Annotated in this window: 52 protein-coding genes, 7 pseudogenes and 1 CRISPR repeat array (2 of these 60 running past the window's edge); of the genes and pseudogenes, 27 read left to right on the top strand and 32 right to left on the bottom strand. The window is 33.0% G+C overall.

From position 1 onward, the window contains the following. Window positions 1–610 carry the 3' portion of a type II CRISPR-associated endonuclease Cas1 gene (gene cas1 / locus MTQ00_RS21800; protein ID WP_273650975.1) on the top strand. 284 nt of this gene lie to the left of the window's left edge, so 610 of the gene's 894 nt are visible here — the last part of the coding sequence; its start codon lies beyond the left edge, outside the window; the stop codon is at window positions 608–610. Beyond that, window positions 607–945: a CRISPR-associated endonuclease Cas2 gene (gene cas2 / locus MTQ00_RS21805; protein ID WP_007842732.1), complete on the top strand. Its 339-nt coding sequence runs from the start codon at window positions 607–609 to the stop codon at window positions 943–945. The genes cas1 and cas2 overlap by 4 nt, the downstream gene beginning before the upstream one ends. 58 nt (window positions 946–1,003) lie before the next feature. Continuing rightward, window positions 1,004–3,735: a CRISPR direct-repeat array (repeat unit 47 nt; unit sequence GCTGTAACTAATCACGAAGGTAGTAAATTTTGAAAGCAATTCACAAC). A gap of 194 nt (window positions 3,736–3,929) precedes the next feature. Here the strand turns inward: cas2 and MTQ00_RS21810 are convergent. After that, window positions 3,930–4,241 carry a DUF6922 domain-containing protein gene (locus MTQ00_RS21810; protein ID WP_273650976.1) on the bottom strand — a complete coding sequence of 104 codons (312 nt, stop codon included), beginning with the start codon at window positions 4,239–4,241 and terminating at the stop codon, window positions 3,930–3,932. A 39-nt stretch (window positions 4,242–4,280) separates the two neighbouring features. Next, the gene (locus MTQ00_RS21815; protein ID WP_273650977.1) at window positions 4,281–4,964 is read right to left on the bottom strand and encodes a nucleotidyl transferase AbiEii/AbiGii toxin family protein; all 684 of its coding nucleotides are present in this window, start codon (window positions 4,962–4,964) and stop codon (window positions 4,281–4,283) included. A 675-nt stretch (window positions 4,965–5,639) separates the two neighbouring features. Here MTQ00_RS21815 and MTQ00_RS21820 point away from each other — a divergent pair. The 6 genes and pseudogenes from MTQ00_RS21820 to MTQ00_RS21845 all read left to right on the top strand — a co-directional run. Next, entirely contained in the window at window positions 5,640–6,122 is a 483-nt protein-coding gene (locus tag MTQ00_RS21820) for a hypothetical protein (protein WP_273650978.1), read from the top strand. After that, the gene (locus MTQ00_RS22295; RefSeq protein ID WP_337249976.1) at window positions 6,029–8,182 is read left to right on the top strand and encodes an RHS repeat domain-containing protein; all 2,154 of its coding nucleotides are present in this window, start codon (window positions 6,029–6,031) and stop codon (window positions 8,180–8,182) included. Before MTQ00_RS21820 ends, MTQ00_RS22295 begins: the two co-directional genes overlap by 94 nt. Continuing rightward, window positions 8,160–8,822: a hypothetical protein gene (locus tag MTQ00_RS21830; RefSeq protein ID WP_273650979.1), complete on the top strand. Its 663-nt coding sequence runs from the start codon at window positions 8,160–8,162 to the stop codon at window positions 8,820–8,822. The genes MTQ00_RS22295 and MTQ00_RS21830 overlap by 23 nt, the downstream gene beginning before the upstream one ends. A gap of 413 nt (window positions 8,823–9,235) precedes the next feature. Further along, window positions 9,236–9,829, top strand: coding sequence for a suppressor of fused domain protein (locus tag MTQ00_RS21835; RefSeq protein WP_273650980.1), 594 nt, complete (start codon window positions 9,236–9,238; stop codon window positions 9,827–9,829). A 367-nt stretch (window positions 9,830–10,196) separates the two neighbouring features. Continuing rightward, the gene (locus tag MTQ00_RS21840; protein WP_273650981.1) at window positions 10,197–10,643 is read left to right on the top strand and encodes a recombinase family protein; all 447 of its coding nucleotides are present in this window, start codon (window positions 10,197–10,199) and stop codon (window positions 10,641–10,643) included. A gap of 174 nt (window positions 10,644–10,817) precedes the next feature. Continuing rightward, window positions 10,818–11,054 (top strand): annotated as a pseudogene (locus MTQ00_RS21845) (IS1595 family transposase); the annotation flags it as partial. Window positions 11,055–11,266: 212 nt separating this feature from the next. Here the strand turns inward: MTQ00_RS21845 and MTQ00_RS21850 are convergent. After that, window positions 11,267–11,998, bottom strand: a complete 732-nt coding sequence (locus MTQ00_RS21850) for a hypothetical protein (protein ID WP_273650982.1) — start codon at window positions 11,996–11,998, stop codon at window positions 11,267–11,269. Between the two features lie 436 nt (window positions 11,999–12,434). Here MTQ00_RS21850 and MTQ00_RS22415 point away from each other — a divergent pair. Beyond that, window positions 12,435–12,479: pseudogene (locus MTQ00_RS22415) on the top strand (hypothetical protein); the annotation flags it as partial. 8 nt (window positions 12,480–12,487) lie between these two features. Here the strand turns inward: MTQ00_RS22415 and MTQ00_RS21855 are convergent. Beyond that, window positions 12,488–13,147 carry a beta-1,6-N-acetylglucosaminyltransferase gene (locus MTQ00_RS21855; protein ID WP_273650983.1) on the bottom strand — a complete coding sequence of 220 codons (660 nt, stop codon included), beginning with the start codon at window positions 13,145–13,147 and terminating at the stop codon, window positions 12,488–12,490. Window positions 13,148–13,590: 443 nt separating this feature from the next. Here MTQ00_RS21855 and MTQ00_RS21860 point away from each other — a divergent pair, with 443 nt between their 5' ends. The 4 genes from MTQ00_RS21860 to MTQ00_RS21875 all read left to right on the top strand — a co-directional run bounded on the left by MTQ00_RS21860 (window position 13,591) and on the right by MTQ00_RS21875 (window position 16,019). Beyond that, the gene (locus tag MTQ00_RS21860; protein ID WP_027378543.1) at window positions 13,591–13,785 is read left to right on the top strand and encodes a cold-shock protein; all 195 of its coding nucleotides are present in this window, start codon (window positions 13,591–13,593) and stop codon (window positions 13,783–13,785) included. Between the two features lie 121 nt (window positions 13,786–13,906). Further along, window positions 13,907–14,365: a MaoC family dehydratase gene (locus MTQ00_RS21865; RefSeq protein ID WP_273650984.1), complete on the top strand. Its 459-nt coding sequence runs from the start codon at window positions 13,907–13,909 to the stop codon at window positions 14,363–14,365. A 118-nt stretch (window positions 14,366–14,483) separates the two neighbouring features. Then, complete coding sequence (locus tag MTQ00_RS21870) at window positions 14,484–15,581, top strand: calcium:proton antiporter (protein ID WP_273650985.1); 1,098 nt, start codon at window positions 14,484–14,486, stop codon at window positions 15,579–15,581. Between the two features lie 96 nt (window positions 15,582–15,677). Further along, window positions 15,678–16,019 (top strand): hypothetical protein, encoded by a 342-nt coding sequence (locus MTQ00_RS21875; RefSeq protein WP_273650986.1) that lies wholly within the window; start codon window positions 15,678–15,680, stop codon window positions 16,017–16,019. Between the two features lie 390 nt (window positions 16,020–16,409). On the opposite strand, the gene MTQ00_RS21880 is transcribed toward MTQ00_RS21875, so the two are convergent. The 3 genes from MTQ00_RS21880 to MTQ00_RS21890 form a co-directional block, all read right to left on the bottom strand. Continuing rightward, window positions 16,410–17,111, bottom strand: a complete 702-nt coding sequence (locus tag MTQ00_RS21880) for a hypothetical protein (RefSeq protein WP_273650987.1) — start codon at window positions 17,109–17,111, stop codon at window positions 16,410–16,412. A 1,079-nt stretch (window positions 17,112–18,190) separates the two neighbouring features. Continuing rightward, a complete protein-coding gene (locus MTQ00_RS21885; RefSeq protein WP_273650988.1) occupies window positions 18,191–18,322 on the bottom strand; it encodes a hypothetical protein in 132 nt (43 codons plus the stop codon). Window positions 18,323–19,338: 1,016 nt separating this feature from the next. Then, window positions 19,339–19,935 carry a Crp/Fnr family transcriptional regulator gene (locus tag MTQ00_RS21890; RefSeq protein WP_273650989.1) on the bottom strand — a complete coding sequence of 199 codons (597 nt, stop codon included), beginning with the start codon at window positions 19,933–19,935 and terminating at the stop codon, window positions 19,339–19,341. A gap of 730 nt (window positions 19,936–20,665) precedes the next feature. Here MTQ00_RS21890 and MTQ00_RS21895 point away from each other — a divergent pair. Beyond that, window positions 20,666–20,845, top strand: coding sequence for a hypothetical protein (locus tag MTQ00_RS21895; protein ID WP_273650990.1), 180 nt, complete (start codon window positions 20,666–20,668; stop codon window positions 20,843–20,845). A 149-nt stretch (window positions 20,846–20,994) separates the two neighbouring features. Here MTQ00_RS21895 and MTQ00_RS21900 read toward each other — a convergent pair. Next, window positions 20,995–21,252 (bottom strand): annotated as a pseudogene (locus tag MTQ00_RS21900) (transposase); the annotation flags it as partial. Window positions 21,253–21,766: 514 nt separating this feature from the next. Between MTQ00_RS21900 and MTQ00_RS21905 the strand changes: the two are divergent. From MTQ00_RS21905 to MTQ00_RS21935, 8 genes and pseudogenes are all read left to right on the top strand, one after another. Next, entirely contained in the window at window positions 21,767–22,000 is a 234-nt protein-coding gene (locus MTQ00_RS21905) for a hypothetical protein (protein ID WP_273650991.1), read from the top strand. A gap of 710 nt (window positions 22,001–22,710) precedes the next feature. Beyond that, on the top strand, window positions 22,711–23,244 hold the full coding sequence (locus MTQ00_RS21910) for a hypothetical protein (RefSeq protein WP_273650992.1): 534 nt from the start codon (window positions 22,711–22,713) through the stop codon (window positions 23,242–23,244). A gap of 200 nt (window positions 23,245–23,444) precedes the next feature. After that, window positions 23,445–23,636, top strand: a complete 192-nt coding sequence (locus tag MTQ00_RS21915) for a hypothetical protein (RefSeq protein ID WP_273650993.1) — start codon at window positions 23,445–23,447, stop codon at window positions 23,634–23,636. Between the two features lie 32 nt (window positions 23,637–23,668). Beyond that, entirely contained in the window at window positions 23,669–23,851 is a 183-nt protein-coding gene (locus MTQ00_RS21920; RefSeq protein WP_273650994.1) for a hypothetical protein, read from the top strand. A 1,473-nt stretch (window positions 23,852–25,324) separates the two neighbouring features. Beyond that, a complete protein-coding gene (locus tag MTQ00_RS22300; protein ID WP_337249978.1) occupies window positions 25,325–25,540 on the top strand; it encodes a hypothetical protein in 216 nt (71 codons plus the stop codon). Between the two features lie 14 nt (window positions 25,541–25,554). Continuing rightward, window positions 25,555–26,475, top strand: a pseudogene (locus tag MTQ00_RS21925) (GMC family oxidoreductase N-terminal domain-containing protein). A 30-nt stretch (window positions 26,476–26,505) separates the two neighbouring features. Next, on the top strand, window positions 26,506–26,784 hold the full coding sequence (locus tag MTQ00_RS21930; RefSeq protein ID WP_273650995.1) for a GMC family oxidoreductase: 279 nt from the start codon (window positions 26,506–26,508) through the stop codon (window positions 26,782–26,784). Between the two features lie 54 nt (window positions 26,785–26,838). Beyond that, window positions 26,839–27,270 (top strand): YybH family protein, encoded by a 432-nt coding sequence (locus MTQ00_RS21935; protein ID WP_273650996.1) that lies wholly within the window; start codon window positions 26,839–26,841, stop codon window positions 27,268–27,270. Window positions 27,271–28,789: 1,519 nt separating this feature from the next. Here the strand turns inward: MTQ00_RS21935 and MTQ00_RS21940 are convergent. The 3 genes from MTQ00_RS21940 to MTQ00_RS21950 all read right to left on the bottom strand — a co-directional run bounded on the left by MTQ00_RS21940 (window position 28,790) and on the right by MTQ00_RS21950 (window position 30,546). Further along, window positions 28,790–29,269 (bottom strand): nuclear transport factor 2 family protein, encoded by a 480-nt coding sequence (locus MTQ00_RS21940; RefSeq protein ID WP_273650997.1) that lies wholly within the window; start codon window positions 29,267–29,269, stop codon window positions 28,790–28,792. An 81-nt stretch (window positions 29,270–29,350) separates the two neighbouring features. Next, window positions 29,351–29,731, bottom strand: coding sequence for a nuclear transport factor 2 family protein (locus MTQ00_RS21945; protein WP_273650998.1), 381 nt, complete (start codon window positions 29,729–29,731; stop codon window positions 29,351–29,353). A 56-nt stretch (window positions 29,732–29,787) separates the two neighbouring features. Continuing rightward, the gene (locus tag MTQ00_RS21950) at window positions 29,788–30,546 is read right to left on the bottom strand and encodes an SDR family NAD(P)-dependent oxidoreductase (RefSeq protein WP_273650999.1); all 759 of its coding nucleotides are present in this window, start codon (window positions 30,544–30,546) and stop codon (window positions 29,788–29,790) included. Between the two features lie 669 nt (window positions 30,547–31,215). Between MTQ00_RS21950 and MTQ00_RS22420 the strand changes: the two are divergent. Then, window positions 31,216–31,311: pseudogene (locus tag MTQ00_RS22420) on the top strand (hypothetical protein); the annotation flags it as partial. Between the two features lie 203 nt (window positions 31,312–31,514). Continuing rightward, window positions 31,515–31,781 carry a T9SS type A sorting domain-containing protein gene (locus MTQ00_RS21955; RefSeq protein ID WP_273651000.1) on the top strand — a complete coding sequence of 89 codons (267 nt, stop codon included), beginning with the start codon at window positions 31,515–31,517 and terminating at the stop codon, window positions 31,779–31,781. A 341-nt stretch (window positions 31,782–32,122) separates the two neighbouring features. Here the strand turns inward: MTQ00_RS21955 and MTQ00_RS22425 are convergent. From MTQ00_RS22425 to MTQ00_RS22035, 18 genes and pseudogenes are all read right to left on the bottom strand, one after another. Continuing rightward, a pseudogene (locus MTQ00_RS22425) lies at window positions 32,123–32,214 on the bottom strand (transposase); the annotation flags it as partial. Window positions 32,215–32,537: 323 nt separating this feature from the next. Beyond that, entirely contained in the window at window positions 32,538–33,485 is a 948-nt protein-coding gene (locus tag MTQ00_RS21960; protein ID WP_273651001.1) for a hypothetical protein, read from the bottom strand. A gap of 391 nt (window positions 33,486–33,876) precedes the next feature. Continuing rightward, a pseudogene (locus MTQ00_RS22430) lies at window positions 33,877–33,939 on the bottom strand (helix-turn-helix domain-containing protein); the annotation flags it as partial. A gap of 398 nt (window positions 33,940–34,337) precedes the next feature. Then, complete coding sequence (locus MTQ00_RS21965; protein WP_273651002.1) at window positions 34,338–35,834, bottom strand: amidohydrolase family protein; 1,497 nt, start codon at window positions 35,832–35,834, stop codon at window positions 34,338–34,340. 403 nt (window positions 35,835–36,237) lie between these two features. Then, window positions 36,238–36,402 carry a nuclear transport factor 2 family protein gene (locus tag MTQ00_RS21970; protein WP_273651003.1) on the bottom strand — a complete coding sequence of 55 codons (165 nt, stop codon included), beginning with the start codon at window positions 36,400–36,402 and terminating at the stop codon, window positions 36,238–36,240. Window positions 36,403–36,672: 270 nt separating this feature from the next. Beyond that, the gene (locus MTQ00_RS21975; RefSeq protein ID WP_273651004.1) at window positions 36,673–37,431 is read right to left on the bottom strand and encodes an SDR family NAD(P)-dependent oxidoreductase; all 759 of its coding nucleotides are present in this window, start codon (window positions 37,429–37,431) and stop codon (window positions 36,673–36,675) included. Between the two features lie 94 nt (window positions 37,432–37,525). Next, a complete protein-coding gene (locus tag MTQ00_RS21980; protein ID WP_273651005.1) occupies window positions 37,526–37,762 on the bottom strand; it encodes a hypothetical protein in 237 nt (78 codons plus the stop codon). Continuing rightward, a complete protein-coding gene (locus tag MTQ00_RS21985; RefSeq protein ID WP_273651006.1) occupies window positions 37,753–38,148 on the bottom strand; it encodes a hypothetical protein in 396 nt (131 codons plus the stop codon). Before MTQ00_RS21985 ends, MTQ00_RS21980 begins: the two co-directional genes overlap by 10 nt. Continuing rightward, complete coding sequence (locus tag MTQ00_RS21990) at window positions 38,123–38,287, bottom strand: hypothetical protein (protein ID WP_273651007.1); 165 nt, start codon at window positions 38,285–38,287, stop codon at window positions 38,123–38,125. The genes MTQ00_RS21985 and MTQ00_RS21990 overlap by 26 nt, the downstream gene beginning before the upstream one ends. 189 nt (window positions 38,288–38,476) lie before the next feature. Continuing rightward, window positions 38,477–39,616, bottom strand: a complete 1,140-nt coding sequence (locus MTQ00_RS21995; RefSeq protein WP_273651008.1) for a hypothetical protein — start codon at window positions 39,614–39,616, stop codon at window positions 38,477–38,479. Next, the gene (locus MTQ00_RS22000; RefSeq protein WP_273651009.1) at window positions 39,528–41,228 is read right to left on the bottom strand and encodes a hypothetical protein; all 1,701 of its coding nucleotides are present in this window, start codon (window positions 41,226–41,228) and stop codon (window positions 39,528–39,530) included. The genes MTQ00_RS21995 and MTQ00_RS22000 overlap by 89 nt, the downstream gene beginning before the upstream one ends. Next, on the bottom strand, window positions 41,221–41,751 hold the full coding sequence (locus tag MTQ00_RS22005; protein ID WP_273651010.1) for a condensin complex protein MksE: 531 nt from the start codon (window positions 41,749–41,751) through the stop codon (window positions 41,221–41,223). The genes MTQ00_RS22000 and MTQ00_RS22005 overlap by 8 nt, the downstream gene beginning before the upstream one ends. 214 nt (window positions 41,752–41,965) lie before the next feature. Then, complete coding sequence (locus MTQ00_RS22010) at window positions 41,966–42,544, bottom strand: hypothetical protein (protein ID WP_273651011.1); 579 nt, start codon at window positions 42,542–42,544, stop codon at window positions 41,966–41,968. Between the two features lie 3 nt (window positions 42,545–42,547). Beyond that, on the bottom strand, window positions 42,548–42,790 hold the full coding sequence (locus MTQ00_RS22015; protein WP_273651012.1) for a hypothetical protein: 243 nt from the start codon (window positions 42,788–42,790) through the stop codon (window positions 42,548–42,550). Continuing rightward, window positions 42,775–43,194, bottom strand: coding sequence for a hypothetical protein (locus MTQ00_RS22020; protein ID WP_273651013.1), 420 nt, complete (start codon window positions 43,192–43,194; stop codon window positions 42,775–42,777). The genes MTQ00_RS22015 and MTQ00_RS22020 overlap by 16 nt, the downstream gene beginning before the upstream one ends. A gap of 34 nt (window positions 43,195–43,228) precedes the next feature. Continuing rightward, window positions 43,229–45,529 carry an AAA family ATPase gene (locus MTQ00_RS22025; RefSeq protein ID WP_273651014.1) on the bottom strand — a complete coding sequence of 767 codons (2,301 nt, stop codon included), beginning with the start codon at window positions 45,527–45,529 and terminating at the stop codon, window positions 43,229–43,231. Continuing rightward, the gene (locus tag MTQ00_RS22030; RefSeq protein ID WP_273651015.1) at window positions 45,510–46,199 is read right to left on the bottom strand and encodes an ABC-three component system middle component 1; all 690 of its coding nucleotides are present in this window, start codon (window positions 46,197–46,199) and stop codon (window positions 45,510–45,512) included. Before MTQ00_RS22030 ends, MTQ00_RS22025 begins: the two co-directional genes overlap by 20 nt. Beyond that, on the bottom strand, window positions 46,192–47,484 hold the full coding sequence (locus tag MTQ00_RS22035) for an ABC-three component system protein (RefSeq protein WP_273651016.1): 1,293 nt from the start codon (window positions 47,482–47,484) through the stop codon (window positions 46,192–46,194). Before MTQ00_RS22035 ends, MTQ00_RS22030 begins: the two co-directional genes overlap by 8 nt. Window positions 47,485–47,935: 451 nt before the next feature. Here MTQ00_RS22035 and MTQ00_RS22040 point away from each other — a divergent pair, with 451 nt between their 5' ends. Then, the gene (locus MTQ00_RS22040; protein WP_273651017.1) at window positions 47,936–48,088 is read left to right on the top strand and encodes a recombinase family protein; all 153 of its coding nucleotides are present in this window, start codon (window positions 47,936–47,938) and stop codon (window positions 48,086–48,088) included. Window positions 48,089–48,620: 532 nt separating this feature from the next. Continuing rightward, a complete protein-coding gene (locus MTQ00_RS22045) occupies window positions 48,621–49,979 on the top strand; it encodes a formylglycine-generating enzyme family protein (protein ID WP_273651018.1) in 1,359 nt (452 codons plus the stop codon). 1,944 nt (window positions 49,980–51,923) lie between these two features. On the opposite strand, the gene MTQ00_RS22050 is transcribed toward MTQ00_RS22045, so the two are convergent. The 3 genes from MTQ00_RS22050 to MTQ00_RS22060 all read right to left on the bottom strand — a co-directional run bounded on the left by MTQ00_RS22050 (window position 51,924) and on the right by MTQ00_RS22060 (window position 56,356). Then, entirely contained in the window at window positions 51,924–52,262 is a 339-nt protein-coding gene (locus tag MTQ00_RS22050) for a hypothetical protein (RefSeq protein WP_273651019.1), read from the bottom strand. Between the two features lie 675 nt (window positions 52,263–52,937). After that, a complete protein-coding gene (locus MTQ00_RS22055) occupies window positions 52,938–55,589 on the bottom strand; it encodes a T9SS-dependent M36 family metallopeptidase (protein WP_273651020.1) in 2,652 nt (883 codons plus the stop codon). Between the two features lie 518 nt (window positions 55,590–56,107). Next, window positions 56,108–56,356, bottom strand: coding sequence for a PDDEXK nuclease domain-containing protein (locus MTQ00_RS22060; RefSeq protein ID WP_273651021.1), 249 nt, complete (start codon window positions 56,354–56,356; stop codon window positions 56,108–56,110). 1,298 nt (window positions 56,357–57,654) lie between these two features. Here MTQ00_RS22060 and MTQ00_RS22065 point away from each other — a divergent pair. After that, window positions 57,655–57,671 carry the start of a transposase gene (locus MTQ00_RS22065; protein WP_273651022.1) on the top strand. 355 nt of this gene lie beyond the right edge of the window, so only the first 17 of its 372 coding nucleotides appear in the window; it begins with the start codon at window positions 57,655–57,657; the stop codon falls past the right edge of the window.

Here is a 57,671-nt window from a genome sequence, read left to right on the forward strand (position 1 = left end):
TCAGTTGGAAGCAAGTGAACCGCTGAAAAAACAGCTTTGGAAACAGACCGTGGAATGTAAGATCGAAAACCAGAAAAATGTTCTGATCAAACTGGGGAACTATCATGAGCCGATGATTGAGTATCAGAGAAATGTAAAGTCCGGCGATATAACTAATATGGAAGGGATTGCGGCGCAGCATTACTGGAAATATCTAATCAGTCTGGATTTTTTGAGACAGCGTTTCGGAGATTCACCTAATCAGTTTTTTAATTTTGGATATGCCGTGCTCAGAAGTATTGTTGCAAGAGCAATAGTAGAAACTGGATTGTTACCTGTTCTCGGCATTTTTCATAAAAATAAATACAATCCGTATTGCCTTGCCGATGATATAATGGAACCTTACCGTCCGTTTGTTGATTTACTCGTGATGCAATGGTTGAAAATTCATTCTGATACCGAAGAACTGTCGACAGAATTCAAGGCTCATATTCTGCAGATTGCAACCAAAGATGTGCGTATTGATGACAAAACAAGACCGTTGCTTGTTGCTGTAAAAATGACCGCTTCGTCGCTTTACAAATGCTACACAGGAGAAAAACGACTGATCTCTTATCCTGAACTGTTATGAATGCCGAAAGGTTTAATGCATACCGGATTATGTGGGTTTTAGTATTATATGATCTCCCGACTGAGACCAAAGCGAATATGAAAGATGCTAACCGCTTTCGGAAGGCGCTCATTGATGATGGTTTTACCTTGTTTCAGTTTTCCATGTATGTGCGTCATTGCCCAAGCAGGGAAAATGCCGAGGTTCATATTAAAAGAGTTAAATTTATGCTTCCAAAAGCAGGGAAAGTTGCCATTATGTGTATTACGGACAAACAATTTGGAGATATTGAAATCTTCTTTGCCAGGAATAAGGAAGAGCCACCTCCAACCTTTCAGCAACTCGAATTATTCTGATTTTTTTGATCCTGATTAAATAATAAATCCACTGAAATTCAGTGGACTAAATTTTGAGGCTGTAACTAATCACGAAGGTAGTAAATTTTGAAAGCAATTCACAACTCCCTGTTGCTCAGGAGATATTCCTCTGGTGCTGTAACTAATCACGAAGGTAGTAAATTTTGAAAGCAATTCACAACTGACTGGTAGCAGTAGATACAATTTTATTTGCTGTAACTAATCACGAAGGTAGTAAATTTTGAAAGCAATTCACAACTTGCGCGGCGGCAGGCTTTCCACTATATCCGCTGTAACTAATCACGAAGGTAGTAAATTTTGAAAGCAATTCACAACTCTATACACTGTTCCGTGTTAATCTTATAGGCTGTAACTAATCACGAAGGTAGTAAATTTTGAAAGCAATTCACAACGCGTGGTACCCATAGTTCCAGGGCTGCACGGCTGTAACTAATCACGAAGGTAGTAAATTTTGAAAGCAATTCACAACTACCGCCGTCGTCGCTGTAAATGTCTTCGCGCTGTAACTAATCACGAAGGTAGTAAATTTTGAAAGCAATTCACAACATACGACGTTAAGGGGTGATAAAGGGGCCAGCTGTAACTAATCACGAAGGTAGTAAATTTTGAAAGCAATTCACAACACGCCTAACGCGCTGGGCTTTTCGGACCTCGCTGTAACTAATCACGAAGGTAGTAAATTTTGAAAGCAATTCACAACTAACCAAGTCTTACGGGCGTACGGTTCCATGGCTGTAACTAATCACGAAGGTAGTAAATTTTGAAAGCAATTCACAACCAACCGCCATTGTTTGACATTTGCAAAAGCGCTGTAACTAATCACGAAGGTAGTAAATTTTGAAAGCAATTCACAACTAAAATAGATGTTACCCCGTTGGCCTGTACGCTGTAACTAATCACGATGGTAGTAAATTTTGAAAGCAATTCACAACTATATACCAATAACACCTTAAACAATCACGGCTGTAACTAATCACGAAGGTAGTAAATTTTGAAAGCAATTCACAACAATTATATTGGGATTCAGTTATTGAGGAAAGCTGTAACTAATCACGAAGGTAGTAAATTTTGAAAGCAATTCACAACAATAAACGGGTTAGCATCACACCAAGAAAAGCTGTAACTAATCACGAAGGTAGTAAATTTTGAAAGCAATTCACAACTAGGGGTTTTAAGTAATTTTAATAGAGTTGGCTGTAACTAATCACGAAGGTAGTAAATTTTGAAAGCAATTCACAACCTAAACCTTCATTTTCAATTTTAGCTATTAGCTGTAACTAATCACGAAGGTAGTAAATTTTGAAAGCAATTCACAACTAATGAAGATAAAGTATAAAAAATACTGCTGCTGTAACTAATCACGAAGGTAGTAAATTTTGAAAGCAATTCACAACAGCAAGATTATAGTGGTTTTGCTGATTCTAGCTGTAACTAATCACGAAGGTAGTAAATTTTGAAAGCAATTCACAACGTAATCCGGCTAATCCTTCAGAGATTGATGGCTGTAACTAATCACGAAGGTAGTAAATTTTGAAAGCAATTCACAACATTCATGTGAACCTCCATTATTGCATTGAAGCTGTAACTAATCACGAAGGTAGTAAATTTTGAAAGCAATTCACAACTAGCGTGTATAAACAATAAAACAATAAAATCGCTGTAACTAATCACGAAGGTAGTAAATTTTGAAAGCAATTCACAACAGATACTTCTGATTCTGTCAGAGATCTACTGCTGTAACTAATCACGAAGGTAGTAAATTTTGAAAGCAATTCACAACACTGTAGCATTTACACCCCACTTACCTACAGCTGTAACTAATCACGAAGGTAGTAAATTTTGAAAGCAATTCACAACATTATCACCAAACACTCGATACAAATAACTGCTGTAACTAATCACGAAGGTAGTAAATTTTGAAAGCAATTCACAACAAGAGACTTTTTCTTCTTTCTTCCATAAAGGCTGTAACTAATCACGAAGGTAGTAAATTTTGAAAGCAATTCACAACGGTAAATACTGTTTTCCTGCTGTCCAAATGCTGTAACTAATCACGAAGGTAGTAAATTTTGAAAGCAATTCACAACTGCCTTCTTCAATAATTCCTTCTGCATATCGCTGTAACTAATCACGAAGGTAGTAAATTTTGAAAGCAATTCACAACTAGACCTGAGCTCTGAAAAGTTAGTTGGAGGCTGTAACTAATCACGAAGGTAGTAAATTTTGAAAGCAATTCACAACAGCCCCTTCTCCTTCTTTAAAAGCCTCAGCGCTGTAACTAATCACGAAGGTAGTAAATTTTGAAAGCAATTCACAACGTTACTTGCAAACGTCTGACCCGTTGTACTGCTGTAACTAATCACGAAGGTAGTAAATTTCACAACTTTCCAAATAGTCGAATCATCATTTGGAATGCTGTAACTAATCACGAAGGTAGTAAATTTTGAAAGCAATTCACAACTTTAAGAAGAGTATCAACTTCATCTGAAACGCTGTAACTAATCACGAAGGTAGTAAATTTTGAAAGCAATTCACAACACGAAGTATTTTTATCAGCTGGCCATGAACGCTGTAACTAATCACGAAGGTAGTAAATTTTGAAAGCAATTCACAACTTCTTTAGAATTTGAAAAGTTAAAAAAAGCGCTGTAACTAATCACGAAGGTAGTAAATTTTGAAAGCAATTCACAACGAGGAGTCGTTGTAACAGGTCCAACTTCTCGCTGTGACTAATCATGAAGGTAATAATTTTTGAAAGTAATTCATAATTATGCAATGTCTCGTTAAGATTTTAGGCTGTTGTAAGTAGTTGGAAATAGCAACTTTTGCAATTCATAATCGTTCACCCATTACTATTGCCCTTGTTATTTCCAATGTAGCGCCTTTCAATTTTTAATATGAGAAATTGTTTTTCTCAAAATATAATTTGTTTTGGGTTATAGCTCAAATAAATAGTTTCTTAGCTATATCCAGTGATATGGTTTATCCTTACGGTGTATATAGCAATGCATCTCTTCTTTTATAAGTTCCGGGAAAAAAAATATTGCTCGGTCAATGGCATAATTAGGGAGAAAATGAATTTCATCTCTAATTGTATTTACAACTTTTTCACGACCGTAGTATTTTATAATTTGATCAATCTCATTTTGTCCTCCCCTTTCTATAATTCGAGAAATAATAGGGATGTATGCTTTCTCCCAATCAAGTTTCCTAAAATTGGTATCCCAAAAGAATTTTGGATGTATTTTTGGCAAGACTTTTCTCTTTAATCCCATATTTAAATATAGTGATTTTATCTCGTTATGACAACAAAATCACCTTCTAAATCCCTTTCCTTTGCTTTTTAGAACAACTTTTTTTTCAGCTGAATTTCCAAATTTCACATTAGGATTTAGTACAGCTTCCTTAAGTCTTTCCTGCATTGTTTTCCATCTGTGCTCTTTTCCGTGAACCATTGAAACATCATATTCTTTTCTAATCCCATCAAAATAAACTAATGAGTGTGCTGCTAAATTTGAATTTCCGTTGTATTTTGCTTGGTAGCTATTTAAATATGATTGTAGAGGTTTTTCTTCAAGAAGAAAATACATATCTACAAAATCCTTTAATCTTTCTCCACTTTGAAATATTGCGTGAAGTTTCATAGCCCCAATGTCATCATTAGAAATCATTCTTATATTTTCTGAGATTTTATCCATTGCTATAACAGGATATTTATGAGCTAAAAGATCAACTTTTATATCTTTGATATAGGTCATTACGGTATTCTCAAAAACAATTTCATTAGTCGCATTGTATTCTTTTTGTAAGTGGCTTATTAAGGCGAATGAATCAAAATCCCTTGTGGTAAACAAATCAATATCTACAGACAATCTATGCCCTAATTTTAAGGCTAAAGCGGTACCGCCTACTAAAGTAAAATCTTTTAGCATTTCATCTTTCATCAATCGCTGTAGAAGTTCCCACATCTCCTTAGTGACAGTTTCTTTATGTAGCATATTTTCATTTTTCAGAAAAATTAATTCTGAAAATGAGGTATGCTTCTACAAGGGCTTTACAAGGAACTATTTGGCTTCGATTATCAATGAAAGTCTAAATTATCAACCTTTATTGATGGCGATATTAGTAAATGTAATTACAATTTTTTTCTGTTGGTAGTTAGTACCTGCATACTGATACAGTCAACTTAAATATTAGCATTGTTTGTTCTTCTAAATTGGCTGATACCATTTTAATCCACCTTTTAGTGATACCTTAAAATCTACAATATGTAGATGGCTTGATTTGTACTTTTTAAAAGCTTAATGGAACCAGCTTTATAAAAAAGGAATGCTTCTAAAATTATGTTTTAAGAAAGGATATATTACCTACTAAAATGCGTGCGATTTTACAACTACACGGAGAAGTTAGGGGCTCATTCGCAACTTTGAAAGTCCTTACGTCCTAACAAGTTGCTGCTTCGCTCTGCGAGGCTTTTGAATTAAGATTGATTTATGAATTTTGTTTGATTAATGGATTATAAATAGTTTGTTCAATTATAATTCTACTCAAACAATACCTAATTAGAATGTTCCCCAATATCAACATTTAGTTGATGACATAGTAAGCCAAATAAATCATTTGATAAACAATAATAAAAACTAACGTTTCTGATCGATTATGTTTATCTCTAAATGAAAACTTCGATTAATTTTAAAGCTGTAAAATCTGATTCTGAAACTCATAATTTCAGAAGAAAGACTTTCGATTATATCCGAAAAGACTTAAGTGCAAAAAATGAATATTGGTTGGAAGAAAAACTCTCTGAAAGATCACATAAAATAGAGGACTATTGTAAAAAAAGATCCGGACGGAAATTACAAAAGAATGCAATGCCGATTCGTGAGGCTGTTGTTGTGATTAAAGAAGATACCACGATGCAGGATTTACACTATCTTTCAAAGAGACTGGAAGAGCAACTACGAATCAGAATTTTCCAAATTGCTGTTCATAAAGATGAAGGACATTTTGATAAGGAAACAAAAGAATGGAAACCCAATTGTCACGCACATTTAGTCGCTGATTGGCAAGATGGCATCAGGTCAATGGCCAGCCTCAGGAACTTCTTGCTGAGAACTTTTACAATGAATTATCACAACTGTCTCAGAAAAAAGTAGGGAACAATTTGCAAAGTATCGATTACACCTATAATGTAAGAGGTTCTGTAATTAAAATGAACGATCCCGGTAATCTGGGAACCAAACTATTTGGATATGAGCTAAAATATCAGAATCCTGCCAATACTTCATTGTCCACAGGTAAATATAACGGCAATATTGCTGAAGTAACCTGGAAAACTGCGGCAGATCAGGTTTTAAGAAGGTATAATTATCAATATGATCCTTTGAACAGATTAAAGAAGGGAACCTATTCGGAACCTAATGCTTCTGTTCCAGAGAACAATTTATACAATGAGTCAGTTGTATATGATATGAATAGCAATATTACTTCGTTGCAGAGGAATGGCAAAAACTCAGTGGGAGCGGCTGGATTAATAGATAATTTAACTTATACATACAGCGGAAATAAGCTCAACACTGTTAAGGATTCATCCGGAAATTATGCCGGATATCCGGATAGCTCAGGAACAATGATCACGTATGATGATAATGGAAATATGAAGAACCATTTGGACAAAGGAGTTTTACTGATTGATTATAATTTTCTGAACCTACCGGATTATGTGATGTTTGATAAAACCTATAATCCAAGGCTTTCCGGAACCCAGGATGCTGAATACAATGTTAATACCAGATATTTATACAGGGCAGACGGTGTTAAGCTTAAGAAGACTTACCTGTATGGTTCGGGAGAAGAGAATTTAGAAACCTTTACTATAACAGAATATTTAGATGGATTCCAATATGAAAACACAGCGAGCATTATTAAGCCAACGGCACCTCTTACTTTAAAATTTGTTCCAACCTCCGAAGGATACTATAATTTTGAAAATAATAAGTATATTTACAGCTATAGTGACCATTTAGGAAATGTGCGTATAAGTTATACAAAAAATGGAGCAGGAACCCAGATTGTTGAAGAAAATAACTATTACCCTTTTGGGCTAAAGCATCAAGGCTATAACAGCTTAGGAGGTAATCCAGCCTACAGTTATGGATACAACGGCAAAGAATTACAAAAAGAAACAGGATGGAGTGATTATGGTGCCAGAATGTACATGTCCGATATTGGAAGATGGGGTGTAATTGATCCATTAGCAGAGCAATACAGAAGGCTTACCCCTTATAATTATGCCGCTAATAATCCTATTATGTTTATCGATCCTGACGGGAGGAAAATAAAAGCTCCGGACAGCAGTGGCGAAGGAATGTCGCTTTACCATGGAGCCACTCCGGGTATGGTGGAATATGTGGGACCTGGAAGCCGTTCCGGTATTTTAAAGTTTCTGGGGTTAGAAGATGAAATGGGTAAGTTTTATATTAGAACTAATGGCGGCGGTGGAGGAGGCGATCCAAGTACCTCAAAAAATATAATAATTAATTTTTTGAGAGGAGATATAAATGGTCTGGGTAATTTTGTAAATAACGATTTTGCACAAAATGGATGGTATATTATTGATGCTTTAAGTATGAAAGATGCTTTAGAGAAATTGACGGCATATTTAGGAAATAGTCAAGCTGATAATATTTATATCAATGCACATGGTTTAATAAGTGAACGTTATGTTTATGACGAAAGCGGACAGTTAGTTTCTGATTCAAGCACAAGTGGAAGAAATGGATATAAAGTAGTAGGTGATTCAGGTTTTTACACAACTCATGATAAAGTTTTAGGTAGTGATCTACAGCAGTATATCTCTGATAAGAACAAATTATCTCCAGACAGATTGAGCAGTATAGATAGTTTTATTGGTATTGCTAATAATATTAAAAGTGGAAAAAATCTTATAATGGGTTCCTGTTGGACCGTAAGGTATGACGATTTGTTTGGGACAGGTATTTCTTCTATAGTAAAATCTATTGATGTATTTGCAAATAGAGATTATTCAAGCTTATGGCCAATTGGAGGAAAAATAAGATTTCAAGATTTTATTAATTTTAATCAAACCTCTAAAAAAAATTATATCGACGGATGGGTAATGTATAGAGATGGTAATGTTTCTCAAAGAAATTTTAATATAATTATGACAAAATATGGAGTTAAAACAATTAAATAAAGTATTGATATTATTAGCTATTGTTGTTAATCTAAATGCATTTTCTCAAATGAAAATGGCAGATATAGAAAATAAACAATTTTCAATTAATTTAAAAACTCAAAAACAGAATCTAATAAAAATATTTGATGATAACAATTATAGTATTTATTATTTGTTAGATAGAAGAAATTTTGATTTAAAATTACATTCAGATATTAAAGACAAAGCAAATATTATTTTCTTTTCTAAAAAATATAATAAAGGTATAATTACTGTATTTCCACAAAGTGTAAATCATAAACAGAAAGATATTTACAATATTACCTTATATACAGGTTCGGCAGATAATTATATGTTTGTACCCTCAATGATTATAGTCGATAAGGACTTTAATTATGAATACCTAACGAAATATAGTTACCTTCATCTGCCATATGATATAAATACATATAAGTCTAGTATTTCAATACAGGATAATAAAAATCGTTGTAATATTATACACATTGATCTAAAAGGAAATGCTGTTTACGAAAATATAGATGATATTTTAAGTAATATTTCGAAGATTCCTAAGGAGGATAGTTCTGGAAAAGAATGCAATTCTATAATTTATGAAATTGATCTAAAAGACTTTTTTCCTAAAAAGATTATCAAATAAACTTTTAGCTAGAAATATCATGCTCTGCTTGCGCGAGCGTCACGCTCGTGTCTGAATAAATTAGATTAACAACTCATAATAAATCCGAGGAAATACCTATTTCTCGGATTTTTATTAAGGTTGTTTTAAGAATTACACTAATTTATGGTCTTTAAAGGTTTTTGAACAAAAATTAGATTACAATTATCAGAACCTATTGAAAGTGGCTTTATAACAGGACCTTAAGGAAATATAGTAATGCAAAAAATTACTATAACGATGATCAGGAAATTTTGGAAATAGATTTAAATTTGTAATTAGTGAGTGGGCAACGAGCGTGACGCTCGTGCCAGCGGAGGGGAGGCTATTTTTAATTCTAATAGATATTAAGTGTGAGTTAATGCAAAATCTAATATATTAAAAAAATAATTTTTATGTCTCAACAAGCTTCTGAAGAAAATAAAAAACTTTCTAATTATATAACAAATATTGTTGGTATTAATAAAATAATTGATCGTCATTATAACAAAGACAATAGGAATTTTATCGATATTTTTACATGTGATGATCCTCTTTATCCAAGAATAAAAATTTGTGGTACAGTAGGTGTGTCTGATCACCCCAATAAAATTGAAATGAATGATAATAGCTTTAGGGACATTCCTGTAGAGCTTTTAATCGGCGGATACACAGAATTCAACATGTTGGCTAGTATTGTTTCCACATCAGGATTTTATATTACTAATAATGGTTGGGAATGCCAACCAGGCTCAGTATTTATGAGAATTATTGAAATGTACTTTGAAACTTCTGAGATGAAACATATTATGTTTATATCACCCTTTTTGTGGGAGGATAAATTAGAACCATTGAAACTTGAAACGAAAACTGTGCATTGGCTTTTATGCATTCCTATTTCTGATGAAGAACTCGAATATAAAATGGAAAATGGTACATCAGCATTAGAAGACATATTTCAGAAGAAAGATATTGACATATTTGATATTAATAGAAAATCGGCTATTTAAGAGCTTTTTTTTTTAACAAAATCCAAGCTGCCACACGAATTCTTTTGTGTGGAATTTTTCCTGAACTAATGACTAAAATCAATCCTTTTATGATCCCAAGTACAAATATGATAAGTAGTCGAAAAGGAACAAATATCGCACCGATTCGTTGATGATCTGCAAATTTTATCCACTTTACAGCTATAAGAATTTAGTTTGAATAGTGGAATAGATAATTATCAAATATTTAATAAAAATTCGGTGGTTTTATGAGATTTTTAAATTGATTGTTTTAAATCATTTTATCTTTTCAATTAATTTCTCAAAATCTCGTATCATTAAACAAAGTTTCATAAATTTATGAGAGATGAGTTTAATGTAACAAATTATGAAAATAGGATATGCAAGAGTTTCTACCAAAGATCAAAATTTGGATTTACAAATTGAAGCTTTAGAAAAAGCAGGTTGTGAAAAAATATATCAAGAGAAAATTTCAGGTTCAACTAAGAATCGTCCTGAACTGGATAAAATGATTGAGCATTTCAGAGAAGGTGATGAATTGTATGTTTGGAGACTAGATCGATTAGGAAGAAGTTTAAAACATATTATTGATCTGGTTCTTGGTTTAAGTGACAAGGGAATTATAATAAAAGGTCTTATAGATGGTGTAGATACATCGACAATTAATGGTCGTCTATTTTTAAATCTAATGGCATCTTTGGCGGAATATGAAAGAGAATTAATAAGAGAGAGAACAAATGCTCGGCAAGAGCAAGAGGAAGGACTGGCGGAAGACCAAAAGGATTTACAAGAGAAAAAATTTCTAAACTTTTAATAATGCGCTCTTTTTATAAGATCCAACTAAGTCTCCAGAGGAGATTTACAAGCCACTTGGTTTGACTAGAGCAACTTTTTATCGGTATGCTAAAATTCTTGATAATAATACGAATGAAGAAATAAAAAAAATGGCAATTAAAAATAAATAAATCTTATTCAACGGTTTATTTATATGAATATTTTCAATTTCACGGCACATTTTGGTACAGAAGAGGATTGTAGGAAGCATTTTAAAGAGCAACGAGATAAAGAGGGTGTTTGTTGCAAGCGATGTAAAGGAAAAGAACATTATTGGCTCCCATCAAAATGGAGTTATCAATGCAAATCATGCTCTTTTCGAACTTCACTACGTAGTGGAACTGTTATGGAGAATTCAAACCTTCCATTCTTAGTTTGGTATAAAACGATAAATTTTACACTTTAAGCCTAATAGTTGCTTTTATATGTTTCGAAGGAATAGAATAATCCAGAAAAGAAACTCCCTTTCATTTTCTGAAGAGGAGTTATAATTTATGAAATGCCTCTTGCGGCTGAGAGGTCTTATTTTCTTACTCCATATTTTTTCTTTTATTAGAATTATAAATGCTAAAAATTTTTTAAATGTGAAGACGTAAATAACTTTTATTTTAATCGTTTCAACGACATTTGTGTAATAGGACCCGAACCAGTACTTCCTGAACTTAAATGCTTTATGGTTATGCTGGCTGTATTTACAATTCTGAATGAATATGTATTAGATGTCAGCATAGGAATAGATGTAAGTAGAGTATATGTCTGTAAACTGCCAGTTGTCGCTGTATAAAGATCATTAACTCGAGCCACCCAATTATTGTTTGTATCATCCCAAATTCCTATAACAGGCGACGTTCCATTAGTTGTTGATAACTGTCCATTCATTGTTATCTGATAAACGCCATCTGCCGATACTTTAAAAGTATTAGTTGTAGCTGAACCTGTATAAAGGTTCTCATTATCAACAATTTCATTGTTTAAATTCCCTATAGTTACCGCAGTACCTGTGCCGGAATTTGTAAAGTCTGCAGTCATTTGAACTATAATTTCCTGAGCAACCAAAAATTGTCCATTAACTGCAATTACCGTCCCGGTAGATGTTGGAGCTCCGGCAAGGTTTTGCCAAGAAGGGGGGGCACCTGGCCCATTAGATTTAAGTACTTGACCTACATTTCCAGATGATCCGGGAGTAGAAGAAGTCCCACCTACATTCAATTCATTTACAACTTGTAAGGATCCGTTAACATGCAAAGTTTTCTGAGGAGTAGATGTATGGACGCCTACTTGTGTATAATATAATACAGGAAGGAACAAGGCTAATGATAATAAATTTTTTTTCATTTTTAAATTTTTTTTTCATCCAAATGTACATTTTTTTAGCTTATTTAATCTTAATATAAATTATAAAATATATTGGCGATGGTAAGTCCTGGAAGTTTTTGTGAAACAAAAATTAATACTGCAAATTATTGGAAATTTGAATTTTGCAGAAAAAGATATTTTGAAAGAGTAAATATATATAACTAAAATATCACAAAGTGATGATATAAATATTTGTGTTTTGTTCAAAATTATTTTTTTAAAATAGGTATTTATTTTGAATAGATATTAAAACCACAAATATTTGTAGTTTTTTTTCATAAAGTCTATCTCTAAAAAGATATAGTTTATTTTTGCTTTAAATTAATGTATGGAAAAGCTGATAGACCTTTGCTATGACTATGAATTTAAAGATGAAGCAGAAGGAATTAAATACGAGTTTGTAAGTGTAGGAACTATGGAAATTCCTAAAAGAGTAACTTTTTCCCCAGTAGATGGATTATCTAATTATTACAATTTAGGTCTGACTAATATTTCAATAGATGAAGAAGGAAATGAAACAGCATCTGATATGTCGAGAGAGAACAGTATAAATGACCATTTGCCGCCTATGTATGGTGTGACGTCCCTCATAAAGTCTCTTTTATAGATAAGCGAGGAAATCTTGTGGGTTAATTCTGTAAAGTGATTCTGGATTCTTTGCAATGTGTCGGGTCTATAAAACTTCTGATCATAATAAAAGATGTAATTTCTTCCCGCATTGACCGTCAGAAATTGCCTGATGATGTGCTGGGATCTCAATGGAAGATCTTCGCCACTAAGGTTGATCAGATAGTCCCACTGCTTGCTGGCATTGAGTAAGAATTCCATGGCGTTAAGCTCCGCCTGAATCATGCTGAATCCCCCTGATATGATATTCATACTTTCCAGAATGTAGACATTCGGATATTGAATTACATAATCCTGGATCGCTTCCGTTGTTTCGGAACTGGCTTTCCGGTCAATGTGTATCAGGTAGAATTGATCACGGGTATATATTTTCTCAAGCAAAGTCATAAGGGCCTCCGGTCGCTGGTGTACCATAATGAAATAAGCAATACGAACCTGTGGTATGGAATGCTCTTCAACGGTATGAGATAGGGTCTGTGGTGTAGCTGAATGGGTCTGCATATTTACGGAAACTTTGATCATCCGCACTGTGCAAATAATTCTTCTGTGTGCGCAATGTATGAATAAAATAATGATAATCAATTATTTATATTTTTTAATTTCGAGGAATATTGATTTACCTTTGCAAAGTATTCATAAAGAAAGGTTCCTGCCTTCGCTTCACTGGTCTATGACAACTATCAGTCTTGCTTTTACAGTTTCCCGTTTATAGATCCAATTTTTTTAATAATATTGAGAATCATGATTCCATTGATCTTAAAAAATGACCCGACAGTACAGACCATGATATTTAAGTGTCTTATGGATAGCATCAATGAGCCGCGCAAAGAATGATAGGTAATAACGACAAATGCTTCAGTTTGTCCTACAGATCATCATTAACTTCAAAAATTAAATCTGTAAAGTGTACAGATCCATTATATTAATTTTTTAATTTTATTACAATGCAAAAAGGCACCGTAAAATTTTTCAACGAAGCAAAAGGCTTCGGTTTCATTGCACCATCAGAAGGTGGAGCAGACATCTTTGTACATACCTCAGGACTTGAGTCAAGAGGCATCCGTGAGAACGACGAGGTTGTTTTCAACGTACAGAAAGGAGATAGGGGTTTAAGCGCAATCAACGTTAAACTGGCATAATCTGATCAATATAGTAATTTAATATATTAGTTATATTACCGGCCTCCCGCATGTTGCGAGAGGCTTTTATCTTTTTACGGAAATCATACCGCTGCCATTGAACTATTAAATCAGAAAATACATGCAGATCATCAACAATTACGAAGAATATAAGTCACTGGAGGTAGTCATGGTCGGAAGTTCTCCATGGCATACAATTGACCAGAACCAGATCGACCGATTTGCAGATGCCACTATGGATCACCAGTGGATTCATGTGGACAGCGACAGGGCATCTATTAAAAGCCCTTACGGATCAACTATAGCACACGACTATCTCACGCTTGCACTGATTCCCTATCTATGGAAGCACATCGCAACGGTGCAGAATGTAAGCCTCGAGATCAATTACGGAATTGAAGACCTGAGATTCGGCATACCCGTGAAAGTAAATTCTGAAGTATCATTGCAGGCGACGATCAGATCGGTGAATGACCTTCGGGGGATGGTCAAGGTCGTTGTCGGTGCAAGACTCGTAGTAAGGGATGAGTCGAAACATGCCTATACTGGCAATGTGGTATTTCTTTATCAATTCAAATGAGCTACTATGTCCTTTTGTTCAAGTTCACAAGGTTAAAGGCCTTCTGCGCATTGAACACATTTTGCTGTCAAAAGATGGTACGCTCTACACCATCAAAAATTAAATTGTATTCTTCTTTATGAATCAACATAAGTATTTACGGTATTGGACGATAGTCGTGCCGCTTTTATCTTGGCTCTTCTATTTTGGGAGCTTCATCTTTTCATCAGGCTATTATTCGATCCTGTTAACTATCCTGTTACTGGGAAGCGTGCTCACAGCAGTCTATCACTCCGAAGTGCTTGCACACCACCTGGGTGAGCCTTTTGGCACCCTTCTTTTGGCCTTTGCCATGACAGTCATCGAGGTCGGCCTTATCATTTCCATTATGCTTGGAGCTGAAGGTTTGGAGACCATCACCCTGGCAAGGGATACGGTCTTTGCAGCAGTTATGCTCATCCTTAATGGAATTATTGGCATCTGTATTGTCATTGGATCAATAAGATACCGGGAGCAAGCCTTTACTTTGAAAGGCGTGAGCACGGCTCTGATCACTTTAACAGCAGTGGTTGTTTTTGTTCTGATATTACCTAACTATACAGTAAGCCACAAAGGAGGTGAGTATACTTCGTTTCAGCTTTTGTTTATTGCGTTGTTATGCCTGACACTTTATCTTGGGTTTACGATGGTGCAAACGATCAGGCATCGGAGCTTTTTTATATCGCCCAGTGACAAAGCGAAGGAAAAAACTGTGGAATACGAAGGTAAAGTCAAAGTTTCGAGAAAGCAAATGTATATCAGTAGTTTTATGCTGATCGTAAGTTTAAGTGTGGTTGTTCTGATGGCCAAACTTCTTTCAAGAGATGTAGAATATCTAGTGGTAGCCGTGGGAGCACCAAGATCCGCAGTAGGTGTTGTCATTGCAGGAATTGTGCTCTTACCGGAAGCTCTTGCGGCAATCAGGGCGGCCAGAAATGACAGGATACAGACTTCACTGAACCTGGCGTTTGGTTCTGCGCTGGCTAGCATCGGACTGAGCATTCCTGCCATTGCGATCATATCAGTAATGAGCGGGATTAGGATGACATTGGGAATCGACATCAAATCGACCGTTCTCTTGGGACTATCGCTATTTATCATCACGATTTCTCTGGCCACAGGAAAAACAAACATTATGCAGGGATTTGTGCTGATCGGCATATTTATGATCTACCTTTTTATTACGATTGTTCCCTAATTCTATCAATACGATTGACAAATGATATCATTATGCTGCAAATCATAAAGTCTAGTAGACATTAAAAGCTATATTCATCACTAATTTAACAATATAATGATTGAGGAGGAATGCCTGAGATTGCATAGCGCTGAACTCAGAACATTTGCCGGAGGCTCTCTGCTTTTCAGTAGGGAAGAGGTGGTGGGGTATTACTTTCAGATTGTAAAAGATTTACAAGAACGTTTGGAAGAAAGTATTAGACAAGCTGAAACAAGTACATTTGACGGAATAATCACTTTAATTACAGGAGAAAAAATTGAAAGTGAATTTTTTCATAGGCTTTCAGATGACGTGTTTGTTGACCGAAAAAATAAAACTGAATTTATTCGAGATAAAATTGTGAGTGTAAAATATATTGAAGATAGAAGGACAATCTCAAAAAATAAATTACTTTAATCATATTAGTAGAACAACAATCTATTCCCAAATTTCATAATATAGCCAAATGAAGTTATCGTGTGAAAGACTGGTAGATGTAATAGGTTGGATGCCATGATATAAAAAAACACCTGCTATCACAGCAGGTGTTTTCTCAATTATATTTAGATTGATTTCCCAACTGCAGTTGTTTTCAACACCAAATCTAAGGACTAATGATTTCACTAGAACTACCGACAACTGGTTGTTTTATTTATAAATTAACTAGTTTTCTCGTCCTTAGCTTTGCAAAATCTTTCTCTGAACTTTGATGTATTTGTCAAAATTGTAGATTAGAATCTATTTTGGTTTTGTAGCCTGAATTGACTTTACCCGCTTTTCACAAATCATAATCCTTGCTTCCATTTCTTATTTAAGTCTGTTAACTGAAAAAAAAGTAGAAGGATTTCCACTTAATTCTCCCCGGATGAATATTTTTGTTGCAATTCTTTTCATAATTCTAAAAGAATAAGTTTTACCTGTAACAAGGTCCATAGCTACATTAAAACTTAAGTTGCTTACTTCTCCATCTGCTAAAGTTATTGTTTGTAATAGCTGAGATTCCCATTTATTATCTGTATTATTATAAAGTCCATAGTAAAAATCTCCACTATAAGCGTTTCCTTGAGGTTGTACGGAAAAATTCATTGTTACTAAATAAGTACCATTAGCGTTAATCGTGAAAGAATTGTTGGTGCTTGTTCCTGTAAATGTATTATAATTGTCAATAATTTTAGTTGTAATGTTATTGATTGCTAGTGGTGTAGTTGCTATAGTACCTGTCTCCCAATTTGTAGACATTCTAGCAGAAATTTCCTGAGCTATTTGCTGCTCCCCATCAATCATAATAACAGTTCCTGTACCATTAGGTAGATTTAAAGGGGGAGTTGAAATAGCTTGCCATATCGTACCATTAAAAGAAAAATACCCCGTTCTTGTTACATTGATCGTTTGACCTGATGGAGCTGGATCTGCAAGTGTAATATATACCATAGCTCCTGTTTGATCAGCTCCATAATTTTTTGCTCGTAACTCAGCTCCTGTAGTTTTGGGCGGAATAATACCATCCATTTTTGAAATATTAGTTGGTTCACCAGAAACTTCTAGGGTAGCTTTAGGATTGGTTGTATTTTAATAAAGTTGAAATTTTAACAAAGATGTGATCATGATAATATGTTGGGAGATTCTTTAAATAAAAAAACCTGTCCGAAGACAGGTCAAAAAAACATCAATGTTTTGTAGAAAACAAAACTATTGAATAGTAAATTTACTATATTTATCTAAGAATTAAATAAATTTATAGCTATAAAGTTTATTATAATATATAATTTAAAAAATATGGAATATCGAGTTGTTAGTAACGAGTCCCTTGATGGTCTTTATGAAGTTGTTGAAGCAAATTTATTAATCGGATGGAGGCTACAGGGAGGTATCGCCGTTGGAATAAATGGGGTATTTTACCAAGCCTTAGTTAGGTTAAAATAATGATAGAATAAATCTTAAAGCTAATTAATAAATATAATCAATGGTTGTTTAAAATGAAGACCTAATTTTTATTTTACCCAAAATCTTATTAGGGACCACACATAAACAAAAAAGCTTATAATTTGATAGTAAACCTTAATAATCTTTATTAAAACATTTTTTAACCCCACAAGATTGCGATTATGATAATAAGTGAAGATTTATTAATTAAGCATGGAGCGGTTAATAAATATTTTGCCCCTGGCGAAATAATTTTCCGCGAAGACTCTACTCCTAACCTGTATTTTCAGATTGTTACAGGGATGGTGGAATTATTTAATTTCCATCAAAATGGGAGGGAATTTAACAGTTGATAGATTTTATCTGTATCAGCAGCATTCAATGGAACAGTATCGAGTATTGCATTTAATTTATCATCTACAGATATCAAATTTTTATTCACCGCCATTTCTACTTTCTCCTGGAAATAATCCTCTGCAATTGCGTAAATTTCACCAGCCAGATCAGGCCTTACCTTAACCGCAGTAATAAGAACCTCGTTATAAGTAACCTGATCATATCCGTCTGTTAAGTACTTTTCACATGTAAGATTATGTAAAATACCATAATTATTACTGTTGCTTGGAAGAATAGGTTCTTCAGTAACAATAGCTTTCCAACCTTCATTAGCTGTAGTATGCCATTGAAGCTGCAGCAGCTATGAAAAGGCTTACAAACCCTGTCTCTGCTGTCATTAATCCTGCTACTACATCAGCCCAAGCAATTGCTTCTTTTTGTTGTCTTGTTAATTCTGCCATGATTTTTTCTTTTTAAAATGTTAATTGTAATTTTTGCTGTATAATCCCCGGCATTGGGTTTGAGTAATCAAAATTTTTTGTATATTTTTATTGGGCATATAAAAATAAACACCTAAAATTCTTATCATTTAATTACTAATACAAAAGTAGGTGTGAGTAGCGACAAAAGTCGGCGTATTATATTTTTTTCTAAAAAATTCAAAGTATTGCTTTGGAGACAGAAACATCAGAGTTTATGCTGTTGAGGCTGAGTATAAATCTAATAACGCTGTAAGAAAAAATAATTGAAGAAGAAATCTGGGAAAAGAAAAAATGTTTTAATAAGTATTAATTATACTTTAATCATAGAACTATAAATCATGAACCGTTAAAAAAAAGTATATAGAAAAGAATTGAAATGAATTAGTGGCGGCGGGGAAGAACCATGCGGTCCGGCAGGACTTCCATGTTTTAAAGGTGCATGCTGTATCAATGATAGGTGTACAGGGCCAAGCCCTCCTTATAGCTGTGCTTAACATAACATGATGAGTATTAAAAACTGACACTTAATTAGGTTAATATTCTTTAAAAAGAATATCATATTTTCTGTTCATCACCAAAAAGGTATTTTGGAGATCCTCATAAGATAATCAACTAAAAGCTTTTCTAATATTCCCGCTAAAGTGGGGATTATTCATTAAAAAAAAGAGCCCTTCAAATGAAAGACTCTTATCCAGTATTAAAATAATTTTAAAAGTTTCACGAAAAAGCTTCCCTGTTAAGAGAAGCTATCAAACCTAATGGATTTAGTTAAAAAACTAATATTCTAATTTAGTAAATATGAATAAGTGTTTTTATGATTGTGATCATAAACTGTTTTATTACTTAGCTATTGTAAATTTTTAAGAATGTGAATATTTGGTCAAGTTTGTAAATTATATCTTCAGCTTCGGTTGGAGATTTTATTGAAAAGAAGCCCTTCATTTGAAGAACTCCAGAGTATATATTTTCTTAATGCGTTCTGAGTATTATATAGACTAGTAAAGTATCTTTCCTTTTTCAATTGTTAAAATATTATCAGCCTCCATTTTTTTGATTGTACGTATTACAGTTTCTACAGCCATACCTGTTAGGTTTGCTATCTGCTGCCGTGTAAATGGCACTTCAAAAGCATCAGAAATATTCCTTAAATTGTAATCTTTAATATAATCTAAAATGGTTTTGATCTTTACTGATGGCTCAATACTTGACATATTGAAGAGCATTACGTATTTATGATAAAGCCTTTCGGACATGCATTGCAAGAGATTTTGCATTACATCAAAGTTTTGAGCAGCTAAACTTGTAAATTCATTTCGCCCAAGGCACAATATATTACAATCTGTTTTAGCAATTGCGCTCATTGGATAAGGCTTTTCAGTAAATAATAAAGATTCCCCTATGCTTTGTCCGTCATATAAAATGTTATGAGTAAATTCTCTTCCATTTTGATGGAAATTAAATAGCTCCACCATCCCTGTAACAATCTGAAAATATTGGTTGGGAGTAGAGTCTTCGCGGAAAATTATTTCGCCAGGGGCAAAATATTTATTAACCGCTCCATGCTTAATTAATAATTCTTCACCTATTATCATAATAGTAATGTTTTGGTTAATAATGTTTTTAGAAAATGATCAATTAATTTCCCATCAAATTATAAGCCGCTTTTGTATGTCGTGTGGTACCTATAATTTTTTTTGAATTTTTATAATCTGAATTTTTATTATCTTTAAAAGCCTTGTGATTTTTTAGTCACTATTTGTGTTTTTTTATCCTCAACTTCGGTTGGGGATTTTGCATTAAAAACTTCCCCAGCCCGAGGAAGTTACCACAAAATAATGAAAGTTATTAGATTTTATCCTTTTCAAACTTAGGCATTAATGATAGGATAGTTTATGATCATAATCACATTATTATTTTTGAATAGATCTTGTAAATTTATAATTCAATGTATTTGTAACTTACAAAGCATAATGCTTTTTAGCTTGTATTCGGATACGCTTTTTTATGCCCATGAAATCAGCAAAAAACGCAAATTGTTACAAATTGTATCAATAAATATTTTGGAAATGTTACAATAATTTAATTTGTTAAATGTTAAGTAATTAAATTGCTTATTAATTATGGATTTCCATAATTGAGAATGAAAATTATTTGTAATGTTATCTTTTCATTACAAAAAAATATACTTATAACCCAAATTCAAATTAAAATGGAAAAATCAGTCATTTAGCAGCTTTGGGAGTTGCTGGACTTGTTAATGCGAAAAGCACTTTTGAAAATACAGTGAAAATTAAACTTGAAAAACTTACAGATAGTGAAACTATGTTTCAATTATGTGGAGTGACTGTGACTTTCTACAATAGCATGGGGGAGATCACAGGGCAACAATTATATACCTCGGATCAACCTACCTTAGAATCATGCCTGGCTTATCAGGCAGGAGTAATTGCAGATCTTAGAGCACAAGGGTATATAGTTGAAATCATTGGCGACGTAAATTAGTACTTATGAAACGATTTCTTTTTATTATTCTTATCCCTAATTTTTTTTTGGAGTATTATATTCTCAGAAGATAGTTCATATACAATATCTGAATGTCCGTTCTCCTATAGCTAACATAAACGAGGATCTTTATAGTTATGGGTTACATGTTGTACGTCATCACTCGTAGCCTCACGAGCGACATCTCCATTGAGACGCTTTTTTCCTGCTTCCATAAACTCCTTGTTCCAGGCATAAAACTGCGATTGTGCAATGTTATGGTTCCTACAAAGTTCGGCTACGGAGGTCTCAGCCCGAAGACCTTCCATCACGATTAGAACCTTTTGCTCTGCGGTAAATATTCTGCGGGTGTTTTGCCGAATATCTTTTACAAATTTTTCGGTCGGTTTCTTTTTCGGTGTTGCCATAATTAAAATTACTCTTTTTATGAAAATACTCCTTAACTTTTTAATATCAAATGTCCACTTTTTGCTGACGATTTACAAATATTGGTTTCCTGCAGCATTTACTTACACAATGCTAAATAACAAGGAAAGACTAGCTTTCAAATATTATCCGGAATTATTTAAAACAGATTCTGTATTTCCGGATTTAAGTATTTTTCAATGCATGAGGATTTTCATATTTACGTGCAGAAAAATTGGTCTTACGACCAGAATGGTAAGGATTATATCGATATTTATCCAGTTTGTAAAGAGCATTTTGATCTTCTGAAAAAAGAATATATACTATTGGATAGGGGAATAAAAACAAACGATCTAGAACAATTGGATTTGATTATGAGGAAATGGGTGGAAATTCGAAATAAGCGTTACAAAAAATGGCCTCAACTTATAGGAGAAACTAATAGTTGAAGCTATAGAAGGAACTGCACGTTATTTAGAATATAGGTATTCGGTCCTTAGTAATGAAGATAGACCTTTGATAACAAATGCACACGGAAAAGCAGTGGATTTTGAACAGACTATAGAATATATTACAAAAAATAGCTTATTATATCCATTTTTATCTAGAACAGCTTCATATGCTAAAGGAGCTGCATTGGGATGTATTTTAGATAAATTAGATCCAGAATTGAAACATAAAATTGAAGATTCTAAAAACAATAACGGGTCGACACAATTTGAAATTTTGAAGACACAATATTCTGATTAGTGTTACCATTATAATCAATTAAGTCCCCGCATGAAATCAATATTTTAAGTATATCAACTGTCTTATAAAAGATTTTCGTAATGTAATTTTGGGTTCTATCGTTTTGTATCTGAATAATAAAACTTAGTAACGTGGATTCAGAAGAAGCTGCTAAATGATAGGATTTATTTTTAACCAGTGTAGGGAAGGGTTAAAATAGAGTGTTATCTTTTAATAACCAGAGATTATACTTTATAAAAACCATTTTTCTTATTAATGCACAGCTTACTTAAAATATTTTAACAGATGTTTGATTTTTTTAGTGCTTTAAATATATTAATATTGACGCTTAAGATATCTTTAAATTATTTACATAAGTTTATAAAATAAAAACAACAACGATAGAGGATTAGAATATTTATAATTGTTGTAATATGATCCAGACAGACGGAGGGATTAATCAATATTCATAAGAAAAGAAAATGTGAGTTTCTTATGAGGTTGTGCAAAGTTTGATCTGACCAACTGAAACCACTTCAGTCTTAATGCTTTTGTTTAGAATAAGAATGCTTTTAACTGGAATTAGCGATACTGAGATGAATATGCCATAAATCAAGGGATTCCTATCTTAATTCTACAAAAGTTATTGGTGGACTACAATATAAATTGCGAATTCTTAAATTAACGAAGCCATATTTGGTTTAATAATATCACTAACTAAATTTTATAAAATGACTGCAGACTACCTCATAAAAATTGGAAAAATAACAGGATTAGTATCATTTTTACTTGGAACATTTTTTTTTGGACTATGTTTTTGGAAACCCGAAACAATAATGGTCCTATTTGTTATTGGCATAGCCATCATAATTAATATGATCGTTTTGGGGTTAATTCTAGCAAAAGAAATAAAAGAAGCGAATAAAAAATTGCTAAAAACTGCTGGCTTTGTTTCGATGAATATTATTGTTCTGCTTTTGTATTGTTGGATTATAATTATTTTGATAAATATGATTCGAGTAACATTAACAAACTCTGGTACATCAATATTGACGGACTTAAATATTTCAGGTTGCGAAGTCGAAAATATAGATAAACTTGAAGTTGGAGATAGTAAAACTGTCTGGATTGATATACCTCATGATTGTTCTGTTACCATAACTTATTTATGTAATAAAAACATAAGAACAGACACTATTGTAGGATATGGTACAAATAATGGAGGAGGAGAAATATTGAAGTATAAAATTGGCTGCGATCAGTAGAAGTAACAGTAACTGGTTCGTGCATCATATAATAATTATTAACAATCTAGAATTATGACAAATTTATTAATCAAAGGAGGGCTCCAAAGCTCTCTTAAGCCCTGAAAATTGTGTATTGATCTTAATAGATCATCAGCCATTTCAATTTGCCACTCTCAGAAGCCATGATTCTCAAACGATAATAAATAATGTAGTAGGTCTTGCAAAAAACGGATAAAGCATTTGAAGTTCCCACCCTTTTTACCACTGTTGTAGAAAATCTTGGCGGCAGCTTGGTACAGCAGCTTCTGGAAGTTTTCCCTGAACAGAAACCATTTAACAGAACAATGATTAATTCCAGGGAAGATCCTAATGCAGTGGATTGGGTTACAGAGACAAGGAGAAAAAAGTAATTGCTGCTCTGTGGACTGAGGTCTGTCTGGCGATGCTAGCTATCCAAGCAGCAGGAGAAGGATGTGATTTATTTGTAGTTACAGATGCCTCAAGAGGAACAACATTGGGGGCATATGAAAATGGCAATCCAAAGGATGATCCAATTAAGTGGAGTTTTTTTGGAGGAGAATTTCAAAGGGATTGGCACGTCAAAATACTGTTCCGCAATGAATGAAATTATGGTTGAGCATCAAGCAAATTTCGGAATCAGTTAGCTTTGGGAACATCAATTATTAAATAGCTCATCTAAAAATAACGATTAGAAATAAGTAGAAATTACAGATTTGGAGAGTTAAAAGTATATCACTAGTGATTTTAATTATTGGATTTGAATTGGAGGTTGGAAGGAGAGATATATTAATAGGTTAATAGTGTTGAAAAGGGATGTTGTTGTTGAGCATCCTTTCTCTTTACCCTTATATTACCAAACTTTAATAGCAAAGTAATAGAAATGAAATGTCCGGTGTTTTCAAAGTAAATTTTATTTAAATGTGTAAAATATTTTATAATGCTAATTGGTTTATAGCGTGATTATTATATACTTTAATTGCATTGCAAATATATTGCATTAGATACAAAATTAAAATTATTAATAAGAAATACTATTGAATATAATAAATTTCAAGCTAAAGAGTATTTGACTACAAGCGAAATATGTAATTATCAAATATCACATGTTGTATGGTTTTGTAGAATGATGGGCAGTAATCAGTAAATTAGAAAAATCTGCTATGACATGCTTTTCGTTGCTCAAATATATAGTGATTTTACTTACAAGAAAGTATTGCTGAAATACAAAATTACGGAGTATTAACTCCTTGTTTATGTTTGTTCTGTCTTATTTTTTCTCAGAGATTCCCCTTTAAGTTCTATTCTTAGAGAGTTGTGTACCTATCTGTCGAGAATTTCATCTGCAATCGTCTGCTCTCCTATAACTTTATGCTATGTACTTACAGGTAACTGCCAGGCAATAATTGTAGAACGTTTTCATGTCTGTATTCAATTATTCCCATAAAATTCTGATGTTTAAGATTATCCAGCGCATGTAATCCGAAGTTGTCCGGAATAATCAAGTCCTGCTTTTCTGCGGTCTATTCTTTCAGATAGGTTCCGTCTCCTATGGTCATGAAATGCTAATATTTATAGCGTGTATTTACCCAATGAAATAATCATTAATAAAAATGAGTATCCAAATCATGTAGAGATAACGGTTTTATCAATAAGATCTTTTATTGACGCATACATGATTTGGTGCGGTTCATGCAAATTGGCGGAAAAAACATTTTTTTTGTTCCTTTTACTAATTGGAAATTTAAAAAAGAAGGTGTTGTTTTATTGATGGAAAGCAAACCGTTAGCTGTGCATATCTAATCTATATGATAATGTAGATTGACAGATTTTATATTCGTCAAATTTAATTTATTTTTTATCTCTTCTTTTTAAATATTAGCGATCTAACTTATAAAACTTCAAAATCTACATCAAAAAGCATAGTATAATAATAAAATTAATTTTTCTTCTTAATATTTATTAAGACAATTTGCAAATTACTGATCTAATTTTGAAAATAATAAATAAGAATTGAAATGAAAAAAAATCAATTATCCTATCATACTATTATCATTGGCGGTGGAACAGAGGTGCTGTGATGGCTAGTCGATTAAGTGAAATAGAAGATATTTCTGTATTATTGATCGAAGCTGGAGAGGTGTATAAGCCTAATGGGTATCCTGAGCAAATTGCTTTAGCGAAATATATTGGAGGAGATAAGGATTCTGTTTGGGATGTTTCTAAGGAAATCAATTCTGAAATTCCTACAAAAGGTCTATTTAGAGCTAAAGTACTTGGAGGGGGGCAGCGATAAATGCTGCCGCATTTTTGCGTGCACCAAAATCTGATTTTGATCGTTGGACAAAAAACGGGTTAAAAGGATGGGAATTTTCTCAGGTATTACCTTATTATAAAAAAATTGAAGCAGCGGATTTTGGTGATGATAAATGACATGGCCGAAACGGACCAATATCTGTCCATCTACTTAAAATAGATGAAATTACAAACACAGCTAAAGATTTTGTAGAGGCCGCTATTAATACCGGGATATCATTTCAAGAAGATTTAAATATTCCTTTCCCAAAAGGAGTGGGAATATATTCCATTAATATCAATCGTGGTATTCGATTAAATACAGGAATTTCATATTTGGCTGAGAAAGTACGTGAGAGACCAAATTTAAATATTGTAGGAAATACCACAGTTAGTAAAATTATCTTTGATAATGGAAGTGTGAAAGGTGTCGTGTTGAACGATGGCAATACAATATTTGCCAAGAACATAATATTGTCTTGTGGCACTATTGGTACCGGTGGAATTTTGCTTCGTTCTGTCCTCGGTTCAAGGAAGCAACTTGAATCTTTGAAAATTCCAGTAATTGCTGATCTACCCGTTGGACAATTTGTAATGGATCAACCTCAAATTTACCTACAGGTTAATATTAATGGAGATGAAGATTCCTTTCCTCCTATTGGAGGAAAGGTTTGGGAGCAATCTAGTTATGCAGAAGGTGGTGAACTTGATTACTATTTGGGCTTTAACCATTTTGCAGACCTGTCGAAATCACCAACAGGAAAAGCGTTTGGCATTATAGTCTGTGGTTGCCGTCCTGTGTCCAGAGGGAAACTACAACTTGATCCTAATGATATTTTAGCGTCCCCTAGAGTTAGTCTAAACCTTCTTTCTAAGGACAATGAATATAAAATTATGGTAGAGGCTATTAGAAAAGTTATAAATATATTAGAATAAAAACCTCTCAAAGGCCAAATTACCTCTGTAATGTTTAGCGATGGTAATTTACTTCCTTCTTCATCAGAGGAACTAGAGGTATTAATTCGTAAAAATGTAGAATCTTGTTTGCACATTACTTCATCCGCACCAATGGGAGGAAAAAATGATCCAAAGGCTGTTGTTGATAATAAAGGGAAAGTATATGGACTCAATGGATTGTATATAGCTGATGCTTCAATACTACCTGATGTACCTTCTGTAGCCACTAACCCAACAGTAATTATGGCTGCTGAATATATTGCAGATCAAATTAAAAAAAATTATTAATTTAAAATTTAAATAAAAATGGATTATTCAATTTTGAAAGAAGCAAAGTTTGTATTGACACCTGAAGTAGAACAAGTAATACAAGTCGTTGCTGGATACAATCGTACACTCAAAGAAGGCTCGCTTTCCAACATTATGAGAATTTTTAATGAAGATTCTGTTCTAATTCCAGAAAATCAAAGACCAATTAGTGGACTTAAGGATATAGAGAAAGTATACACTGAGCTTGTAAATGTTATTAAGTTTAATGAAGGTAATATCATTAATATCATGGATGCGTATGTTGCGGGTGATTTAGCGTACGTAAGATCGGTAGATACAACGGGTTCTGTTACTGAAATCAAATCAGGGGAGGTCAAGTCTCCAATATTCAGAGAACTTTGGGTATTAAAAAAAGATGATAAAGAAAAATGGACGTTCGCGATATATGCATATGGAGTAGCATCACAGGAAAAGAGTAACCTGGCCGATGCCGTAGTTTGGTAAATGATGCGGTTACAATATACAAAAGATGATGGTAGATTATAATTACAGTACTAATTCTTTTAAGCATTTTGCTTATTGTAAAAAAACTTCCAAGAGACCTATATTTACTCTTAGTATATTGTTCCAAGGAACATTGGGTTTTATAGCCTCTAAATTAAATTGGTCTCAATAAAATCATATTATGATGTGCTAAAATAATTTTAACAACAGTATCAACATTGATGCTGTTGTTATTTTTTACAGCGAAATATGTTATTTCTCAATTCTGTACAATGAACAAGTTAAAAATTAGAAATGATACTAGACGCATTGGATTATTAGTAAACTATAAAACTAATATGTAATATCACTACTTTATGCATTACCAAATTTCACTAAAGTTCAAAAAACGAGAGTCTAATTTTTTTATTTTTGCCTGTGTGAAAAGAATGGATACTTTAATCCTCTTCGGAGATTTTTTTCAAATTAGCCCATTCTGGTTCAATACCTTTGCCGATGAATGAAAAGTAGTAGGTAGAGTAAAATTAGCTCCAAATATTCCTTTTCCATCCAGAACGTAATAAAGCCATTATATATAGAAAGTAAGTGCTGAGTCGTAGTAATCCCCTTTTTATAGATACTTCTACCGTAGTTATAGGAACATAGTTCTTTGTCTGTAAAATAATGTCTCCTGAATTTCCGGAAAATATTTTGTAAATAATCCTTTCTTGTTAACTTACAGGAGCGTTTTCTGACAGTATATCCTGATCATAAAGTCTTTGAATTGTTAGCTAATCTTAAATTGTTCAAAAATTATATCTTGTGACTTTATTGTTTGCATAAGATTAGAAGTGAAAAAAATCAGAGCCCTTACGAACTCCGATTTTTTGTGTTTACACTGTCATGGGATGGTTTTGTATATAATCTGTTTTAATGATCATATTACTCCTTGAGTACTTTCTTAGTAATTTTCCCTTTTCAGTATATATCTTAAAGATATGTATTCATTTAAGCAAATCATATCTTTTTAATAAACGAAACTCGCCATTTGGTTGTCCATTTAGTAATACAATCAATGAATTTTTGTCAAAATATAATCATTAGATAACAATAAGACAATCAGAATAGGTTAAATATCAAACTCACTATTTGCATTTGAAATTTTCCACTTTCCACCTGTTTTGAATGTAGTATAAGTTTCAATAGTATCTTCTAAAAAATGAAAAAGAATTATTTTTTTCATTTTGAATTTGAATTCGAATTGAAAATGGAGATTGTCCTTTTTGATTTGTTTTTTTTGATTCTATTTCTATACTTCCGAATACAGCAATATATTCTCCCCTGTCCAAATATGTGTTCAATATCAAATTTGTGAAAAATATTTTCAGCAATAATATTTAGAAAATAATGTTGTACCTCCATAATCACGAAGAAAATTTCTAACTATTTCTGCATTTAAATTTTTCATTAGTAGGAGTTTATTTTAATCTTGATAATTACTCAATATAATCATTAAGTAATTAAACAGCGAATTAATATTTTATATATAATTAGCAGAGAAAGTATGAGCTACTTTTTTACCGTTTCGCACGATAATTACATCTGCAGCGTATTTAGCAATACCTCCTTTCCATTCAGTAAAGGCAATCTCTCCCTGAATTTGGCTTTTACTTAAATCTACCATGGCTCGAATATCATCGGGAAAATATTCAGTGAAAACCTTTTTATAAATTTCACGAATTGCTGGTTTACCTATAAAAATACCAGAACTATTTATTAGTATACCGTTATCACTCCAATCGGCCATAACCTTATCAATATTTCCTTCCCGCCACGCATTTAGATGACGATTTAATACCTTAGATGTTTCTTGTGCGGAAGTTGTTGGTGTTGTATCTTGATTTTCTTGTTCATCCGCTGAGGAAGAACAACTTGTTAGTAATGAAGGTAGGACCAACCCACCTATAGATAAAATTCCTGCTGCTTTTAAAAATTCTTTTCTATTTAACTGATCTTTCATATTATTTTATTTCTAAATCATTTTGTATTTAATAAATCGCAAACGAATATTATATTACATAAAAGTAGGTTATACATTAATTTATGCCGTGTAATCTGCTGCAAAAACATGGGCCACTTTTTTACCATCTCTTACAATAATTGTATCTGAAGCATATTTGGCAATACCTCCTTCCCATTCAGTAAAGGCAATCTCTCCATGAATTTTTTGTTTACTAAAATCTACCGTTGCTCGAACATCATCAGGAAAATATTCCGTAAAAACCTTTTTATAAACTTCACGAATTGCTAGTTTACCTATGACAATACCGGAGCTGTTTATTAATACACCATCATCGCTCCAATCTGCCATCACCTTATCAATATTTCCCTCACGCCAAGCATCAAGATGGCGATTTAATACTTCTGTAGTTATTGTTGTAGAAGTAATCTCCTGTACTACATCTATTTTCTTTTCTTTCATAATAATTTTGTATGTTATTTTTTTAGAATATCTGATATTAAGTAATTTAGTACTAATTAAAATGCTGTATTTCCACCATCAATGATTAACTCTGTACCTGTAACAAAAGATGATTCGTCAGATGCTAAAAAAATAACTCCATAAGCAATTTCTTCTTCTTTTCCTCCTCTCCTTAGTGGTGTTCCCTCTACTGCCATTTTTTTGAATGCTTCGTAATTTGGCATGTTTTTACTCATAGAAGTGTCTACAAATCCTGGGTGTACTGAGTTAACACGGATATTAAATGGAGCTAGTTCAACAGCAGCTCCCTTTGATAACAATCTGGAGCCTCCTTTCGATGCTGTATAACCAGTACCTCCAGCAGATCCTACAATCCCACCTATGGAAGAAATATTAATAATAGATCCGCCTTTTACCTTTTTCATAAAAGGAATCACGGATTTCATTCCTATAAATTGACTTGTAAGATTTATATTGAGTACTTTATTAAATTCCTTAACACTACGTTCTTCAAGCGGACTTTCAATATCTCCTATAATTGCTGCATTATTAACCAGAATATTGATTTTGCCATATAACCTGATTACCTCATTTATCACTGAGCTCCATTGTTTTTCATCACTTACATCATGTACCATGTAAGCTGCACTTCCCCCTAGAGTTATGATTTCTTGGCTAACCGCTTTAAGCTTTTCCTCATTTATGTCAGTGAGAAAAACCTGAGCTCCTTCTTGTGCAATTAATTTTGCTTCAACAGCACCCATTCCACTGGCTGCTCCGGTAATAATTGCAACTTTTCCTAGTAATCTGTTCATTGTATTTAATTTTAGATTAAAAAATTGTTTAGTGATAAGTCGAAATTAAAGAGATGAAAAATGAATACAAATAAGAAATCTTAAGTATTTATTTCTTTATAAATCTTTTTATTACACTGAATGATTCAGGTGTAATACCAAGATATGAAGCAATGTGTTTTTTGTTTTATTCTGATCTCGATATCGGGAAATCGTTTAATTAGATCTTCATAACGTTCCTGTGCAGGTAAATCTTGAAATGCCTACAATCTTTTTATATGAGCTAAATAACTATTGATTCCAACGATTCGCCAATAGTGTTCAAGTTTAGGAATATCGGTAAAACTCTGTTCAAAATCTTTTCTGGAAATTATAAATAGTTCAGCATATTCTATTATTTCGATATTTTTTTTTGATGGAGTCTGAAGATGAAAGCTCTCCAAATCATTTGCCCACCATCCCTCAAAAGCAAAAAAAGAAGTAATTTCTTTACCTTTTTCATTGAGATAATATATACGGGCTATTCTCCGGATTTCGCAGTTAATAATTATACCTATGGGAGAACAAACGTGATGAAGAAAAATTTATCAGACTATACTGTTTCGGATGCTCACAGTATTGGTTTTGTTTTGGGCATCAATACTTTGGGACCTTCATTGGAAGTATGTTGAATAATATGGCTACAAAAATAATGTATTGGAAGATCCGAACAGTGGAAGCGTCAGAGTATTACAGCTTGTAATGGATGGGCTTAAACTTCAATCATGTAATCCAATCTTCATATAGGATAAAGATACCAATTCTAGCGGCAGACCAAGCTAAAACGGGAGTGTACGACCTGGAGAACTTTGCTAGGAGAGGGCTAGGAGTAAATGCTGCTCCTGGAGGACTTAACGTAATATGTATTGGGAACAATCATGCTGCTCTGGATTTAAATGATCAGGTGGAGGATTTTACTATCCCAGCAGAATGTGGCGTATTAGCAGTAAATGAAGCTATTTCAAGCTCTAAAGGATATCCATCTATCCAAATCCGGTGAAAACAGAATTTACCATCAACACCTTTCAGGAATAGATTTTTCAGGAATTACTACGGTTTCTATTTATGATTTTACAGGAAAACTGGTTTCTTCAGAGAAGATTAATCTTAATAAGCAAAATACAGTGAGTGTTAATACACTGTTGAATGGTGTTTACATGGTGAAAATCAGCAGTAATTCAATTGATTATAATCAGAAAATAATTGTTTCGAGATAAACTATAATACTACTAAATTGTTAATATCCCAGGGGGTAATTCTTCAGGGCTTTTTTATATTCCATAGTGGGATGGCCTCACGAAAAGGAAAGTCTTATCATAGCCTCAATTAATTCATCGTCATTTTTCATACTTTTATAACGATAGCTCCGCTTGATTATACCAATTGCCAAACAACTTTTCCCTTCACTTACGTTATATTTTTCACGGATAAAGTTAACAATTTTACACTGTCCAGAAGGCTTTACACTTTTTGACAGAACATTTTTTAAAGCTTCAATATTTAAACAACCTTCTGTATAAAGTTTCTTAAGCTTAGAATTTTCGGACTCCAGATTTCAAAGTCTTTGAATATCAGAACCTTCCAAACCTGAATATTTACTCTTCAAACGATAAAAAGTACCTTGAGTAAGCCATGTTCACGGCATATTTCTATGACACTTGTTCTTTGAGAACCCAAAAACCTGATTCTCTGAATACATACCCTTTTTCATATTTAAAGATAGAGTTTTTTTAATCAAAAACTCTATCTTTAAATGGATACATTTTTAGGTAAGTTTACAATACCTTATTCAATTATTGATGTTAATTAGGTGCAATTTGCAAAATTTTTGTGGGATGAGTATTATTGAATATCTTATCATCATCTTTAAACTTTAATCGACTGACCACTAAAATTCATATGACTTTAAGTTACATTTCCATTTAATAATTTTCAAAGATGAGCAATACTATTTTACCTCGCTTAAATTTTAATTACATATTAGGTGTACCTGGTACGATTCCTAATTTTTGCAAATTTTGTCTGATTCCTGTTCTTATTTTCATCATTTCTGGATCTTTATAAAAAAGAAGTATTTTTTTATTTTTCCCATCTGTAGCCTCAGGTTTATCATTTAATAGCACAAAATGAGTAAATGTTTCTGCTCCATCCTCATCCATTGAAGAACATGCATAAGCACTAACAAAATCTCCTGGTAGAGAATTAAAAATTTTGCTTGGATTCATCAATATGTCTGTTGGTAACTCTGAAACTTTTTCCCATGAAATATTAACGATTTGCTTTATAAATGAACCTTCTTTATAAGTACTTCCATAGCTGTCACTTTCTGGAAAATAATACAAGTACTCTTGTGTCTTGTTTTTTGTGATGTAATGTCCAAATTCATGAATCATAGCATAAGTGGTCATGTCATACCCCAAAGTATTATGCTTATAATCCGGTGCTGAAAAAGAAGGAATTTGCGTTTTACCCCTCTCTACATCGTAGGCAAGTCCCAAAGAGAACTGGTTTAAAGAGTTTTTTTTCCGAGCGCCAATATAAGCATATACATTAGATCCTTCTTCAGGGTAAAAAAAGGTGAGTTGTGTAATTTCTTTTCGAAATTCTTCGGGAATAATGTCTGTAAATAATTTAAATTTTTTCTTATGTTCATCAATTGCTTTTTGTTCTTTCTCCCAGATTTCTTTTTTTATATACATCGGCGCATTATCTGGTATCGAGAAAGATTTGTTAAAATAAATATTATTGTTGTAAATATTATAGGCTACTATAGCCAAGTTAATTTCTTTATCATCCTGGTCATCTGGGAAAATTATGTCTTCTTGTTTATATGTATTTTCTGTGGCACATGAGTTCAGACATGGCATGGTAGTTATTGTTAAAAATAATAACAATTTCAGGAAATTGTCTTGATTGTTCATAATAAATAAATTTGAAGTTTTAAGCAAAGGTCATGTATTAAAATTACTCTTTTTATGAAAACACTCCTTAACTTTTTAATATCAAATGTCCACTTTTTGCTGACGATCTACAGTTAGTATCATCAATCTGTACCCCATCCCAAGAAATTTTTCTGCTGTATCTTTGTAATCAGATTTTTTACGCCTTTTGACTACGGTTAACTTTGTATTTAAAGAGTACCCGCCAAACAGTCATTGCGGAAAGCATAATTACTTTTCGAAGCAGATGGGTTGAAATTTTTGCAGTTCCCCATCTTTTTTTCTCTCTTAAATCAAGGATGATTGATTCAGTTTCTTTTGTAACTTTGGTATTGGTAAGGGCTTTAGGACGTCTTGACTTATCTCACAGTCCTTATTTTCCTTCTTCTTTATATCTTTTTATCCAACGATGAAGTGTTGATCTTGCAATTCCAAAAACGTAAAGCCTCCTTTATTAAACACCCCGATTCTAAGCAGATTTTAAGTCAAACTTTGCGAGTCTTGACTTGGTGTTGCTGTTTATTCATGGATGAAATTTTAAAAATTTATACCATAAATTAAGTCATTTTTGTAAAGGAGCTATTGATACTTTACGCTACTAGCAGAACCTACTTTTTCATTTTTTTTGATTATATATATCCATGTTTATGTGGATAAGTACTCGGCATAAAATTCACTTTATACCTCTATTTTAGTTAAAATATAAGAATTTAAAAATATTTTTATTGAAAATATGGAACATGCTTATATCAATAATTCGGAGAATTAGCCTTTTTTTATGTAGATCAATTGGACTTCTTTCATAAAATAAAAAAAGTAAAGGAGTATATTTATTTAGAAAAAATGATTTTCTAACCCAGCCTTTGCAAATAGATAATCTCTAGATTCAGTAATTTTTGAGTGCAATACCTGCGTATCAATGCCTAGCATTTTCCCTTGGTATTTACGGATTTTTCCAGCAATGATAACCGTATCTACATTTGTTCTCTCCATCAGGGTAACGACTGTGCCACTTACACTATTAATTGGCATCACATTTAGATCCCTTGTTCGTAGCATTATAATATCAGCTTCCTTACCGGGTGTAAGACTTCCAATTTTATGTTCAAGATGTGTTGCCTTTGCCCCTTCTAATGTTGCATACCTGACAACATCATTACATGTAATAAGGTCTTGTTGACAATCTATACCTGAAAGTACTTGTGCATTAACTAAACCCCGTTGTAATGTATAGACAGATCTCATTTGAGTGAAAAAGTCGGAAGTCATTGTAACTTCTACATCACTGCTTAGAGAGGGTTGGACGCCATGTTTTAGTGCCTGCATAATAGGGGGAGTCCCATGTCTCATACTTAGCTCAATAGGAACAGCAAGAGAAATAGCGGCTCCTGATTTTGCAATACTTTCCCACACTTTATCATTCAATCCAGTACAATGAATTAATATATTATCTTTTCCCAAAAGATTTTCCTTTACTATATTTTCAAAGGCAGGAGCAGATCCTAAATTTCCAACAATATGTGATACAATTGGCACACCAATATCTCTTGCCATACCCCAATGATTCTTAAAATCTCCAGGAAAAAGTTCAGCTCCCATAGCCATAGTAAGAAGCTGGTCTGTCGAAGAAAAGTACATCTTTTGTATATCGTTGAGCTTTCGGGGGAAAGGAGTAGACTCACCAGAACCTGTTGAAAAGGCTACAAGTGCTCGCCTCCCACCATCTTTCAAGCCATGCATCAAGGCTTCAAAATGTTCCATCGAGTGAACTACTTGAGAAGTATCTAAAACAGTTGTAACTCCACAATCAATCTGATTTAATGATGATAGCAGTACAGCAGTATAAATATCCTCAGGACGAAATACAGGTGTCAATTTTTTAATTAAAACATCTAGATATGTAAATGGGTTATCTGGCTTTTTATCATTGACAAGAAGAGCCTCGGCTAAGTATCCTCTAATAGCGGTTTCATACTGATGATGGTGAGTATCAACAAAACCCGGCATTATTATATACTCACTTGCATCAATTACATATGTGTCCTCACCTTGCTCTATATCAGGTTTGATTTCTTTGATAATTTTACCTTCTATTAAAATATCAGCTTTTCTAAAATTTCCAACTTTAACATCCTGGCTATACACTATTCCATTCTTTAGAATGTATTTGGTATTTGCATTTCCAGAGATCTTTATTATCTTTCTTTCTTTTTCTTTTTCTTTTGAATCAGATAAACATCCGGTTAATAATGCAGGAGCTATTAAGGCTCCGAGAGATAATTTTCCTCCTAAATGTAAAAAGTCTTTTCTATCTATTTTTCTTGAATTCATTTCGAAACTATTTTTAAAATTAATGTTGCAAGTATTTTCACCAGAGGGCTGATTTTTCCTGTTAGTTCAAAACTATTAAGTCTTAAAAAAATGCTTTAATTTCATTGAATAAAATTGCCAATATAAAATATTTGCCTCTTTTATGATATGTATTGTGATTTAAGTTTTCGAAGTATTATGTTATTATTTACAAAATTGCAGATTTAGTGTATATTTGCTATCACATTGAAATAAATAAAAATTGTTTTTAAAGCCTTTATTTAATCAAAGTTTTAAATGTGAAATTGTTATCTTATTATTTTTGTTTGTTTAAATTTTTAGACAGTTCTATTGAGGCCATATATTGCTAATTAGTATAGTTTGGCAGCAAAGATATCATTTTAAGGAGAGTTAGTAATTTTTTTTAATTAATACTTTTACCTACCACTATACCTGAACTGTTGATCAACACTCCATCATCAGTCCAGTCTTCCATAACCTTATCGATATCTCCTGAACGCCATGCGTCGAGGTGACAGTTTAAAGCATTAGTTGTTTCTTCTGTTGAGTTTAATTGTTTTTCTATCATCCTTTTTTTGATTTTTAATTTGATATCCCTCCCATATAAAATACTGTATGTCAACCCGAAAATAGGCTATTACTACTTATAAATATATAAGGGCATAAGGAGTTTTGTTTTGATTTTTCCAGAATAAGTATAACAAAAATGTATTAGGAAATGCATTTTTGTTATACGACCATTCTGTAGCCTCCTATTTTGAAGCAATTTTATATGAACCAATAATAAATTTAGGATTGTAATTTACCTGTTTGACAAATGATATCGGGACAAGAATTATTATACAGCAGTATTTCCGCCATCAATAATCAATTCAGTCCCTGTCATAAAGGAAGATTCATCAGAAGCCAGGAAAATAACACCGTAAGCAATTTCCTCTTCTTTTCCTCCTCTGTTTAATGGTGTTCCATCAATAGCCATACGTTTGAAATCTTCGTAGTTGGGCATATTTTTATTCATCTCGGTATCCACAAACCCAGGATGCAGAGAATTGACACGAATATTAAAAGGCGCCAATTCAATAGCGGCTCCTTTTGATAACAGTCTGGCCCCTCCTTTGGAAGCGGTATAAGCCGTACCGCCAGCAGATCCTACAATTCCACCGATCGAAGAAATATTAACAATAGATCCTCCCTTGGCTTTTTTCATCAATGGAACCACTGATTTCATTCCGATGAAATGGCTTGTGAGATTTATATGGAGAACCTTATTAAATTCTTCAACGGTTCTCTCTTCCATAGGAGAACTCAGGTCACCCAAGATAGCAGCATTATTGACTAGAATATCAATTTTTCCAGCGACTCGGATGACTTCTTCTACTACGGAATTCCATTGTTCTTCATTACTTACATCATGTACCTTATAGTAGGCATGACCTCCTGAAGCATTAATTTCATTGGTAACTGTCTTCAGGTTTTCTTCATGGATATCAGTTAGAAAAACCGTAGCCCCTTCCTTTGCAAGCATCTTTGCCTCTACAGCACCCATTCCACTGGCTGCTCCAGTGATAATGGCGACTTTGTCTAATAATCTATTCATCGTATTTAATTTATAAGGATTAAGCAAATCCCCGTTAACAATGATTCAAAATTAGATCAACTGAAAAACAGTACCAATAAGAAATCTTAAGAAATCAATTTTTTAGAAGTTTTTTGATAGCGCTTAATGATTCCGGTGCAATCCCTAAATAGGAAGCAATGTGTTTTTGCTTTATTCGGTTTTCTATATCAGGGAATTGTTTGATTAGTTTTTCATATCGACTGTTTGCAGGAAGCTCCTGAAATTCCTCTATCCTTTTGATATGAGCCAGATAGCTGTTGACGCCAACAATCCGCCAATAACGTTCAAATTTTGGAATATCTATAAACATCTGTTCAAAGTCATCTTGGAGATTGCAAACAATTCTGCATCCTCTATTATCTCAATAAATTTGCGGGATGGTGTTTGTAAATTAAAACTCTCTAAATCATTTGCCCACCATCCTTTAAAGGCAAAGAAAGAAATTACTTCCCTGCCTTCACTATTGATAAGCAGATTGAAAATTGGCTTCGTAATATTCATTATAACCATCCCCTGCAACCAGAATATTGCTATTGCCTTTTTTTGAGCAATAAGTTCTGTTTGTGCCATTAAGTAACGGATATAGTCTACTTGCTGAATTTTTGCTGTTGTTTTCTTTTTTTCATACAAATCATTCAGCGCTTTTAATACGGGCCATGTAAAATCCTTACTATGTAGTTTCTTCAAAGATTTCATTGATGTGTTCTGTTAATTGTCCTCTGTGAAAGATACCTAATGGTGGTACATAGGTCAAGCCATTAGCATCTTTATTGTCGTGCATGATATAGATATATTGTCCTTCGTCATTAATATCACCTGCAGTTTCGATTGACATAGTAACGATTTGGTACTGTTCTTTTTTTGCTAGTTTATGTAATATTTCGTAATTGCTTCCCAAGCCTTCTGCTTCATCAATCGGCATAATTCGTATTCCGGTGTGATCTTCGCCTTCAATGAGCGATAGTCTGGCGAGGCAAAGCAGTGCATTGGCTGTATAGGTTTGCCCATTGCTTCCCGAATTTTTTTACCCATCTTGCCTGATTTCAAAAAGGAGATCAAAATAAGAGCGTGGGTTGAGCAGATCGTTTATGGTGGCTTCTCTTGTTCCGTTTGCTTCGCGGAATACACTAATCATGATGTCGTCAATGTCTTGTTTGTTATTTGTTGCAAACAGGCCTGTCTCCTGCATTTCGTTGGTGAGCCGTTTTCTGAAAACTTTCATCCAATCGTCTGGATATCCAGCAGCTGGTGTATGTTGTAATGTTGCATAATTAGCTCCTGTAATCTTATTTTTTGACAGGTAGTCGCTTATTTTCTGGACCTTGGTCAGAAATCCGTTATAAATTGTAGTTAATTCTTTAAAAGTGTTGTGTAGAATTTCTATTTTTCTGGAACCAATGCGCTGCAAATCGCTCGTGAGTTCGATAAGTCTCTTTTCAATCTGTTCGCCAATAAGTTCTTCTTGTATCTGTTGCGTAGGGAAAACGGTAGGTAACAGTTTGTTGGCCAGTACACCTACTGAATAGTCTTTTAAAATAGTCTTGTCTTCTATTTCTTCTGACGCGGCGGCGTAGGTGGCTTTGAACTTGCTGTAGGCATCCGTGCTCGGTGTTTCTGCTGGCTGCTGTTCTATTTTGATCAAATCCTGCTCGGCAATAAAATCACGTCGGTGCTCTCTTGCAAATTTTATTTTTGCTTCATTGAGTTTTAAAATACTCACATTGTGGTTGTTTTGGTATTGTTCAAATCGTGTTTTAGCTCCTGTGTGTTCCGTATCAATAGCGTTATGCATTTCGTAAAGCGTATTGATGGGCGGATTGGATTTAAACAAGTCATCTTCTATTCTATGAATTTTTAGAAGTGCTATTCTTTCGGCAGTTCGAATATTTTCTAAATCTGTCTCAAAATGGAGAAGCTGGCTTTCTCCTGTCTTTGTCAAATGGTCAAAGTCGATTGAACCATATTGTTTGGTCATATAGCTTTCAATCTGGTCAATTTTTTCCCGATTGTCCTTGTTCAGCTGATGGCTGTGGTTATACTTGGCAAAAGCCTTATCATGGGCGTCATTAAGGTTTTTATATTTTGTTAGATGTTGTTCGGCATCTTGGCTCTCTACCGAGTGTGATCTGGTCAGGAGGTACGCTGAGATGTTGTTTGGGTACATTGGTTATAAATTCGTGGATGCCGTTTAATTCCAGCCAAAATCCATTGTCGTTTGCTTTGAAAGTAAGCGGTTCTTTGAATAGTTTTTCGGGAAAGGGGAGGTAGCGTTCTTTTGGCGAATTGGGTGTTGTTCGCGATAGGTATTGTAAATGGATGAGTAGGCTTTCTTGCTCAGTCGTAAGGGGCAAATCGAGGTGTTCTATTGCCCAATGGGCCAGTGATGCTGGATTGTCCAAATCCGAAAAAACAAGTTGTGTTTCCAGCTTGCTGATGGTTTCTTCAAAATCCTTCAATTTTTGCGATGTCATTTTTCCTGCGGTTGCATAGTCATTGTACCGATCTGATTGTTCAAATTGCTGCTTCAGTTTGTTTTCTATAAGAAATTGTTCAAATGCTTTTAGGTTATCTGTATCTGTTACCTTAGAGCGTTTATCCTTATGCCATTGTCTGATGGCATCTGCATCTTGTCGATCTTCGGTAAACCAGCTGTTTACTTTGTCTATATTGTCTTTGTATTTGGCGCTTTCATCGAGCAGGTTTTTGGCTTTTTGCCATTCTATTTCAAATTTTTCTTTTTCCCGCTCTGAATTTTTGTTATTGTTTTTTAATTTGGAATGGGTTTTATGTTGGTCTTTGACATCAGTTATTTTGACATTGGACAATTTCTTTTTGATCAAAAGCCTTTTAATCTGGTTTGTTTGGTAGTCTTGTGTGGATTGTACAAGTTTTTCAGCAATAAGTTCATTTTCTTGATACCAGAAGCAGATGTTTTCCAGACTGAATTGTTTTTTCAGTTGACTGCAGGTATTGAAATCACGTAATACGTGTTCTATTTTCTGTTCTTTGCTTCTTATGGTGGCTATTTCTTCCAGTAGGTGGTGGTGTTGCTGCTGGTCTACATTAATGTTTTGTACTTCTTCTCGGTATTTGTCAACAAGCTGTTTGTGGTCGCTGTCTCCAAATAGGAATGTTTTGAGAGCGTCTGAATCAGTAAAGAAGCCCTTTTCTCTGGAGAAGGCTCGTATAATTGCCGCATAGCTTTTCAGACTTTGGTGGTTTTGGCTTAGGTCTACGGCGAGTATACCGTTGTTAAAAAGTAGATGGTGGTATTTTTTATTGTTTACTCCTTTCAGGTAGCCTTTTCCCAAAAATCTTTTTTCCAGATTTTCCAGCGTTTCGATTTGTCCATCGAGTAGCAGGTCTTTGTAAAATATTGGCTCATTCATGGGCAGGAGTGTTTCTTCAAAATCGTAGCCAGCCTGTATGATAAAAAATTGCATCTGAGTACTGGTGGTGTCCAGATAGCCACCCAAGGTGATGTACTTACGGTATTGTATTTCGATGTTGATGAAAATATAGCCACGCCCGTATTTGCCACCTCCATTTTTTAGGACAAGACCACTTGTATCTCTATTGCTTACGCCGTCTGTTCCCGATTTAAATACACGGGAGCCCACTAAAAGCATTTGGATAAAGTCGGCAATAAGACTCTTACCACTACCGCTTTCTCCACTAAAATCGGTACGGAAGTCATTGAAACGGTAGTCGCTGTTAAAATGCTGCCTGATGTTGAGGGTTGATAAACTGTAGATCTTGGGTTGAAATTTAGCCATGTTCTTTTCGTTTTATGATTTCATCGATTGTTTCTATCTGCGGGTAATATATTCTCCTTAGTCTTTCGAACGAGGGTTGGTAGGTAAAGTAGTCGCTGTCATTTGTATCTCTGGCAATCCAGCCCAGCTGTTCAAATTCGGCAAAGGCTTTATATACCATATTTTTTAGTTTCTCTTCGTTCAGGTCTAATCCTGCTTTAATTTCAATGGTTGATACGACACGCTGCATCTTGTTGAGGAGTTCATCGTATTCCTGATAGAGCAGGTTGATGAAATCGGATATTTTAGGCAACTCGATATTGCCGTCCAGCTTATAGATTTTGAAAAAGATAAGGCCAATAAGGATGTATTCCGATTTGAGGTACGATCGGTATTGGTTGTCGGTGGGGATTTTACCTCTTGAGCCTTCATGAAAGTCTATATAGAAGTAGGTGGACCATCCTTCACCTTCTTTCTTGAGAAGCATTTCAAAAAAATCGTCATAGTAGGCCTTTAGGCTTCGGTAATGCTTATCCAAAAGCATACATCGAAGCAGGTTTTGGAAAGTCCCGTTGTATGTGCATTCCCGATTTTAGAAGATAATCTAACTTAGCGAATGTGTTTTTAGCTGATTTGTCTTACATAAACGCATAACGTTCGTTTAGGTCTTTTTCAGTATCGTCATATTCCATAGTGAAAGATTTTGATAGTTTGGATCGTAATATTCGTTTTGGTCTACCGTAATTTCATATTGCCAGCTATTGCATTGTTTTACCAGCCTTTGAGCTGTTCTTACAGCTATGTTCAAGTTGTGCTGTTCGTGGTTGAGGATGTTGAAAAAGAAGAGCGAAAAATGGAGTTTTCCTTCTCTGTCTATATGGTTTAGAGCCTCTGTTGCCGAATATCGTATGCTTTTTTATTTCAAGCTTTTCTATGTTTTTGGCCATCATTTCCTTAGTCTGTTCTACATCTCTTGATCTTACAGCAGGGGGTAGAGGCGCTTTTCTGGCAAAGTCTCTTTCAGTCAAGATATAGAAACGTGGCACGGATTCTGGAATCCTGATGCTAAAGGATTCAATTTCTTCGGGAAAAATTAATCTTTTGGGCTGGTTGTTCTCTCGGACATAGGTGGCACTGTCTAGCAGATAATGGAGAAAATCGTCTGTTTTTCTATCGAGTTCCCGTTGGTTAAATTCGAAGATAAATTCCCGTATGCGGGGCTTTATTTTGTCAATACGTGTGCTTACCTGGTCTAAATGATTGCGTACGTTTTCGTTGTATTTTAGTACAAGGTTAATGCTGTCGAGAAGCTCAAAGTTTGCGGCGTCCTTGAGCATGTCCTATACAATGTCATCTATGTCGTAAGTGATCTGAAATCCAGTGGTCAGTTCGTGTACGTGCTTTTTGATGTGGTCTAAACCTGTGCTGATGGTTTCGATTACTTGCAAGATGTTGGCCTGTGGTTGTTTGATCTGAAAACGGAAATCGTCTACTGATTCGCTTACCTGCTGGTCTAGGATTTCAATTTGCTGGGCCAATTCGGTACTTCGGCTGTTGAAATAGTCGCTCATCCAGAACAGCATTTCGGAGGATTTTTTTCAAGACTTATTTTTAGGGTGTCTAGCAGGTTTTTGAATAGGCGTTCTATTTTGGCAGGATGATAGCTTTCAGACAGTCGTGTAAAGACTTTCCGGCAAAATTCTTCTCCATAGTTTTTAAAGCCATATACTTTTCTTTTCCTATCACGCCACAGAAGAAATTCTTGCAAGCGTAGGATGATGTTGTTGTTTCGATTGCCTTCGTCTCTTATGTTGGTTCCTCGCAGGTCGCTAAGTACTTTATTGATGATTTGTATGATTTGGTCTTCCATAAATTCCTGCTTTTGGTATTTTTGATATAATGCAAGAAGTATCAGCCCATCCTCCCGATTTGGTATTAGCTGATAATAGCGCGGTTTTGCTTCGGAATAGAGATCGATTTCTTTCATGGTGAAGATATATTAAGATCTTTTATTGTAGCAATTATCCTGTTGCTAGTTCCTTTAAATTAATACGTTGTTCTGATAGATTGTAATTTTTGAATTTATACCTCATAAATGCTGACATCATGTCTTCGTGAGTAGACATAATAACTTGATTATCATAGAATTCATTTCTTAGTAAATCAATAAACCCATAAAGATTTAATTCATCCATGGTTTGAACAGGATCGTCTATCAAAATTAATTTATTTTGAGAATACTTTTTGTGAAGTGCTAGAGTGAAAGAAATAATTAATGCTGACAATTGTCCAGAGCTCATAGTAAAGACAGCATCATAGGTCTTTTTTGATCCAGTTTGGAAACGTATCCCTTCTTTTTCGGAAAAGATAAATAGACCTATTCCACCTTGAAAAGATTGCATAATCCTGCCTGAATAGATATGGAATACTGTTTCTATGTCTTTTATTATTTTTTTCTGATAAGATTTTAAGGATGAGTTATATGTTCCTTTTAATTTATTCAATTTTTGAGAAACTTCTCTTGCTGTGTCTCTCTTTTTTGTCACTTCTAATAATTGTGCCGACTTACTCTGTAAAATTTGATTTTGACTTAATGATAATTTGTGAGATAAGTATTTTTTCTTCACTTCAATTTGTTCAACAGTCACAGAATCAAATTGACTATCTTCATTGTTGAAATATTCTCGAAAATATTCTAAAAAATACGTTTCTACTAATTCTGCATTACTTGTGTCTTTTAGAATGGAGATTTCGCTTTTGAATAGTTCTAATTTGTCAGATACATCTAGTATCTGTTCGCTACTTAGATATTTTGAATAATCAATTTCAAGAATAGTAAGAACTTTTATCAAATCCTTAAAATAATTGTCTTCCAAATTAAGTAACTGTGTAGCAAATTTTTCATTATAATTAATAGAAATAATATGAGTATTTATCAGTTCTATTATTTGTTTAATTGTTTCATATTTAAATTTTGTGAATGTTTCCTGAAGACGATTGCTTTTATCAGAGTTGATCTCCTTTATTTGTTCAGATTTATTTTCGATTTGAAGAAGGAATGCTTCAATGTTTTTCCAGTCATATCCACATAAAATACATTCGCCACTAGAAACTCCAGCTTCTCTTAGTTCTGTAAGTTCCTCAATTAAGTCATTTCTAGATTTAAAAATGTCTGAATAAATTTTATCTAGTCCAGAGAGTTCTTTATGACTAGATATTAGTGCCTGCTGAGTTGAAGAAAAAGTAGTTTTTAAATCACTTGGAATGAAATCATACAAATTCAAGTCTATTGATTCTTCCACTGCATTATGATTAAGAGATTCCAGTTTCTGAATGGTGTTTTGCATACCTGTCACTTTAGCTTTTATCTCTCTAATCTCATCTTTTTCAGATAAAAAATTATGAAATTTGAAAAAGCTATTTACAAGATTTTCATTTACCAAAAGATAGTCAACAGCTCTATTTTTTCGATACTGATTGAATAGGATTTTTCGTTCGATAAATACCTTTAAACGGTCAAGAACTCCGTCAGTGCCTATAATCTCTGAATAGTCGAATGTTGATGAATCGATTTCCTCCTGATCCCAAAATAAATCTTTTTTGTCTAATAATTTAACAAAAGAAATAGGAGTTTCATCTGCAATGATATTGACTTTTATTTGATTCACTTCCTGCTCAAGGATTCCAAATCTTTCATTTTCATGTGCGAAAATTGCGTCAAATCTCCTTTTTAGGTTATCAATTCGTTTGATTTTTTGTTCAAATTCATTTAAATCAAATAAGTGACCAATATGGCTCTTTCTTTTTTTATCATCATGTTTAAGCAAGAATAAAGATTCTTCTTGTTCTACATAGTTTAAAAACTGGAAATTAGATTTGTAATTTTTGCCTAATAGATTTGTTAAAAATAAGTTTTCATCATCTACAGAAGTCCTATTCTCAGATAAAAAATCATCTTTTGTAAACAACTTATAAACAGAAAAATCTATGTAGGGCTCTATATTTGCTACATCTGCAAACCGCTCCAATATGTAGGTTTGGTCATTTTTAATTAGCTCAATTGTGATCAAAATGTCTTTGCCTATCCCATTTGAATGTTGAAATGGATTTTCAGAAAAAACTTGTCTTCCGTCAATCAGTTTGGACTTAAGGTCTTCATATCTTCTTATTCTTCCAGTAAAAACTACTTCTATTGCATCATAAATAGTTGTTTTTCCGAAACCGTTTGGTCCATCAAACACAATAATATCAGAAGAATTAAAATTTATTGTTGTATTTTCGAATACCTTAAAATTCTGGATGCTAATTTTGCTGATCTTCATTTGGTAATATTGCTTTTAATTTTTCAAGAATAATTTCATTGGTCATTGCACTAAAATCTTCATCATTGAGCATAAAAAAATCTTGCTCTAAAATTTCATTAAGTGGATTGTTTCCAATAGATCTTTTATTTATTTCTTCAAGGGATTTAAGATTATTTGTTTGAGTGATTCCTATTTTAATAAAAGGTATTTTAATAGCTATTCGATAAATCAATGACTCAAACGAGTTAGCATCAAAATTCTTTTTGTGCTGTTCAAATATTTCGTCTTTCAAAATAAGTGCTTCAATGGCAGTAAGTGCATTTGAATCACCGATGGCAAAATTTAGATTTTTTAACTCTTCATCAGTGTAGTACAAGATATTTTTCTTGAAGTGGTATGGATTCTCTTCAATTTGTAGCAGGTTGTCAAATTTAACATCTTCTAATTTTGGAACCCTATTCAATATTAACAGGTTAGCATTTTTGTCAAAAGCCGATTCTTGTACGAGTTCTTTCGTTTTTACAAATAGCTCTATTTGGTCGTTTAATACATTATTGATGTTATCGCCATCGTAATGGACAATAACCCAATAGTTTTTTCGCTCTTTCAAAACATAGGTTTTGAAATTTGTATTAGGTTTTTCTTCGAGCTCTGCAGCTTGAAATATGCTATTTATTAGATCAATCATTTAATTTGTTTTTTGCTGTTTCTAAATCAATTAAGCTGACTTTTTTCCATTGAGTGATTTTTATTTCACTTTCAGCTTCGCCAGTATCAACATGGTTGACATGACTGATGTTGTTTGCATAAGCTTCTATGTTGTCAACGTTGCATTCTGAAGTGATTAAGTAATCAGAATTAAAAGGAACGTCTACCATTTTGTTTAGAGCAGTTTTAATTATCCGCTCACTTACTTTTTTCTTACTTGATTCGGAATTGGAATAGTTTATTGAAGTTGGGAAATATTGTTTGCTTTCAGAACAAAACCAACCAATTCCATCAACTCCATTTGACTCTTTAATGGTCAATAGTATTTGATAGAAAGAATCTTTCATTTCATCTTCATTGAGGCTTAAGTCCGTATATTGCTGTAAGTTCTCATAGGAAACACTCTTATGAGGTCTTATATTTTGTAGAAATTCTTTGAAGGCGATAGTGTCGTAAGAATTGAAAAGTATCGAATATTTATCCATCTTGGTTTTTAATTCGGGACTTAATTGATCATCTTCACAATCTAAGCAGAACTCCTGATAATACCGATTAAGATTATTTCTAATCTTGCCTTCAAAATAAACTTCATCTTGAACAAGTGAAGCTATATCGGTTCTTATAGCATCTAAAAAATTTTGTAGAGGAATAGGATTGTCATACGCAGCATTTCTTATGGCGGTTCCACCATGATTTAGTGCGTGAATGTATATTACCTTATCAGATATTGTTTTTTCTAATATTTCGCTTAATAATTGAACTGTATCTGGATTATTATGGCCCACAATATTATACTTTTGAAGTGCTAAGACTATTTGCTCTTTAATTTTTATATCAATATCATTTAAAGAACATGATTCGGCATTATTTTCATATTCATAAATTTTCATGTTAGGATGCAAAACTTCGATTTGTACTTTAGCTTTTTCATTTTGAGTTGCAAGATGAAAAAAAGCTTCAACAGTTTGTAATCCGATAGCTGTCCATTTATTTTCTAATTGTGTAAAATCATCCCTATAAGTTGTATACGCGTTGCTTTTAACAGCCTTAACTTGATGCATAGAAATAGGGGCATGTCCTCCATTAGCAATCAACTTTAGTATGGTAAAATCTTCTATGGAATCTATTTGGAGTACCAACTCATTTATTTCATTTTCTGTTTTGGTATTAAGTTGCTTTAATACATGATAGAGTGCGACTCTACCTTGATAAATGAATCCGCTCCATGTTGGTATTGCGGTATGTGGTAAAGGTTGATTAGGCATTATTAGTTTTTGGTTTCTATAGTTGTTAGATTTTAGGATGATCTAAGAAAATTTAAACTCTTGGCAGTGAAAGTAAATTTCATGTTTTTTAGAATATACTTCTTAGTCAACAAATAAAGTTTGTTGATAATGATAGAAATTATTTAATCTCAGAGTTGAATGTTTTATACAATTGAAATTTCATTTTATTAGTTTTAAACAAGTTAATAAATAAGTCAACAGCGTAAAAATTTTTTCTAGCAATAATATTTATTTTTTTTTCAAGTTAAACTACGGGAAACCGTAATGGATTTATATTTATTTTTTGTTAGGATACTTATGTTGTGATATGGCATTTTCCTTCGAACACTCAAAAGAAGAGGGATATTCGGATAGGCTTAGAGAAATTTCTTTTCATTGTTACCTTTAATGTTTTTGTTTCTAACTTTAATCTGATCAATAATGAATTAAAATGAAAAAAGCCTATTTATACGTCCGTGTAAGTACATACGAAAAAAAAAGGAAAGGTTACTTCTTACCAGAGCAAGAGGATAGATTTCTAAAGTATTGTAAATACAACAATACCGAAGTCAAAGGAATTTACAAGGAAGATTATTCTGGCTAAAAATGGGGTTCAGGTAAATGATATGGAAGCTAAAATTATATTGGAATTGCTATATTTAGTATCAAAAAATTACAATTGGTACTTTTTATCGCATGACAGGCGTATCTTCGATCGTTTTGAATTAAAAGCGCATACACTATTGAGATTCTTTAAATGTAGATAATCTTAAGATTTCTTAATTTTTTTTTAGCTACAACGATTTAATTTTGTTTACAAATTTGATAAAATAGTGAAATTGAAAAGATCATTAAATAAAGCTACCATTATTACTTTGCAGCTAGCGAGCAGGAACTACTTACAGATATCAATTAGAAAAGCTGCCGGCTATAACAAATGAAATTTAATTCTCTGGAAGTAATTCATATATATGATACATAATGTGAGTGATGAAAACAATGGAACTTGGTTTATTTAAAGATATGATTTAAATAATTTTAAAAATATATGTTTGCATTTTTTTCTTTTACCTCAACCATATGTCAATAAATAAATGTTAAACCTTTAAATGAAATAATTCTTTAAAATGTTATATATGACTAAAAAAGTAATATTTTTTACAATAACACTTATTGTATATTCTTGTTCTCAAAGTGAGGATCAAAATAAATGTAGTAATAGAAATCCTGAATTTGAATCAGTAATCAAAGAATTAAGAAAAACTTTTAATGATGCATCCGATTTAAAAAAATGGCCTAAAAATTATTGTGATGCAATTTATAAAGAAATTTACAATAAGGCCAATAAAGCACTTTCTTTATTAAAAAAAGATGAATGTAATGCTGACTATATTGAAAATTTAACCCAGCTTAGTAATCAAGCGAAAGCAATGTTGGTTCAGTGCCCAAATTTTGAAAATAATAGTTTTCCACAATTATCAAATAAATATCTTAGAGCAGATATGTCTTTGTGGGGTGCTCAATTAGATATGCTTCAGTCATATTCTTATGGTTCAAATAAGATTATCCAGCTACTGCCTGTAAAGGATACAAAAGTATTTCAGCCTTTTGATGTAATTAAAGATTGTAGCAGGTTTTATTGTACAGAGATGGTAGTATTGCCGACAGGAAGTTTTTTAATTGGAGGTAGCCAGGAAGAACATCAGGCACTTAATGTAGATCCTTATCGTGTTGCTTGGGAAAGTCCTAGACATCAAGTGAAAATTGGCAAGTCTTTCGCAATATCAAAAACTGAAGTGACTGTAGATCAATATGCTGAATTTGTACGAGATACTAATCGTAAAGAAGCTAAAGGAGCGCTAGGATTTACTGGCCAACCTCAGATTAATGATCCTGAATTTCCTATGTACAGAGAAAATTTATCTTGGCGAAATCCTGGTTTTCCGCAAAAGGGAGATTTTCCCGTTACTTGCGTAACACGTAAGGATGCTGAAGATTATGCAGCTTGGCTTTCATCAAAAACTGGAGCTAGATACAGATTACCAACTGAAGCAGAATGGGAGTATGCAGCAAAAGCAGGAACCAATAGTGCTTTCTTTTGGGGGGATAATTTAACTGATGCCTGTAGTTATGCAGCAGTTTATGATGAATCAACCGATGCAGTAACAGGTTATCAATTTATTAAAGTAAATTGTAATGATGGAGCTCCTTATACTACAAGCGTAGGTAGTTATAAACCCAATAATTGGGGATTATATGATGTTACAGGGAACGCAAGAGAATTTGTTGCTGATGCTTGGGAAGATTCCTATAATACAGGTCCATATAATGAACTGCCTCGTACATCGGGAATCTCTCAATTCCCCGTATTGCGGGGTGGAGCATGGGCATATATGCCTCAAAATATTCGTACATCTTACAGATCAGCGTATTATTCATGGCTTATCCGGTCCAATATGTGGGGATTTAGGTTAGTTAGAGAAATTAACAAATGACGATTTATATTATAAATTATATTGAAATAGCAGACAATTCTTAGCATAGACTGAAGCCAAATATTGATAAGGATTTATTATATAATTAGTTGTTTAATAGTTTTTTAAAGAACATTAAAAAGCATACATCAGTACTAGTAACTTTTAATCGTTCTGAATCATGGTTTATAATACTGCTCGGTTGAGTATTAACAGATCATAAGACAATATCAAGAGATGTAACACATTTTCTAACAAAACTACAGCAAATCTGAATTGATATAAGCAAAATTGGATACTATTTTATTTCGTCTCGGATTTCGTACACGCTGATATTATACATGAAAGATATTGTGCTAAATATGCATAATACTTAATTTGCTTATCAAATATACGAATCAAAAAATGAATCGATATTTTCTTAGCTTTCTACTTTATTTGGCTCCAAAAGGTTTTCTTAGAAGTTTTTAGGTAGAAAGTAAAAATATTAGTGCAGCTATATGATGTAACTATAATAAATACTGTTTTTGAATACAAAACTGTATTTAAGTCACATGAGATATTTATGTGATATTTGTGAATATATGAATGCTAATGAATTTAAGTAAATTTGAAATGACTTTACAGGTTAAAGTAAAGAGTATTCTTTGAAAGGTTAATAGCTATTAGAATGCATAAGGAAATAGTGATAAATATTTATCTTGTTATTAAAACTTTGGTAAATAAGATGATTATTGCTTTAACACCAAAGAAGATAGTTGGTATTTGACCCAAAAATGATCAGTGTGTTATAATCGCTGTTATATTTACTTCGCCTTATTATAGAATCAAGAATAATAATTTGTATAATAATAAATTGTTATGAGTAAGATGGTGATATCATCTAAAAAATTAAACAGTTTTTTTGAGTTTTCATTAAATTGAGTTTTTTTCATTCTAGTGTTTAAGTACCTCTTTATGGGGTACTTTTTTATTGTAATCTCTTTTAAGATATAATTAAATATTGGGTTTCTTTAGTTGTGTTTTAAGAGGCAAAGAAAAATATTTTACTATGCTTGTAATGAACGATATGTAGCTCATATAATTGGATTTATTTTGCTTGATATGATATTTATGTGTGATACAAAAGTTGTTTTTCATTCTAGTTTTATATTCAATAATAGATGATTTTTTAGAGTAGTGTTATGTTTTGAGTTTAAGTGGGCAATAATGAAATTATTGTAATCTATAATGTAAGATTTATTTTAATTAATAATAGCTGATTGTTTAAAAAAATTATGAATATGTATTTAGTTGTTTCTGTTACATCTTTTAGTGATTTTTTAATCTTACTACTATTGACTAATACTTTAAATGTAGTTTCAATTTTTTAAAGAGTTATAATGAAAACTAAAATTTAAAAAATTGTTTTTAAAGGGTTTCCTTTTATTAATTAATTTTTTAGCAATTTGTGTGTGTATTTGTATTATATTTTTAGGGGATTGTTATGAAAATTAGATAACTAGACTGCTTAATCTCTTAGTTTATTACTAAGTTATCAACTGATACTTAAAAAGAACCAATAACCGTATTCAATAATACCAAAAGCTCATTTGTAAAAGACCTAACAGATACATTTTATAATTATTGTGGTATTGGTGAACAAAACGTTTTCTTCAAAATTACTAGCTCACAGTTTATTATTACTGAATCTTAAAATTATCATATAACTTAATGGTCAAGCCACACTTGTATTTTTCTTAGATTCCTTTGAATAAGGTGTGAAATCTATCCTGCATCCAAAGTAATTTGATCTCCTGGACAAATTATCGCTACTGAAGGGTAGAAGTAATAGCATATCCTGCAATGGTAATAGTTGCTGGGCCCAGACATTGATTTCCCAGTATGGAAACTTGAACATCATAAGCTCCCGGCTAAATTGCTACATACTGATCACTAGTAGCCTTGGGTATAATGATTCCACCTTTATACCATTGAAAAGTCATACCAGGAGCTGTCATCTGCGCTTTTAAAATCTGTTTGTTGTGGATTGTTACATATATCAATTATTTTAGGTAAAATAGTTAGCAATATAGACCCCGATGTTAAAGGATCCGCCCTGCAGAAAAACTGCTGAATCCAGCCTACCATCTTTGTAATCTGACAAAACCAATTTAAATGATATGCAACACCTGGTGTTACATTGGCTATTGCCATTAAAGGAATGGTTCTTCCGTTGTAATTTGTTACAGTCGGAGAACTCGTATTATATCCTTCAAAATATCTTGGATTGATCACTCCGCAAAGTAATGGGGGTATCATCATTCCGGGTTGCTGGTCTTAATTTACTTACACTTACCGGGCCTACACCCAGGAAGAATTGCAACATTAACATAGGGTCCTCCGGCAACCGGTTTTATCAACAAAGCAAATGTATCTGTAAAATCACATGGATAGCTAAGTGCGTATTTCTTCAGAAGCCAATAAATAATTGAACTTAACCTACTTAGAGAGTCGTAAAAAGTCAAATTGTCAATCACAAAAGAAGATGCGAAACTACAGTACTAGATGCAAAAAATACAAAAGTATTTGCTAAATTTTAGTTATATAAATTAAAACTCTAACTGGCTTACCGTTTTCGAATATTAATATTTAGAATAAAATAATTTGAAGGAATCTACAGATTAGTATTGTTACCAACTGATACAGAACCGGAATTAGACGAACTTATAAACCCTATTTATTGTAAATCAACATAATATTTTACATGCCTCAAATTGATTCTGATGCCTGGCACACGTATTTTTCTATAGAAAGTAATTAGAGATTAGATTATTCGTTATCGGGATTTACTTTATTCAAAAAAATAACTCCTATCCCTGAAATCACAGATAATGTGCTTGCCAGGATCAAACTTCTATAATGTAGTGGAGAAGGTTAAAAGAGAAAAGCCTTAGAATATAGATCCTAAGACTCCTCCGATCGAATTATTACATTGTATTATTTTGATACAATAATTTTCTGACTGAAATTAATTGCTTTATTTGTAATCTTAACCATATAGGACCCATTGATTAATTTGGAAACATTAACCTTCTGTTGCTGGTTAAGGTTAATATATTCTGTATTAACTAATTTTCCGGTAAGATCATAAATCGCTACCGTCGTAATTCCAGATAGGTCTGTGTTTGAAGGTACTTTTATGCTAAATTCATCTTTGACAGGATTTGGATAGATCGAGATTCCACTGTTGTTAGCAGTAATCGTTTCTTTTGTATCTAGCGTGTTACATTCAGTTGGAATGGTAAAATCTTCAACCTGATCATTAAGCTCAGCTGCAGGATTATTGAAACCCATATAGAGGCCATTCAATCCACCAGGACTTGCATTGACTCCCAATCCTCTTTTTGCAAACGTTTTCCAGATCATACATTTATCAACTCCTCCTGTTGTTGCCTGGTCAGCAGCCAATATAGCATCTCTTCCCTGTATAAAACTTGGGTTACATGGCTGTAGTTTAAGAGCGTCCATAACCAATTGCAATACTTTTGCACTTCCACTATTAGGATCAGCCAATACATTACTGTTATAACCATATTTCTCCACATACTTCCAATTTAGATCCCATAACATTGTAGCCCAAATGAAACCGATACTGTGAACATCTGGTCTTGTAACCGGATAGACACCGCCCAGTACATCATTAACCTTCATCCCGTTAGTCTTGGCATAAGTAAAATTATTAATGCTAAAATCAGGTGAATATTTTGCAGGTCGTATACCAGCTCCATTGATTTGCTCTCCTTTCGTAAAAGTACCCATTCCTCTTGGTATAGAGGCATTATCTCCAGGCCTGTTGGTTACCATTAAAGCAAAAAAATCAGACCACCCTTCTCCCATCTGCTCATTATCATCGATCCATGATAAACAGCTGCTTCCAGTACCAGTCAATCGATTAGAGATACCATGTCCATATTCATGAGCAACTACACCATTATCAAGACTTCCGTCTTTATAAATATAATTCTGCTTATCATATTTCAGCGTCGCATTTACTGTAGTCCCAGCTGTTAATTGATTAACCAAAAATTCGCCTTCTGATTTTCCAATCATAATAGTAGGTATTGTAATTGAAGCATCAGATCCTCCTAAACCGACTGGTGTATCACTGTTTGGATGGTATTGAATAACACCAATAGCTCCAGCTGTCTGAAGATTTTTTGTTTTAAGTGCAAACGCACAACCTCCTGCAGTAGTTACGGCAATTTTCCCAGCCACGGTTCCTGCCGAAATAGCATTACACGCATTTGCTGGAATTGGCAAAGCCAGATCACCAGTTACCGGAGGATTCCCCTCAAGTGCTGGTCCAAAAGCAGCGGTAGTACTTTTCGGTATTCTTGTTGTGTAGTTTCCCGGTGCATTATAAAAAAGATTCTGCATGTCTTTTGGTTCAAAAAGATACATCTGCATTCTACCACTTGTTCCTTCTACTGCCGGGTTAAAATTTGCATTATTATAAGCTCCTCCATCTCTAGCTTCAGCAAAAACCGGATCATTTCCAGTACCTCCATTGGTAAAATTATTCATCTGAAAATTTCGGGCAGATTCTGTAAAGCCAAACTTATAAAACACATCATGCATTTTATTGGTTGTATAAAACAGATTGGTTACTGCTGCAGAGGTATAATTTTGTGGAGGCAAAGTAATATCCATCGGGAAATCAAATACTCTTGATGCACCTCCATCCGGAGAAAACTGAGGAGTGTTTGTATTATTCTCGTCCGTATATGTATAGGTGTTATTTCCTCTTGTTATGGTGTAATGATTCGTTCCATCAGAATGCCATCCCTCTGGAGAGGCTGTTAGATCCCAGGGATTAGACACCAGAGTTCTGTTTCCAAATGTAGGTCCTTCAACAGGAAATGCAAGCACCTTATAAGAGGCATCATCTGGCACAAAAATAAAATTAGCAGCTGTCTTTTTCAGATTTGCCGGAAGCGAATAAGATTGCGCTGTTTCATTTGTTTGAGATATCTCTAAAGGTAAATGCTCATAAGCATCAGAATGAAAATCACACGAAACAGTTGTATTTTCCTTATACAAAATAGAACCATCTTCAGTACTTATAATCACATTCCACACATTACTTGTTCCTTTTTCTTCAATAAAGAACTGGTATCCTAATTGTAAAATACCTGCTTTTAAGTAGTAAACGGTTGTTGCTTTAATAGGATTTTGTAATGCCTTACTATCCTTAGAAGCGTTCTTATTAACTTTTTTTACTGCCTCATCGATCATGAGATCTTTATTGGCATTTTCTTTACCCTTAATACTGGTAGGATAATCTTTGATGAAGGTGTCTGCAAAGCTTAAAACTTCATTTCCACGAACTAAAACATTTGCTGAACTACCGAAAACAGGAATTCCATTAAGAGTCTGTTGTATCCCTACCACATCACCTTTCAAACTTTTAGATGGATCAACATTGATAATCTGAAAAGCTTTCAGTTCCGAGCTCACTTTCTGTAAAGGTCCTTTTGCAGAATTCATATACCCTCCTATAATCCGCTCATATTCTTGGGCAGAAAGAGAACCAAAACAGGCGAGAGAGGATAAAAATAAAAATTTAATAGTAAATTTAATTCTAATCATAATACATCTTTTTTAGTATGCTTGCAATTTATGTATTTTTTTTACGAATTAAACATTGAAATGATTAAAAAAATAAATAATTAATAATTTGAATGTTAGTCAAAAAACACTATAAAATTTTAATTTAAAATTATGATTTTATAATATTTTATTATATAAAGTTTATTATCTGTAAAATAAATCAGATTGTACTTTTTTAAAAAAAGACACCAAAGTCTCCATTTAAGGAATTATACATCATCCTAAAGCCTTCAATTGGACTCCATTGTTCATCCAAAAAGTTATTATCTAAGGAATAGTTCTTGAGAACTTCTTTTTAAGTATTTTATTCTCTAGTATATTTAGAGATTTCACAAAGCTAAAAATTATAATGTATAATACAATCTAATATTTCATAATACATGATAATATTATTTTCCGGAATTAATCTCCAAATAATTCATGTAATTTTTGAAGTATTTTTTTATCTGGAAGTTGAGTTTTATATTCTGAAACCATCGTTGGTGAAAGGCTTCTACTTAAAGCATATTCAACAACCTCATTATTTTATCTTTACACAACAAAATTCCTATATTTGGATTCTCATGTCCTTTTTTCACATCTCGATCAAATGCTTTAACATAAAAATTAAGCTGCCCTAAATGTTCCGGTTTAAATTTATCTGCTTTAAGTTCAAAAGCTACTAAGCACTGTAGTCCTCGATGATGCAAAAGCAGATCGATATAAAAGTCCGAAGAACTGACTTGTACCTTATACTCTTCTCCCACAAAAAGAAAATCCTTGCCTATTTAAAGAATAAAATCTTTCATTTGATTTATCAGACCTTTTTTCAAAACATTCTCAGGGTGGTATTAGATTGATTACTATATGAAAAAGTGAAAACAGTTTAAAAGTATGGGAGATCTCCTAAGTATATTATGGGGATAATTTTGTACATATCTTACATTTTCCAATTTTAGAATAGACCGAGTTGCTATTGGATAATATTTCTTTAATGTATTGCAAAATTTACTTTCCCAAATAAGAATTTAAGAAAATAAATATTCAAAATTTTCCCATAAATCTTAATGAGATATCGAACTTTTAATAAATAATGGTTTAAAGCCTAGTAGCGCTTTTGAGACAGTTTAATCGTAATTAGCTCAAAATTCTTGTTGAAAATCGAGCTAAAAATAATCAATATTTAACTATTTGATAATAGATTTTTATATGCATAAAAAAAGAGACAACCACTTGATAGTTGTCTCATTACTTACTATAACCGAAGAGATATCGAAACATTTGGTGTAAGATTGGGAAAGAATTTTAGAAATTAATAATCCTGCCATGTGACCATGAAGAGGGTATTTTCAAACATTTTATCGATGATTTAATTCGCTTGATCCACATTAAGCAAGAGTTATTTTTCTTGTAGATTAAATTGTTTTCAACCTATTTTTATATATTTAAAATTGGAATGATTTGTCTATCGTTTACTTTGACTTTGACTAGCTTTTATTATTGGAAGCAGATATTTACTAAGATGTGATAAGAAAAATTCCACCTTCTGAATTTATTATGCAATTAAGAAATCATGATCAATCACACCAATCGTAAAATATTTATTAACAACCTTTTATTTGATATTAAAAATGCATTACAATGATCAGTATAGCTGTTAGTATTCGCGAATAATGACAGTCCTTTCCTTTCTAAAACATAAAATATGGATTAAATTTGTGTCAATAAGTTTAAAATGTAATCCATATTTTGTGATTTAGATTATGATTAACATTTAATACTTTTTCCATAGTTACTTTTTTTGTAAATCATTTTTAAGTTTACATCAGACATCCATTATGTAATGCTAATGGCTGTCTTAAAAAACTCCTCTAAGTAATTAAATAATATGGCTTTTCATATTAAATGAAGTGTTGAAAAGTTTAAATATATTTTGTGGTTTTTTATATCAACATTTGGTGATGTAATGTGTAGGAGATATCCTAATCTGAGACCTCTTAAAAAGAGGTCTCATTCTTTACGAAATTTGTAATAAGATAAAGTGTAAACTCAATAAGTATTGTAAATGAAATTTTCATTAGA

It is taken from the genome of Chryseobacterium sp. B21-037, assembly GCF_028570785.1.
GTDB lineage: Bacteria > Bacteroidota > Bacteroidia > Flavobacteriales > Weeksellaceae > Chryseobacterium > Chryseobacterium proteolyticum.

What these genes read in the sequence shown, in the direction of transcription:
- cas2 (WP_007842732.1), top strand. Translation starts at nt 607, where the DNA reads ATGAATGCCGAAAGGTTTAATGCATACCGGATTATGTGGGTTTTAGTA.
- MTQ00_RS21810 (WP_273650976.1), bottom strand. Translation starts at nt 4,241, where the DNA reads ATGGGATTAAAGAGAAAAGTCTTGCCAAAAATACATCCAAAATTCTTT.
- MTQ00_RS21815 (WP_273650977.1), bottom strand. Translation starts at nt 4,964, where the DNA reads ATGCTACATAAAGAAACTGTCACTAAGGAGATGTGGGAACTTCTACAG.
- MTQ00_RS21820 (WP_273650978.1), top strand. Translation starts at nt 5,640, where the DNA reads ATGAAAACTTCGATTAATTTTAAAGCTGTAAAATCTGATTCTGAAACT.
- MTQ00_RS21830 (WP_273650979.1), top strand. Translation starts at nt 8,160, where the DNA reads ATGGAGTTAAAACAATTAAATAAAGTATTGATATTATTAGCTATTGTT.
- MTQ00_RS21835 (WP_273650980.1), top strand. Translation starts at nt 9,236, where the DNA reads ATGTCTCAACAAGCTTCTGAAGAAAATAAAAAACTTTCTAATTATATA.
- MTQ00_RS21840 (WP_273650981.1), top strand. Translation starts at nt 10,197, where the DNA reads ATGAAAATAGGATATGCAAGAGTTTCTACCAAAGATCAAAATTTGGAT.
- MTQ00_RS21850 (WP_273650982.1), bottom strand. Translation starts at nt 11,998, where the DNA reads ATGAAAAAAAATTTATTATCATTAGCCTTGTTCCTTCCTGTATTATAT.
- MTQ00_RS21855 (WP_273650983.1), bottom strand. Translation starts at nt 13,147, where the DNA reads ATGCAGACCCATTCAGCTACACCACAGACCCTATCTCATACCGTTGAA.
- MTQ00_RS21860 (WP_027378543.1), top strand. Translation starts at nt 13,591, where the DNA reads ATGCAAAAAGGCACCGTAAAATTTTTCAACGAAGCAAAAGGCTTCGGT.
- MTQ00_RS21865 (WP_273650984.1), top strand. Translation starts at nt 13,907, where the DNA reads ATGCAGATCATCAACAATTACGAAGAATATAAGTCACTGGAGGTAGTC.
- MTQ00_RS21870 (WP_273650985.1), top strand. Translation starts at nt 14,484, where the DNA reads ATGAATCAACATAAGTATTTACGGTATTGGACGATAGTCGTGCCGCTT.
- MTQ00_RS21875 (WP_273650986.1), top strand. Translation starts at nt 15,678, where the DNA reads ATGATTGAGGAGGAATGCCTGAGATTGCATAGCGCTGAACTCAGAACA.
- MTQ00_RS21880 (WP_273650987.1), bottom strand. Translation starts at nt 17,111, where the DNA reads ATGGATGGTATTATTCCGCCCAAAACTACAGGAGCTGAGTTACGAGCA.
- MTQ00_RS21885 (WP_273650988.1), bottom strand. Translation starts at nt 18,322, where the DNA reads ATGGCAGAATTAACAAGACAACAAAAAGAAGCAATTGCTTGGGCTGAT.
- MTQ00_RS21890 (WP_273650989.1), bottom strand. Translation starts at nt 19,935, where the DNA reads ATGATAATAGGTGAAGAATTATTAATTAAGCATGGAGCGGTTAATAAA.
- MTQ00_RS21895 (WP_273650990.1), top strand. Translation starts at nt 20,666, where the DNA reads ATGTTTCAATTATGTGGAGTGACTGTGACTTTCTACAATAGCATGGGG.
- MTQ00_RS21910 (WP_273650992.1), top strand. Translation starts at nt 22,711, where the DNA reads ATGACTGCAGACTACCTCATAAAAATTGGAAAAATAACAGGATTAGTA.
- MTQ00_RS21920 (WP_273650994.1), top strand. Translation starts at nt 23,669, where the DNA reads ATGCTAGCTATCCAAGCAGCAGGAGAAGGATGTGATTTATTTGTAGTT.
- MTQ00_RS22300 (WP_337249978.1), top strand. Translation starts at nt 25,325, where the DNA reads ATGGCTAGTCGATTAAGTGAAATAGAAGATATTTCTGTATTATTGATC.
- MTQ00_RS21930 (WP_273650995.1), top strand. Translation starts at nt 26,506, where the DNA reads ATGTTTAGCGATGGTAATTTACTTCCTTCTTCATCAGAGGAACTAGAG.
- MTQ00_RS21940 (WP_273650997.1), bottom strand. Translation starts at nt 29,269, where the DNA reads ATGAAAGATCAGTTAAATAGAAAAGAATTTTTAAAAGCAGCAGGAATT.
- MTQ00_RS21945 (WP_273650998.1), bottom strand. Translation starts at nt 29,731, where the DNA reads ATGAAAGAAAAGAAAATAGATGTAGTACAGGAGATTACTTCTACAACA.
- MTQ00_RS21950 (WP_273650999.1), bottom strand. Translation starts at nt 30,546, where the DNA reads ATGAACAGATTACTAGGAAAAGTTGCAATTATTACCGGAGCAGCCAGT.
- MTQ00_RS21955 (WP_273651000.1), top strand. Translation starts at nt 31,515, where the DNA reads ATGAAGCTATTTCAAGCTCTAAAGGATATCCATCTATCCAAATCCGGT.
- MTQ00_RS21960 (WP_273651001.1), bottom strand. Translation starts at nt 33,485, where the DNA reads ATGAACAATCAAGACAATTTCCTGAAATTGTTATTATTTTTAACAATA.
- MTQ00_RS21965 (WP_273651002.1), bottom strand. Translation starts at nt 35,834, where the DNA reads ATGAATTCAAGAAAAATAGATAGAAAAGACTTTTTACATTTAGGAGGA.
- MTQ00_RS21970 (WP_273651003.1), bottom strand. Translation starts at nt 36,402, where the DNA reads ATGATAGAAAAACAATTAAACTCAACAGAAGAAACAACTAATGCTTTA.
- MTQ00_RS21975 (WP_273651004.1), bottom strand. Translation starts at nt 37,431, where the DNA reads ATGAATAGATTATTAGACAAAGTCGCCATTATCACTGGAGCAGCCAGT.
- MTQ00_RS21980 (WP_273651005.1), bottom strand. Translation starts at nt 37,762, where the DNA reads ATGTTTATAGATATTCCAAAATTTGAACGTTATTGGCGGATTGTTGGC.
- MTQ00_RS21985 (WP_273651006.1), bottom strand. Translation starts at nt 38,148, where the DNA reads ATGAAATCTTTGAAGAAACTACATAGTAAGGATTTTACATGGCCCGTA.
- MTQ00_RS21990 (WP_273651007.1), bottom strand. Translation starts at nt 38,287, where the DNA reads ATGTCAATCGAAACTGCAGGTGATATTAATGACGAAGGACAATATATC.
- MTQ00_RS21995 (WP_273651008.1), bottom strand. Translation starts at nt 39,616, where the DNA reads ATGTACCCAAACAACATCTCAGCGTACCTCCTGACCAGATCACACTCG.
- MTQ00_RS22000 (WP_273651009.1), bottom strand. Translation starts at nt 41,228, where the DNA reads ATGGCTAAATTTCAACCCAAGATCTACAGTTTATCAACCCTCAACATC.
- MTQ00_RS22005 (WP_273651010.1), bottom strand. Translation starts at nt 41,751, where the DNA reads ATGCTTTTGGATAAGCATTACCGAAGCCTAAAGGCCTACTATGACGAT.
- MTQ00_RS22010 (WP_273651011.1), bottom strand. Translation starts at nt 42,544, where the DNA reads ATGCTCAAGGACGCCGCAAACTTTGAGCTTCTCGACAGCATTAACCTT.
- MTQ00_RS22015 (WP_273651012.1), bottom strand. Translation starts at nt 42,790, where the DNA reads ATGCTGTTCTGGATGAGCGACTATTTCAACAGCCGAAGTACCGAATTG.
- MTQ00_RS22020 (WP_273651013.1), bottom strand. Translation starts at nt 43,194, where the DNA reads ATGAAAGAAATCGATCTCTATTCCGAAGCAAAACCGCGCTATTATCAG.
- MTQ00_RS22025 (WP_273651014.1), bottom strand. Translation starts at nt 45,529, where the DNA reads ATGAAGATCAGCAAAATTAGCATCCAGAATTTTAAGGTATTCGAAAAT.
- MTQ00_RS22030 (WP_273651015.1), bottom strand. Translation starts at nt 46,199, where the DNA reads ATGATTGATCTAATAAATAGCATATTTCAAGCTGCAGAGCTCGAAGAA.
- MTQ00_RS22035 (WP_273651016.1), bottom strand. Translation starts at nt 47,484, where the DNA reads ATGCCTAATCAACCTTTACCACATACCGCAATACCAACATGGAGCGGA.
- MTQ00_RS22040 (WP_273651017.1), top strand. Translation starts at nt 47,936, where the DNA reads ATGAAAAAAGCCTATTTATACGTCCGTGTAAGTACATACGAAAAAAAA.
- MTQ00_RS22045 (WP_273651018.1), top strand. Translation starts at nt 48,621, where the DNA reads ATGACTAAAAAAGTAATATTTTTTACAATAACACTTATTGTATATTCT.
- MTQ00_RS22050 (WP_273651019.1), bottom strand. Translation starts at nt 52,262, where the DNA reads ATGATGATACCCCCATTACTTTGCGGAGTGATCAATCCAAGATATTTT.
- MTQ00_RS22055 (WP_273651020.1), bottom strand. Translation starts at nt 55,589, where the DNA reads ATGATTAGAATTAAATTTACTATTAAATTTTTATTTTTATCCTCTCTC.